The sequence below is a fragment of the Ralstonia nicotianae genome (assembly GCF_018243235.1).
Classification (GTDB): Bacteria; Pseudomonadota; Gammaproteobacteria; order Burkholderiales; family Burkholderiaceae; genus Ralstonia; species Ralstonia nicotianae.
The window spans coordinates 340,040-397,710 of sequence record NZ_CP046674.1 but is presented as its reverse complement, the minus strand read 5'-3'; the positions used below and the strand labels follow the sequence as shown (position 1 = coordinate 397,710).

Below are 57,671 nucleotides of genomic sequence, written 5' to 3'. Positions count from 1 at the left end.
TCCGGGTCGATCAGCGCGGCGCTCTTCCAGCCGTTGCCGCTGACACCGGTGCCGAAATCGAAGCGCAGCGCCTCGATGCCGGGGAAGAACTGCTGGTAGCCGAACGACAGATAGTTGGCACTCACCAGCACGTGATGGCCGGCCGGCTCGGGCGCCGGCAGCGCGAACGCCTTGCCCTGCACGTTGCGCTGCCCGTCGTCGTCCGACAGCAGCGCGGCGAGCGCCTTGGCCTGTGTCGCCAGCGGCTTGCCCTCCTTGTCGAGCAGGATGCCCGGCTCGGACAGCGCGATCAGCCGGTCGCCCTTGCTGGCGATCAGGATCGAGCGCGTGCCGCCCAGCTTGAGCGCATACACCGGCGCGCCCGAATCGCCCAGCGCGTCCGCCACCTTGGAGAGCTGCGCATCGCCGGCGGCCACGGTGCCGACCGCCTCCAGCGCCTTGGCCAGCCCGTTGCGCTGCATGGACAGCACCCAGTAGCGCAGCTTGTCGTCCGGGCCGCGCCACAGCATCACGCGGGCGGGCTCATCGAACACGTGCTTGAGGACGGTCTCGGCCAGGTCGAGCTTCTGCTCGTACGCCAGGCGCCGCAATGCGCCGGCCACCGACAGGCGGTCTTCGTTGCTCTCGTAGTAGGCGACGAAATCCTCGGTCAGCACATCGCGCAGCAGCGGCACGCGCAACACATCGCGCGGCAGCTGCGACAGGCTCTGGCTGTCGATCAGGGCATCGGGCAGGGTCAGGTCCAGCCTGACCTCGCGCGCGCGCAGTGCATGCGTGCGGCCGAACGGATGCCAGACCAGCTGGACGATGGCAGCCGCACCGACCACCAGCGCGGCCGCGCCGATGGCGATTTTCTTGCGTGTCAATTTCATGGAGGGATGCTTCGGCAAGACAGCGGGAAAACCGGAGCAAGCCCCGCCAAGCAACGCGCGGTCCGGTCTTTCAGAATCGGACGATCATAGCGTTCCCGGACGGAACGTAGGTTAACGTCCCCTCAAAATCGGGTGGCGCCACCGCCAATCTCCGGCAGACGGGCAAAAAAAAGCCCGGCACGAGGCCGGGCTTCGATCGAACTGCGGTGCGCTTACGCGTCGCCTTCCTGCTGGACGGCGGGCGTCTCGAAGATCGAGGCGGCTTCTTCTTCCGCAATCGCAGCGGCGCGGTCGCGGTCGGCGGCTTCCTTGGCCTTGCGGGCACGGTGGTAAGCCAGACCGGTACCGGCCGGGATCAGGCGGCCGACGATGACGTTTTCCTTCAGACCGCGCAGGTCGTCCACCTTGCCCATGATGGCGGCTTCGGTGAGGACGCGCGTGGTTTCCTGGAACGACGCCGCCGAGATGAAGCTGTCGGTCGACAGCGACGCCTTCGTGATACCCAGCAGCAGGTTCTCGTAGGTAGCCGGACGCTTGCCTTCGGCGATGACCTTGTCGTTCTCGTCGAGCAGCTCCGAGCGCTCCACCTGTTCACCCGGGATGAACTTGGTGTCGCCCACATCGACGATCTGCACGCGGCGCAGCATCTGACGCACGATCACTTCGATGTGCTTGTCGTTGATCTTCACGCCCTGCAGACGGTACACGTCCTGCACTTCGTCGACGATGTAGGTCGCCAGCTCTTCCACGCCCTTCAGGCGCAGGATGTCGTGCGGGTCGGCCGGGCCTTCGACGATCATCTCGCCCTTGTTGACCACCTGGCCGTCGTGCACCAGCACCTGCTTTTCCTTGGCGATCAGGAACTCGTGGGCATTGCCGTCGAGGTCCGTGATCACCAGGCGCTGCTTGCCCTTGGTGTCCTTGCCGAACGAGGTCGTGCCGGTGACTTCCGCCAGCACGGCGGCGTCCTTCGGCGAACGCGCTTCGAACAGCTCGGCCACGCGCGGCAGACCACCGGTAATGTCACGCGTCTTCTGCGATTCGGTCGGGATACGGGCCAGCACTTCACCCACATGCACCTGCTGACCGTCCTTCACGGTGATCAGCGCGCCGACCTGGAAGCCGATGGTCACGGAGTGGTCCGTGCCCGGGATCTTCACTTCGGCGCCCGACGAGTCGAGCAGCTTCACCTGCGGACGGATGCCCTTCGAGGCCGAGGTGCGGCGCTTGGCGTCGATCACCACCAGCGTCGACAGGCCGGTCACTTCGTCCATCTGCTTGGCGACGGTCACGCCCTCTTCGACGTTCTCGAACTTGATGGTGCCCGAGTACTCCGAAATGATCGGACGCGTCAGCGGATCCCACGTGGCGAGCTGCGTGCCGGCCTTGATGGACTGGCCATCGTGCACCAGCAGCGTCGCGCCGTACGGGATCTTGTGGCGTTCGCGCTCGCGGCCGTGGTCGTCGGTGATCAGCGCCTCGCCCGAACGCGAGATGACGATCTGCTCGCCCTTCGCGTTGGTGACGTAACGCATGGTCGCCGTGAAGCGCACGGTACCGGTCGCCTTGGCTTCCACGCTCGATGCCACTGCCGCACGCGATGCCGCACCACCGATGTGGAACGTACGCATGGTCAGCTGCGTGCCCGGCTCGCCGATCGACTGGGCGGCAATCACGCCCACCGCTTCGCCCGAGTTCACCAGCACGCCGCGGCCCAGATCGCGGCCGTAGCACTTGGCGCACAGGCCGTAGCGCGTGTCGCAGGTCAGCGGCGTGCGGACCTTGACCTCGTCCACGCCGATCGAATCGATCAGCTCGACCAGGTCTTCGTCCAGCAGCGTGCCGGCTTCGATCGCGGTTTCCTGCGTTTCCGGGTTCACCACGTCGTTGACGACCACGCGGCCCAGGATACGGTCGCGCAGGGCTTCGATCACTTCACCGCCTTCGACCAGGGCCTTCATGGCCACGCCGTTGGAGGTGCCGCAATCGTCTTCCACCACCACCAGATCCTGCGTCACGTCGACCAGACGACGGGTCAGGTAACCCGAGTTCGCGGTCTTCAGTGCCGTATCAGCCAGACCCTTACGCGCACCGTGGGTCGAGATGAAGTACTGCAGAACGTTCAGGCCTTCGCGGAAGTTCGCGGTAATCGGCGTTTCGATGATCGAGCCGTCCGGCTTGGCCATCAGGCCACGCATGCCGGCCAGCTGACGGATCTGCGCCGCGGAGCCCCGTGCGCCCGAGTCGGCCATCATGTAGATGGAGTTGAACGACTCTTGCTTGACGGTCTTGCCGTGGCGGTCGACCACGTCTTCGGTCTGGAGCTGCTCCATCATCGCCTTGCCCACCTGGTCGCCGGCAGCGCCCCAGATGTCCACAACGTTGTTGTAGCGCTCCTGGTCCGTCACCAGACCCGACATGTACTGCTTGTCGTATTCCTTCACCTTGGCGGCAGCCTCGGAGATGATCTTCTCCTTGGCCGGCGGCACCAGCATGTCGTCGATGGCGATCGAGATGCCGGCGCGCGTGGCCAGGCGGAAGCCCGACTGCAGCAGCTTGTCGGCGAAGATCACCGTCTCGCGCAGACCGCACTTGCGGAACGCCGTGTTGATCAGGCGCGAGATTTCCTTCTTCTTCAGCGGCTTGTTCAGCACCGAGAACGGCAGACCCTTCGGCAGGATCTCCGACAGGATCGCGCGGCCGACCGTGGTGGCCTGCAGCGTGATCTTCGGCGCGAAGCGGGCGTCGCCGTCGGCTTCCGGGTTCACCAGGTCGTACTCGGTGATCCGCACGTTCACGCGCGAAGCCAGCTCGACTTCCTTGTTCTCGTAGGCGCGGATCACTTCCGAGATGTCGGCGAAGGTCATGCCCTCGCCGCGGCCGTTGATCTTGTCGCGGGTCGTGTAGTACAGACCCAGCACCACGTCCTGCGACGGCACGATCGACGGATCGCCGTTGGCCGGGAACAGTACGTTGTTCGACGCCAGCATCAGCGTGCGCGCTTCCATCTGCGCTTCGAGCGACAGCGGAACGTGGACAGCCATCTGGTCACCGTCGAAGTCGGCGTTGAACGCCGCGCAGACCAGCGGGTGCAGCTGGATGGCCTTGCCTTCGATCAGCACCGGCTCGAACGCCTGGATGCCCAGGCGGTGCAGCGTCGGCGCACGGTTCAGCATCACCGGGTGCTCGCGGATCACCTCTTCGAGGATGTCCCACACCACCGGCGTCTGGCTTTCCACTTCCTTCTTCGCCGCCTTGATGGTGGTGGCGATGCCCATCGTTTCCAGCTTGTGGAAGATGAAGGGCTTGAACAGCTCGAGCGCCATCAGCTTGGGCAGGCCGCACTGGTGCAGCTTGAGCGTCGGGCCCACCACGATGACCGAACGGCCCGAGTAGTCCACGCGCTTGCCCAGCAGGTTCTGACGGAAACGGCCGCCCTTGCCCTTGATCATTTCGGCCAGGGACTTCAGCGGACGCTTGTTGGCGCCGGTCATCGCCTTGCCGCGACGGCCGTTGTCCAGCAGCGAGTCCACCGCTTCCTGCAGCATGCGCTTTTCGTTGCGCACGATGATCTCCGGTGCCTTCAGCTCCAGCAGGCGCTTCAGGCGGTTGTTCCGGTTGATCACGCGGCGATACAGGTCGTTCAGGTCCGACGTGGCGAAACGGCCGCCGTCCAGCGGCACCAGCGGACGCAGCTCGGGCGGCAGCACCGGCAGCACTTCGAGGATCATCCAGTCCGGCTTGATGCCCGAACGCTGGAACGCCTCGAGCACCTTCAGGCGCTTGGCGAACTTCTTGATCTTGGCTTCCGAGCCCGTGGCCTGCAGCTCGGCACGGATGGTCTCGATCTGCTTCTCGATGTCGATGCCGCGCAGCAGTTCACGGATGCCCTCGGCACCCATCAGGGCGACGAATTCACCCTCGCCGTACTCGTCGCACTTGGCCAGGTAATCGTCTTCCGACATGATCTGGCTCTTCTTGAGCGGCGTCATGCCCGGTTCGACCACCACGAACGCTTCGAAGTACAGCACACGCTCGATGTCGCGCAGCGTCATGTCGAGCACCATGCCCAGACGCGACGGCAGCGACTTCAGGAACCAGATGTGCGCGGTCGGCGCAGCCAGTTCGATGTGGCCCATGCGCTCGCGGCGCACCTTGGCCAGCGTCACTTCCACGCCGCACTTCTCGCAGATCACGCCACGGTGCTTCAGGCGCTTGTACTTGCCGCACAGGCACTCGTAGTCCTTGATCGGGCCGAAGATCTTGGCGCAGAACAGGCCGTCACGCTCCGGCTTGAATGTGCGGTAGTTGATGGTCTCAGGCTTCTTGACCTCGCCGAACGACCACGAACGGATTTTCTCGGGCGATGCGAGGCCGATCTTGATCGCGTCGAACTGCTCTTCTTGCTGTACCTGACGGAATAGGTCGAGCAATGCTTTCATTCCAAACTCCTTGAGTTTGAGGCTGGCGCCCCAGGGGCACCGGCCCTAAATCTTCGTCAATGGCTGCTGTTACCGGAGCGTGGCGATACCGCTGCCACGCCCCCATCCCACCGGCGGCTTAGTTGCGCTCGAGGTCGATGTCGATACCCAGCGAGCGGATTTCCTTCACCAGCACATTGAACGATTCCGGCATGCCGGCATCGATCGAGTGCTCGCCCTTGACGATGTTCTCGTACACCTTGGTCCGGCCGTTCACGTCATCCGACTTCACGGTCAGCATTTCCTGCAGCACGTAGGACGCGCCGTACGCTTCCAGCGCCCACACTTCCATCTCACCGAAACGCTGGCCACCGAACTGGGCCTTACCGCCCAGCGGCTGCTGCGTCACCAGCGAGTACGGGCCGGTCGAACGCGCGTGCATCTTGTCGTCGACCAAGTGGTGCAGCTTCAGCATGTGCATCACACCCAACGTGACCGGACGCTCGAACGCTTCACCGGTGCGGCCGTCGAACAGCGTGACCTGCTGCTTGGAAGCCGTCAGGCCCTTCTCCTTCGCGATGTCTTCCGGATAGGCGAGGTCCAGCATGCGGCGGATTTCGTCCTCATGCGCACCGTCGAACACCGGCGTCGCGAACGGCACGCCCTTCTTCAGGTTCTCGGCCAGTTCCAGCACTTCCGCGTCGGACAGGCTATCGAGGTCTTCCACCTTGCCGCTTTCGTTGTAGATCTGGCCCAGCAGCTTGCGCATCTCGGCGGCCTTGGCTTGCGCCTTGAGCATGTTGCCGATGCGCTCGCCCAGGCCACGCGCGGCCCAGCCCAGGTGGGTCTCGAGAATCTGGCCCACGTTCATCCGCGAAGGCACGCCCAGCGGGTTCAGCACGATGTCGGCAGGCGTGCCGTCGGCCATGTAGGGCATGTCTTCGATCGGGGTGATCTTCGACACCACGCCCTTGTTGCCGTGACGGCCGGCCATCTTGTCGCCAGGCTGCAGGCGACGTTTCACGGCCAGGTACACCTTGACCATCTTGATCACGCCCGGCGGCAGTTCGTCGCCCTGCGTGAGCTTCTTGCGCTTCTCTTCGAACGCGAGGTCGAAGTCGTGGCGCTTCTGCTCGATGGCTTCCTTCACGGCTTCGAGCTGGGTCGCGACGTCGTCATCCGACGGGCGGATGTCGAACCAGTGCCACTTGTCGAGGTCGGCCAGGTATTCCTTCGTGAGTGCCGTGCCCTTGGCCAGCTTCTTCGGGCCGCCATTGACGACCTTGCCCACCAGCAGACGCTCCAGACGCTGGAAGGCATCGCCTTCCACGATACGCAGCTGGTCGTTCAGGTCCAGGCGGTAACGCTTCAGCTCTTCGTCGATGATCGACTGGGCGCGCTTGTCGCGCGTCACGCCTTCACGCGTGAAGACCTGCACGTCGATCACGGTACCGCTCATGCCCGAGGGCACGCGCAGCGAGGTGTCCTTCACGTCGGACGCCTTCTCGCCGAAGATCGCACGCAGCAGCTTCTCTTCCGGCGTCAGCTGGGTCTCGCCCTTGGGCGTGACCTTGCCGACCATCACGTCGCCGGCTTCGACTTCCGCGCCGATGTACGTGATGCCCGATTCGTCCAGGCGCGCCAGTTGGGCTTCAGCCAGGTTCGAGATGTCGCGCGTGATTTCTTCCGGTCCGAGCTTGGTGTCGCGGGCGACGACCGACAGTTCCTCGATGTGGATCGAGGTGTAACGGTCTTCAGCCACGACACGCTCCGAGATCAGGATCGAATCCTCGAAGTTGTAGCCGTTCCAGGGCATGAACGCGACCAGCATGTTCTGGCCGAGCGCGAGCTCGCCCAGGTCGGTCGAGGCGCCATCGGCGATCACGTCGCCGCGGGCAACGATATCGCCCACCTTGACCATCGGACGCTGGTTGATGTTCGTGTTCTGGTTCGAACGCGTGTACTTGATCAGGTTGTAGATGTCGACGCCGACTTCACCCGCCACGGCTTCGTCATCGTTCACGCGGATCACCACGCGGTTGGCGTCGACGTAGTCGACCAGGCCGCCACGGGTGGCCTGCACGGCGGTACCCGAGTCAACCGCCACGGTGCGTTCCACGCCGGTACCGACCAGCGGCTTGTCCGCACGCAGGCAAGGCACGGCCTGCCGTTGCATGTTTGCGCCCATCAGTGCACGGTTCGCGTCATCGTGCTCCAGGAACGGCACCAGCGAAGCTGCGGCCGACACGATCTGCGACGGCGCCACGTCGATGTATTGCACGCGGTCCGGCGTGACCATACGCGTTTCACGCTCGCTGCCTTCACGTGCGGAGACCAGTTCGTCAACCAGGTTGCCGTCCTTGTCCACCGTCGCGTTGGCCTGCGCCACCACGTACTTGCCTTCCTCGATGGCCGACAGGTAGTCGACCTGGTCGGTCAGCTTGCTGTTCTCGACCTTGCGGTACGGGGTTTCCAGGAAGCCGTAGTCGTTGAGCTGCGCGTACAGTGCCAGCGAGTTGATCAGACCGATGTTCGGACCTTCCGGCGTTTCGATCGGGCACACGCGGCCGTAGTGGGTCGGGTGCACGTCGCGGACTTCGAAGCCCGCGCGCTCGCGCGTCAGACCGCCCGGGCCCAGTGCCGAGATCCGGCGCTTGTGGGTCACTTCCGACAGCGGGTTGGTCTGGTCCATGAACTGCGACAGCTGCGACGAACCGAAGAACTCGCGAATCGCCGACGAGATCGGCTTCGAGTTGATCAGGTCGTGCGGCATCAGGTTTTCCGTCTCGGCCTGGCCGAGGCGCTCCTTGACCGCGCGCTCGACGCGCGACAGACCGGCGCGGAACTGGTTTTCCGCCAGTTCGCCGACGCAACGCACGCGACGGTTGCCGAGGTGGTCGATGTCGTCCACTTCGCCCTTGCCGTTGCGCAGGTTCACCAGCAGCTTGATGGTGTCGAGGATGTCGTCATCCGTCAGCACCATCGGGCCGGTGCCCTCCGAGCGGTTCAGGCGGCTGTTGACCTTCATGCGGCCCACGCGCGACAGATCGTACGAGTCTTCGCTGTAGAACAGGCGCTGGAACAGCGCTTCGACGGCGTCCTCGGTCGGCGGCTCGCCCGGGCGCATCATGCGGTAGATGGCGATACGGGCGGCGGTCTGGTCGACCGTGTCGTCCGTGCGCAGCGTCTGCGACATGTACGGACCCTGGTCCAGATCGTTGGTGTACAGCGTCTGGATTTCCTTCACGCCCGCGTCGCGCAGCTTCTCGAGCACGCCCTCGGTCAGCTCGTCGTTGGCGTTGGCCAGCACTTCGCCGGTATCCGGGTCGACGATGTTCTTCGCCAGCACACGGCCCAGCAGGTAGTCTTCCGGCACGCTGATCAGCTTGGTGCCGGCGGCGTCCAGGTCACGGATGTGCTTGGCGTTGATGCGCTTGTCCTTCTCGACGACGACCTTGCCGTTCTTGTCGGAGATGTCGAAGCGGGCGACTTCGCCGCGCAGGCGCTCGGGCACGAACTCCATCAGCGCGCCGTCGCTCTTGAGCGTGAAGTTGTCGAAGACGAAGAAGTGCGCCAGGATCTGTTCCGGCGTCAGGCCGATCGACTTCAGCAGGATCGTCACCGGCATCTTGCGGCGGCGGTCGACGCGGAAGTACAGGATGTCCTTCGGATCGAATTCGAAGTCCAGCCACGAGCCGCGGTAGGGAATGATGCGCGCCGAGAACAGCAGCTTGCCCGAGCTATGCGTCTTGCCCTTGTCGTGCTCGAAGAACACGCCCGGCGAGCGGTGCAGCTGGGACACGATCACGCGTTCCGTGCCGTTGATCACGAACGAACCGGTCGACGTCATGAGCGGGATCTCGCCCATGTAGACTTCCTGCTCCTTGATCTCCTTGACCTTGGTCGGGTTCTCGCGGTCGTTGATGATCAGGCGCACTTTCGCGCGCAGCGCCGAGTGGAAAGTCAGACCGCGCTGTTGACATTCCTTGACGTCGAACGGCGGGTTGGACAGGTGGTACGACACGAATTCCATGCGTGCCAGACCATTGTGCGACACGATGGGGAAAATGGCGTTGAACGCCGCTTGCAGGCCTTCGCTCTTTCGCTGTGCGACGGACGCATGCTCCTGCAAGAACTGGGCATACGATTGAATCTGGGTGGCAAGCAGGAAGGGAACCTGATGGACCGTTGCGCGCTTCGCGAAACTCTTGCGAATACGCTTTTTCTCGGTAAAGCTGTACGCCATGGGATCTCCGAATCATCGCAAGTGCGCGCGACGGACATGGGCGATGGACACGCCTGGCACTTGAGGTGTTCAGCGACTGGTGACGGGATTTGGCGGTTGGCCGCTACCAACCTCTGGCTGACGGTGCTGCGCGCGCCGCCCGCACATGAACCCATGGGGCCCATGCCACGGACGGGGGAACACCCGACCAAACTTGCCTTCTGCAGTCGGTTCAGAAGACAAACATCAGCGGACTGCGAACTGAGTAGTGTGCCACTGATGTTTGCCCTCTGCTGGCCTCACGACGGGCAAACCGTCGAAATTCCAGCAAAAGCGATTGAAAAACCACTTTTCGCGTGATTGCGGGATCGCTCAACATCCGGTCCCACAAGCGCAAAAAGGCTGGCGCCGGGTAGATTCCCTTTGCCAGCCTCCGTCGCGTGCCGCGCAGGCACGCGAGAACTGCACTTACTTGACTTCGACTTCTGCGCCAGCTTCGATCAGCTTCTTGGCGGCAGCGTCGGCGTCGGCCTTCGGCATGGCTTCCTTCACGGCCTTCGGTGCGCCGTCGACCAGGTCCTTGGCTTCCTTCAGGCCCAGGCCGGTGATTTCACGCACGGCCTTGATCACGCCAACCTTGTTGGCGCCAGCGCCCTTCAGGATCACGTCGAACTCGGTCTTCTCTTCGGCGGCCGGAGCAGCAGCGCCGCCAGCCGGGCCAGCCACTGCCACAGCAGCTGCCGACACGCCAAACTTGTCTTCGAACGCCTTGACCAGGTCGTTCAGTTCCATCACGGACATCGCGCTAACGGCTTCCAGGATGTCGTCTTTGGTGATTGCCATTTGAATAACTCCAGAATGTGATTCGGTATCGATCGTGCGATCTGTGCGGAAGGGAGTCGCGGCCGTTCAGGCGGCGGCGCCTTCTTCGCTCTGCTTCTTCTCGGCCAGGGCGGCCAGAGCGCGGGCAAAGCCCGACACCGGCGCCTGCATGACGAACAGCAGCTTGCTGAGCAGTTCTTCGCGGCTCGGGATCGACGCCAGCGCCTTCACGCCAGCAGCATCGAGCACCTTGCCTTCGTACGAACCGGCGCGCAGCACCAGCTTGTCATTGCCCTTTGCGAAGTCGTTGAGCACCTTGGCCGGGGCCACTGCGTCTTCGGAAATACCGTAGATCAGCGGGCCGGTCATTTGCTCGGCGAGTTCGGCAAACGGCGTGCCTTCCACAGCGCGGCGTGCCAGCGTGTTCTTCAGAACGCGCAGGTAGACGCCTTGCTGGCGTGCCTGTGCACGCAGCTTGGTCAGATCGCCAACCGTGATACCGCGATATTCAGCAACGACGATGGTCGAGGCCTTGGCGACTTGCGCCGTCACCTCGGCCACGACGGCCTTCTTATCTTCGAGATTGAGTGCCACGGTTAAGCTCCAAAACGACGTCGGCTTCCGCAACTACAGCGGTCACCTCGGTCAGTCCACAAGTACGGCGTCCGATTGGCACAAATCACTTCGGCAATACCAAAGTCACTCATTCCCTTCGGGGGCGCCATCTGCGTTGGCCGGATACGTACCGTCGCCGGATCGTGTCGCGATTAAGGTGTCGGCCCTGATGAGCCCTCCACCGCCAACGGTCTTTGATAACCAGCGACTTCGGCCGGTTTGCACCGACGTCGGCCACTGCCCAAAGTCCTTCCCTCAACCTTCGAGGGCCACGCAGCGAAGCTACGTGAAAGAAAACTGCAACGCCGGGCGGGTTATCGGCTCACCCGGCGTGAAAGATCGGTCGCGATCAGGCGCTCAGCGTCGCCTGGTCGATACGCACACCCACGCCCATCGTCGACGACACGGCGATCTTGCGCAGGTACACGCCCTTGCTCGATGCGGGCTTGGCCTTGCTCAGGGCATCCAGCAGCGCAGCCAGGTTGCTCTTTAGCGCAGCCGGCTCGAACGAGCGACGGCCGATCGTGGCGTGGATGATCCCGGCCTTGTCGACACGGAACTGCACCTGACCCGCCTTGGCGTTCTTCACGGCCGTGGCGACGTCCGGCGTCACGGTGCCGACCTTCGGGTTCGGCATCAGGCCGCGCGGGCCCAGAATCTGACCCAGCGTACCGACCACGCGCATCGTGTCCGGGGAAGCGATCACGACGTCGAAGTCCATGTTGCCGGCCTTGATCTGCTCGGCCAGGTCTTCCATGCCGACGATCTCGGCGCCGGCAGCCTTGGCTTGCTCGGCCTTTTCGCCCTGGGCGAACACGGCCACGCGCACCGACTTGCCGGTACCGGCGGGCAGCACCACCGAACCGCGAACCACTTGGTCCGACTTCTTCGCATCGATGCCCAGTTGCACGGCCACGTCGATGGACTCATCGAACTTGGCGCTGGCGCATTCCTTGACCAGGCTCAGAGCCTCGTCGATCGGGTAGAACTTGGTGCGCTCGACCTTGGCCTTATTCGCGGCCACGCGCTTCGAAATCTTTGCCATGATTACAGGCCCTCCACCGTGATACCCATCGAACGGGCGCTACCGGCGATCGTACGCACGGCGGCGTCGAGATCCGCTGCGGTGAGATCCGCGTTCTTCGCCTTGGCGATTTCTTCAGCCTGGGCGCGGGTGATCTTGCCGACCTTGTCGGTATGCGGCTTGGCCGAACCCTTCTGAACGCCTGCAGCCTTCTTGATGAGCACGGTCGCGGGCGGCGACTTCATCACGAAGGTGAAGCTCTTGTCTGCGAAGGCGGTGATCACCACCGGCACCGGCAGACCCGGCTCCATGCCTTGAGTCTGCGCGTTGAACGCCTTGCAGAACTCCATGATGTTCAGACCGCGCTGACCCAGGGCCGGGCCGACGGGCGGGGAGGGATTTGCTTTACCAGCCGGGATCTGCAGCTTGATAAAGCCAATAATCTTCTTGGCCATCTTGACTCCATCCGGATTGCCGGACTGCGGCAATCCTGTTGAGTGGTAACGCATCAGCGCGAGGCTGACGCTCCTCTGTTGGCGCGAGTGGCTTCGCCACCGTTGCCCACCCGGCCGCTATCGGCCCGGCGATCAGTGCGACGGCTCACACCGTCGCACGAATTCCTTACACCTTCTCGACCTGGCCGAACTCGAGCTCGACCGGCGTCGCACGCCCGAAGATCGTCACGGAAACGCGCAAGCGCGACTTCTCGTAGTTCACTTCTTCGACGTTGCCGTTGAAATCAGTGAATGGGCCTTCCTTCACGCGCACCATTTCACCCACTTCGAACAGCGTCTTGGGACGCGGCTTCTCGACCCCTTCCTGGATCTGGGTCATGATCTTGTCGACTTCCCGTTGGGAAATCGGCGTCGGACGGTTACCCGTCCCGCCCACGAAACCCGTCACCTTGGAAGTGTTCTTCACCAAGTGCCAAGTTTCATCGGTCATCTCCATCTCGACCAGCACGTAACCCGGAAAGAAGCGGCGTTCCGTGACGGCCTTGTGGCCGCCCTTCATCTCCACGACTTCTTCGGACGGCACCAGGATGCGGCCGAACATGTGCTGCAGGCCGGCGCGATCGATGCGCTCCTGTAGCGAGCGTTGCACGCTCTTTTCCATGCCCGAGTAGGCATGCACGACATACCAGCGCTTCTTCGAGGCCGGCGCGGACGAAGCCGAGGCCGTATCGTTCGCTGCGTTGTCCGTCATTGCTTCACCCGATTATTTCCAGCCCAACACGAGCGAGAAAATGACCCACTCGATGAGCTTGTCCGCAGACCACAGGAACACGGCCATGATCACCACGAAAGCGAACACCAGGCCGGTCATCTGCCCGGCTTCCTTGCGCGTCGGCCAGACCACCTTGCGAACTTCGCGATACGACTCGCGCGCGAACTCAAGGAAGCCTTGGCCCGGCGCCGACACCAGTGCGACACCGGCGCCAAGCGCCAGCCCGCCGATCAGCGATGCTGCTCGGACGTAGCCCGGCTGCTGCGCCAGCAGGTAAAAACCGATCACCCCCGCGACTACCAGCAGGAATGCCACGACCAGCAGCCACTTGCCGCTGGAGGGATTGACGGTTTCGACGTTCGGATTGGCCATGTTTCCCAAACGAGACTAAGCCGCGTGGCGCGTTTTCCTGCGCGACGCGGCTATTGAATTGGCAGGGGCAGAGGGAATCGAACCCCCAACCTTCGGTTTTGGAGACCGACGCTCTGCCAGTTGAGCTATACCCCTAAAACAGCTTTGGGGTTGCCATTTGATCAACCCCACTCTGGCACTTCACGTGCGGCCGGTTGGCAGCCGCACGGAAGATTACTACCTGATTACTCGATGATCTTGGCGACGACGCCGGCGCCGACGGTACGACCGCCTTCACGGATGGCGAAGCGCAGGCCTTCTTCCATGGCGATCGGGGCGATCAGCTTGACGGTGATCGACACGTTGTCGCCGGGCATGACCATTTCCTTGTCCTTCGGCAGCTCGATCGAGCCGGTCACGTCGGTCGTGCGGAAATAGAACTGCGGGCGATAGTTGTTGAAGAACGGGGTGTGACGACCACCTTCGTCCTTCGACAGGATGTAGACCTCGCCGGTGAAGTGCGTGTGCGGCTTGATCGAACCCGGCTTGCACAGCACTTGGCCGCGCTCGACGTCTTCGCGCTTGGTGCCGCGCAGCAGGATACCGACGTTGTCGCCAGCCTGACCTTGGTCCAGCAGCTTGCGGAACATTTCCACGCCGGTGCAGGTGGTCTTCTGCGTGGCCTTGATGCCGACGATTTCGATTTCTTCGCCGACCTTGATGATGCCGCGCTCGATACGGCCGGTCACCACGGTGCCGCGACCCGAGATCGAGAACACGTCTTCCACCGGCATCAGGAACGTGCCGTCAACAGCGCGCTCCGGCGTCGGGATGTACGAGTCCAGTGCGTCGGCCAGGTTCATGATGGCCACTTCGCCCAGCTCGCCCTTGTCGCCTTCCAGCGCCAGCTTGGCCGAACCCTTGATGATCGGGGTGTCGTCGCCCGGGAAGTCGTACTTGGAGAGCAGCTCGCGCACTTCCATTTCGACCAGTTCCAGCAGCTCAGCGTCGTCCACCATGTCGCACTTGTTCAGGAAGACGATGATGTACGGCACGCCGACCTGGCGGGCCAGCAGGATGTGCTCACGCGTTTGCGGCATCGGGCCGTCAGCGGCCGAGCACACCAGGATGGCGCCGTCCATCTGGGCGGCACCGGTGATCATGTTCTTGACGTAGTCGGCGTGGCCCGGGCAGTCGACGTGTGCGTAGTGGCGGTTGGCCGTTTCGTACTCGATGTGCGCGGTGTTGATCGTGATGCCGCGTGCCTTTTCTTCCGGTGCTGCGTCGATTTCGTCGTACTTCTTCGCTTCGCCACCGAACTTGCTCGACAGCACCGTCGCGATTGCTGCCGTCAGCGTCGTCTTGCCGTGGTCAACGTGACCGATCGTCCCAACGTTCACGTGCGGCTTGGTCCGCTCGAACTTTTCCTTTGCCATGTCGCGACTCCTGTCTCGGTAGCGATTTGCGTTGGTGGATGCGTGGTGCCCATGGGCAGGATCGAACTGCCGACCTCTCCCTTACCAAGGGAGTGCTCTACCACTGAGCCACATGGGCGAAAACCTAACAACAGTGAATGGAGCGGGTGAAGGGAATCGAACCCTCGTCGTAAGCTTGGAAGGCTTCTGCTCTACCATTGAGCTACACCCGCCCGGGTTACTACTTCCCTTGCCGCCCGGCCCACCGGACCGGTCTCACTGCTTAATTCTGGTGGAGAGGGTTGGATTCGAACCAACGTAGGCGTAAGCCAACAGATTTACAGTCTGCCCCCTTTAGCCACTCGGGCACCTCTCCGAAGAGAACTTGCGATTATGGGACCATGAGGACACCTTGTCAAGCATCCCAGCAAGAAATTCTTCGAAAGCCTCTCACTTAACAGCTAGCTCGCCGGCAAATCTTCCTCTGCCTTCCTCAAACTCGCCTGATAAAGCGGTATCGACGTAGCGTCACGCCATCAAAGCGTTAGTCATGCGAAGTCTCACCCCAGAGGCATCAGACGCCCTAACGGGCAGGGCACAGACGCCCCAGAGAGGCCGCATGCCATCGCTTGAGCCCGAAGACGCTGTAAGCGTCACGCAACTGCTCTTGCTGGGCCATGCAGGCGCGGATCAGCCGATAGAAACGCTCGCGCGATTTGGTGCTGACCGAGGTGTCGAAACGCTGCCGATACACCGGCACACCGAGCACAAACAATTCCAGCAAATGTGTCTTCTCGCGACTGCTCAGACGCACTGAATCCCACACCGACGTCCAACTGAACCGCTTGCCGCAGGCACGGCACTTCAGCCGTCCATCGGACAGCTTGTATGGCCTGCTTGCAGAACACTCAGGGCATCGTTTCATCGCCGGACCAGGGTAACTCTGGTCCGGTTTGGGTGGGAATTACCCTTTGTTGTGTGCAGAGGTCGAGAGATTGCGAGGTTTGGCCGCCCAAAGTAAAACGCCCCAACCGGTAAGGGTTGGGGCGTTTTGATGGAGAGCCTGGCGATGACCTACTTTCACACGGGAATCCGCACTATCATCGGCGCGGAGTCGTTTCACGGTCCTGTTCGGGATGGGAAGGGGTGGTACCGACTCGCTATGGTCACCAGGCTATGACTTGTCGCGTCGCTGACTTCAGGGTCAACGCCGCCAATATGGAATGTAGTTTGGGGTTGTGCTTTTGTGTGTATCAGGCACAAGGCAGACCCAGCCGGAAACATACCGGTTATAGGATCAAGCCGCACGGGCAATTAGTACTGGTTAGCTGAACGCATTACTGCGCTTCCACACCCAGCCTATCAACGTCCTGGTCTCGAACGACCCTTCAGGGAGATCAAGTCTCCAGGGAATCCTCATCTTCAGGCGAGTTTCCCGCTTAGATGCTTTCAGCGGTTATCTCTTCCGTACATAGCTACCCTGCGATGCCTCTGGCGAGACAACAGGTACACCAGCGGTACGTCCACTCCGGTCCTCTCGTACTAGGAGCAGCCCCCGTCAAGATTCCAACGCCCACGGCAGATAGGGACCAAACTGTCTCACGACGTTTTAAACCCAGCTCACGTACCTCTTTAAATGGCGAACAGCCATACCCTTGGGACCGGCTACAGCCCCAGGATGAGATGAGCCGACATCGAGGTGCCAAACACCGCCGTCGATATGAACTCTTGGGCGGTATCAGCCTGTTATCCCCAGAGTACCTTTTATCCGTTGAGCGATGGCCCTTCCATACAGAACCACCGGATCACTATGTCCTGCTTTCGCACCTGCTCGACTTGTCGGTCTCGCAGTTAAGCACGCTTTTGCCATTGCACTTTAGGTACGATGTCCGACCGTACCAAGCGTACCTTCGAACTCCTCCGTTACACTTTGGGAGGAGACCGCCCCAGTCAAACTGCCTACCATGCACTGTCCCCGACCCGGATTCACGGGCCAAGGTTAGAACCTCAAACAAACCAGGGTGGTATTTCAAGGTCGGCTCCACCGAAACTAGCGTCCCGGTTTCAAAGCCTCCCACCTATCCTACACAGATCGGTTCAAAGTCCAATGCAAAGCTACAGTAAAGGTTCATGGGGTCTTTCCGTCTAGCCGCGGGGAGATTGCATCATCACAAACACTTCAACTTCGCTGAGTCTCGGGAGGAGACAGTGTGGCCATCGTTACGCCATTCGTGCAGGTCGGAACTTACCCGACAAGGAATTTCGCTACCTTAGGACCGTTATAGTTACGGCCGCCGTTTACCGGGACTTCAATCAAGAGCTTGCACCCCATCATTTAATCTTCCGGCACCGGGCAGGCGTCACACCCTATACGTCCACTTTCGTGTTTGCAGAGTGCTGTGTTTTTATTAAACAGTCGCAGCCACCATTTTATTGCAACCCCTTCATCCTTCTGGCGCGAGCCAGTCAAACTACAAGGGCGTACCTTATCCCGAAGTTACGGTACCAATTTGCCGAGTTCCTTCTCCCGAGTTCTCTCAAGCGCCTTAGAATACTCATCTCGCCCACCTGTGTCGGTTTGCGGTACGGTCTCGTATGACTGAAGCTTAGAGGCTTTTCTTGGAACCACTTCCAATTGCTTCGCGACCTAACGTCGCTCGCCCCACACCCTTGAATCACGCACCCGGATTTGCCTAAGTGCCATCTCCAATGTAGGGACCGGGACTTCCAACACCCGGACAACCTTCCGCGATCCGTCCCCCCATCGCATCATACGACGGTGCAGGAATATTAACCTGCTTCCCATCAGCTACGCATCTCTGCCTCGCCTTAGGGGCCGACTCACCCTACGCCGATGAACGTTGCGTAGGAAACCTTGGGCTTACGGCGAGGGGGCCTTTCACCCCCTTTATCGCTACTCATGTCAGCATTCGCACTTCTGATACCTCCAGCATCCTTTACAAGACACCTTCACAGGCTTACAGAACGCTCTCCTACCATGCACTTACGTGCATCCGCAGCTTCGGTGACTGGCTTAGCCCCGTTACATCTTCCGCGCAGGACGACTCGATCAGTGAGCTATTACGCTTTCTTTAAAGGGTGGCTGCTTCTAAGCCAACCTCCTGACTGTTTTAGCCTTCCCACTTCGTTTCCCACTTAGCCAATCTTAGGGACCTTAGCTGGCGGTCTGGGTTGTTTCCCTCTTGACACCGGACGTTAGCACCCGATGTCTGTCTCCCGTGATTGCACTCTTCGGTATTCGGAGTTTGCTATGGCGGGGTAATCAGCAATAGACCCCCCAACCATGACAGTGCTCTACCCCCGAAGGTGAGACACGAGGCACTACCTAAATAGTTTTCGGAGAGAACCAGCTATTTCCAAGTTTGTTTAGCCTTTCACCCCTATCCACAGCTCATCCCCTAACTTTTCAACGTTAGTGGGTTCGGTCCTCCAGTACGTGTTACCGCACCTTCAACCTGGCCATGGATAGATCACTTGGTTTCGGGTCTACACCCAGCGACTGAACGCCCTATTCGGACTCGCTTTCGCTACGCCTTCCCTAATCGGTTAAGCTTGCCACTGAATGTAAGTCGCTGACCCATTATACAAAAGGTACGCCGTCACCCGTTTCCAGGCTCCGACTGTTTGTATGCATGCGGTTTCAGGATCTATTTCACTCCCCTCCCGGGGTTCTTTTCGCCTTTCCCTCACGGTACTGGTTCACTATCGGTCGATCACGAGTATTTAGCCTTGGAGGATGGTCCCCCCATCTTCAGACAGGATTTCACGTGTCCCGCCCTACTTGTCGTACACCTAGTTCCACAATACTGTTTTCGCGTACGGGGCTATCACCCACTATGGCCGGACTTTCCATTCCGTTCCGCTAACAATACTGCTAAAGAGTACAAGGCTGTTCCCATTTCGCTCGCCACTACTCTGGGAATCTCGGTTGATTTCTTTTCCTGCAGCTACTTAGATGTTTCAGTTCACTGCGTTCGCCTCCCTTGCCTATGTATTCAGCAAGGGATGACCCATACGGGCCGGGTTTCCCCATTCGGACATCTGCGGATCAAAGCTCGTTTGCCAGCTCCCCGCAGCTTTTCGCAAGCTACTACGTCCTTCATCGCCTGTGATCGCCAAGGCATCCACCACATGCACTTATTCGCTTGACCCTATAACGAGTATGTCTCGCTATAGGCTGAGTTCTCGCGTTGTGCCGTATTCAAAGCGGTCTTTCGATCACTCGTAATACTGGTTGATACAATCACAACCCAGTGTCGCGTTTAAATTGCGCGCCTCATCAACGCGCCGCGACACCTTTACTACATTCCATATTGTTAAAGAACAGCCGAGTTACTACTCGTCTTGGCAATGCCAAACGCAAACACCGATCTCTCGATGCTTGCGTTTGGCTACCACAAGGTGTTGGTGGAGGATGACGGGATCGAACCGACGACCCCCTGCTTGCAAAGCAGGTGCTCTCCCAGCTGAGCTAATCCCCCAGTTCACGGCAAGATCGCTCTCCGCCGCCCGTAACTTGGTGGGTCTGGTAGGACTTGAACCTACGACCCCCGCCTTATCAAGACGGTGCTCTAACCACCTGAGCTACAGACCCTTGGCTGTAACATCAAACAAACCGATAAGTGTGGACGCCTAACTAGGATGCACGCTCTTAAAGGAGGTGATCCAGCCGCACCTTCCGATACGGCTACCTTGTTACGACTTCACCCCAGTCATGAACCCTACCGTGGTAATCGCCCTCCTTGCGGTTAGGCTAACTACTTCTGGTAAAGCCCACTCCCATGGTGTGACGGGCGGTGTGTACAAGACCCGGGAACGTATTCACCGCGGCATGCTGATCCGCGATTACTAGCGATTCCAGCTTCACGTAGTCGAGTTGCAGACTACGATCCGGACTACGATGCATTTTCTGGGATTAGCTCCACCTCGCGGCTTGGCAACCCTCTGTATGCACCATTGTATGACGTGTGAAGCCCTACCCATAAGGGCCATGAGGACTTGACGTCATCCCCACCTTCCTCCGGTTTGTCACCGGCAGTCTCTCTAGAGTGCCCTTTCGTAGCAACTAGAGACAAGGGTTGCGCTCGTTGCGGGACTTAACCCAACATCTCACGACACGAGCTGACGACAGCCATGCAGCACCTGTGTCCACTTTCTCTTTCGAGCACCTAATGCATCTCTGCTTCGTTAGTGGCATGTCAAGGGTAGGTAAGGTTTTTCGCGTTGCATCGAATTAATCCACATCATCCACCGCTTGTGCGGGTCCCCGTCAATTCCTTTGAGTTTTAATCTTGCGACCGTACTCCCCAGGCGGTCAACTTCACGCGTTAGCTACGTTACTAAGGAAATGAATCCCCAACAACTAGTTGACATCGTTTAGGGCGTGGACTACCAGGGTATCTAATCCTGTTTGCTCCCCACGCTTTCGTGCATGAGCGTCAGTGTTATCCCAGGAGGCTGCCTTCGCCATCGGTATTCCTCCACATCTCTACGCATTTCACTGCTACACGTGGAATTCTACCTCCCTCTGACACACTCTAGCCGTGCAGTCACCAATGCAATTCCCAGGTTAAGCCCGGGGATTTCACATCGGTCTTGCACAACCGCCTGCGCACGCTTTACGCCCAGTAATTCCGATTAACGCTTGGACCCTACGTATTACCGCGGCTGCTGGCACGTAGTTAGCCGGTCCTTATTCTTCCGGTACCGTCATCCACACCAGGTATTAACCAGTGCGATTTCTTTCCGGACAAAAGTGCTTTACAACCCGAAGGCCTTCTTCACACACGCGGCATTGCTGGATCAGGGTTGCCCCCATTGTCCAAAATTCCCCACTGCTGCCTCCCGTAGGAGTCTGGGCCGTGTCTCAGTCCCAGTGTGGCTGATCGTCCTCTCAGACCAGCTACTGATCGTCGCCTTGGTGGGCCTTTACCCCACCAACTAGCTAATCAGACATCGGCCGCTCCTATAGCATGAGGCCTTGCGGTCCCCCACTTTCACCCTCAGGTCGTATGCGGTATTAGCTAGTCTTTCGACTAGTTATCCCCCACTACAGGGCACGTTCCGATGTATTACTCACCCGTTCGCCACTCGCCGGCAGGTAGCAAGCTACCCCCGCTGCCGTTCGACTTGCATGTGTAAGGCATGCCGCCAGCGTTCAATCTGAGCCAGGATCAAACTCTTCAGTTCAATCTGCTGTTTTCGCTCTTTACGAGCGGTCGCTCACTCTCAGAATCTGACTTGAACTCTCGTTCAAACCTTACTTCTGTGCGAGCACTTCATAACTTGTAAGCTAGCGAACTCGCGTCCGCCGCATCCGTCATCAAGCGCCCACACTTATCGGCTGTTTGTTTGTTAAAGAACTGCGCGATCAACTTTGTTCATCGCGTCGCTGCGTTGTCCGCAGCAGAGAAACGAGATTATGCAGAGCTTTTTCGCCGCCGTCAACAACTTGTCGAAGATTTTTTATCCGTCAACTCGCTGCTAACCGCCTCGAACTCCTATCGGCTCCTACCACCTCGCCGACCAGAAACCCGCATCATTACTGCTTCTCCACCACCTCGACCCCTGCGCTTTCGCTTTCGCTCCAGCGCTGCGTCGTGCAGCGAGGGGCGAATACTAGGCGGCTTTTTCGGACAACGCAAGCCCCTTTTGTATGAAGGGGCTTTTCCGCCACTTTCTCTTCAGGCTGCGTGGGCACGCACCCAGCGCAGCTGCTTGACTGCCCGGGCGCGAGCAACGCTTGCCCGGCTATGGAATATCACAGCGATGGCGGCGGGCAGCTCAGTGATGGAGGCTTCGGCGAGGCGAGCCAGCGAAGCATCCGCGTCATGGATTTCGCCCAGCGCCTCCTGCAAGGCCCGCAGGTGCTTGCAGCGACGCCTGGAAGCGCGCGCGCCCAATGCTGGGTAGAACGACTCATAGAGATAGCGCCATTGCTTGGCGGCGATGCGGGCGCGGTGCAACTGGGCGGCGGACGCGCGTTTGGGCCTGCGGCCCTGTTTCAGCACACGTTTTCTCAGAGCGCGGGCGCGGGCATGGGCGAAAGTCCGCAGCGAGGCGGGCGGCGCTTCATCCATGAACGGCGCGGCGGCATCCTTCAGTGCGTCGAGCATGGAGGCCATGCCCGGGGACACCAGTTCTGCATGCAGCACTTTCCACGCTCGCCTACGGGCAGCGCGTGCCCGCACGGCAGTCTTGTCCAGCCAATTCAGCGCCCGCATATCTGCGGGGTCCAGGGCGGCACGCGCGGCGGGGAGCCAATCCAGCAACAGGACATCCCATTCCCGCACGGGACCGGTCGAGGTGGCCAGGTCACGCAGGCGCGGCTTCCAGACTTCCATGAATACATCCGGCAGGACTGGGGCAAAGGTCACCCACGCGGACCGCAGGCGCCGCAACGAAACGCGGAACTGGTGAAGATCTTCGTCTGTTGGCGCAGGTGCGGCGAGCTTGGTCAGCATTTCCCGGAGCACATTGACGTGCTCGAGCACGATTCCGGCAAAGACCGGCAGAATTTCCGAAGGTGAGCGCTTGCTCACAATCCTCCCTGGAGTGGCGCCTCTCCCCGAGAGGCATCGACGATGCAGGCAATGCGCCGGACGCACCGGGTGTGTGCGCCGTCATTTCACTGTAGTCGAAGGCATCGGCACTGCCAGCGTCAGCCGACCTCGCTGGCGACGACGACCTCCACTTCGGCCGCGCGGAAGACTTCGGCCATCGGCTCGGGAACCGGAAGATCGGTGAAAAACTTGTCGATCTGCGAGATGTGCCCCAGGCGCACGACCGCGCGACGGCCGAACTTGGAGTGGTCGGCGGCGAGCCAGACCTCACGCGACTGCTCGATGATGGTCTGGGCGACGCGCACCTCGCGGTAGTCGTAATCGAGCAGCGTGCCGTCCTCGTCGATGCTGGAGACGCCGATGATGCCGACGTCGACGCGGAACTGCTTCATGAAATCGATGGTGGCCTCGCCCACGATGCCGCGATCACGGTTGCGCACCAGGCCGCCGGCGACGATCACCTCCGCGTCAGGGCTGCCCGACAGGATGGACGCGACGTTCAGGTTATTGGTGATGACGCGCAACCCCTTGCGCCCCACCAATGCCTTGGAGATCTCTTCCGTCGTGGTGCCGATGTTGATGATCAGCGAGCGGCCCGGCTCGATATGGCGGGCGACGACCTCGGCGATGCGGCGCTTGGCCTCGATGTGCAGGACCTGGCGCTGGTCGTAGTCGATGTTTTCGACCGACGACGGCAGGCCCACGCCGCCGTGGTAGCGCGCGAGCAGCCGCTCGTCTTCGAGCTGGCGGATGTCGCGGCGGATGGTCTGCGCGGTAACGCCGAGCACGCGGGCAAGCGCATCGACGGTGGCGTCGCCATGCTGGCGGACGTATTCGAGGATCTGGCGGTGGCGGGGAAGCATCAAACGAACATAAACGAACGCATATGAGCAGATCAGGCGATTCCCTATGTTGCTTTATTTTCGCCTTTCACTACACTATCCGCCAACGCGTCACTATTCGCAACAAAAGACGCGCAAATCAACAGAAACCCATCTGATCCATGCACCATACCGATGCGTCGCATCTGGACTGTGATCTGCTGGTGGTCGGAGGAGGCATCAACGGGGTCGGCATCGCGCGCGACGCCGTGGGCCGTGGCCTGTCGGTGGTCTTGTGCGAGAAGGACGACCTGGCCCAGCACACCTCTTCGGCATCGACCAAGCTGATCCACGGCGGGCTGCGTTATCTCGAATATTACGAATTCAGCCTCGTGCGCAAGGCGCTGCTGGAGCGCGAGGTGCTGCTGCGCATGGCGCCACACATCATGTGGCCGCTGCGCTTCGTGATGCCGCATGACCGCAGCCAGCGGCCGGCCTGGATGATCCGCGCGGGTCTCTTCCTATATGACCACCTGGCGCGCCGGCGCTTTCTGCCCGGCTCGGAGGCGGTCCGGCTGGCGCAGCATCCGGCGGGCGGGCCGCTCAAGCCCGGCTTTGCGCGCGGCTTCGTCTATTCCGACGGGTGGGTGGACGACGCCCGCCTGGTGGTGCTCAATGCCCGCGATGCCGCCGACCGCGGTGCGCAGATCCTCACCCGCACCCGCTGCCTGAACGCGGAGCGCCGCGCCGACGGCTGGCATGCGTCGCTGGCGGGGCCGGACGGCATCCGCTCCGTGCGGGCGAAGGCGATCGTCAACGCGGCCGGACCGTGGGCCGCGGAGTTCGCCCGGGCGGCGCACGCGCTGCCGGACACGCGCGGCCTGCGCCTCATCAAGGGCAGCCACATCATCGTGCGGCGGATGTTCGACCATCCGTTCGCCTATATCTTCCAGAACCCGGACGGGCGGATCGTCTTTGCGATCCCGTACCAGGATGACTTCACGCTAATCGGCACGACAGACCTGGAGTACACCGGCCCGCTGGACCAGGTCGCCATCGACGCCGGCGAGATCGACTACCTGTGCGAGATGGCCAACCGCTATTTCGCGCAGCAGCTGACGCCCGCCGATGTGGTGTGGAACTACTCGGGCGTGCGGCCGCTGCTCGACGACAGCGCCGCCAGTGCGTCGGCCATCACGCGCGACTATCTGGTCGAATGCGAGACCGGGGCCGATGGGCGCGCGGCGCCGCTGATCAATGTCTGGGGCGGCAAGATCACCACCTACCGCAAGCTGGCCGAGGAAGCGTTGGACAAGCTGGCACCACACCTGCCGGCGGCGGGCGCGCCGTCGTGGACGGCCACGGCCGCCCTGCCCGGCGGCGATCTGGAGGCGCCCGGCCAGTTGGTCGGGCAGTACACCTTCGCCGATTTTGTGACCCGCCTGCAAAAACGTTTGCCATGGCTCCCCGCCAGGCTGGCGAAGCGCTATGCGCACCAGTACGGCACGCGCGTGACCACGCTGCTCGCGGGCGCGGTGCGGCTGGACGACCTGGGCGCGGAGGTCACGCCAGGCCTGTACGAAGCCGAGATCCGCTACCTGATCGAGTACGAATGGGCCCGCACGGCGCAGGACATCCTGTGGCGGCGGACCAAGCTGGGCCTGTACGCCGCCGAGGCCGACCGCGGCCGCCTGGAAGCCTGGCTGACGCGGCACCCGCCGACCGTCGAGGCCGATCCGGAGGCGCTGCGCGCGCCCTGAGCCGCCACGCCCGGCAAGACACACAAGAAAAAAGAAGGGAGACGCAATTGATTCTGGAACTGGACCAGGTCACGGCCGTGGCCGGCGCACAGACCCATCTGTACCCGACCAGCGTGCGGCTGGCGCCCGGCGCCATCAACGTGCTGCTCGGGCCGACGCAGGCCGGCAAGACCACGCTGATGCGCATCATGGCCGGGCTGGACCGGCCGACCACCGGCCGCGTGCTGGTCGACGGCAAGGACGTGACCGGCGTGGGGGTCCGCGATCGCAACCTGGCGATGGTGTACCAGCAATTCATCAACTACCCGGCGATGACGGTGTACGACAACATCGCCTCGCCGCTGCGCCTGCAGGGGACGGCCAGGGACGAGATCGACGCGCGCGTGCGCACGGTCGCCGCCAAGCTGCACATCGACCACCTGCTGCAGCGGCTGCCGGCAGCGCTGTCCGGCGGGCAGCAGCAGCGCTGCGCGCTGGCGCGGGCGCTGGTCAAGCGCGCGCCGCTGGTGCTGCTCGACGAGCCGCTGGTCAACCTCGACTACAAGCTGCGCGAGGAACTGCGCGCCGAGCTGGCCTCGCTGTTTGCCGACGGCAGCACCACGGTGGTCTACGCCACCACCGAACCGCAGGAAGCGCTGCTGCTGGGCGGCCAAACCATCGTGATGCACGAAGGCCGGGTGCTGCAGTCCGGGCCAACCCTGCAGATGTACGACGTGCCGGTGTCGGTGGACGCCGCCGCCATCTTCAATGACCCACCGATGAACGTCTTCCGCGCCACGGTGGTGGAAGGCAACCACATCCGCCTGCCGCACGGGATCGACGTGCCGTGGACGCGCCCGCTGCCGATGCACGCCGGCACCCGCTGCCGCGTCGGCCTGCGGCCGAGCCACATCCGGCTGTCGGCGCGCAACGGCCGCTGCGTGGCCCTGCCGGGGCTGGTGGAGCTGGCCGAGCTGTCGGGCTCGGAGACGTATCTGCACGTGCGCGCGCATGCGCCGGGCGAGCCCGGCGGCATCGGCCTGGTGGCGCAGCTGCCGGGCGTGCATGAGTTCGGGCTGGGCGCGGCACTGGATGTGTTCGTCGATCCGGCCGAGCTGTTCCTGTTCGACGACGCGGGCAAGCTGGTGAGCGCGCCCAAGCAGGAGGCATCGCATGGCGCGCATTGAATTCCGCAACCTGGGGCACAGCTACCGCCCCGATCCGCAAACGCTGTCGGATTACGCGCTGCAGCCGATGAACAGGGTCTGGCGCGACGGCGGCGCATACGCGCTGCTGGGGCCGTCGGGCTGCGGCAAGTCCACGCTGCTCAATATCATCTCGGGGCTGCTGACGCCGTCCGAGGGCCAGGTGCTGTTCGACGGCCAGGACGTCACGCACGCCAGCCCGCGCGAGCGCAATATCGCGCAGGTGTTCCAGTTCCCGGTCATCTACGACACGATGACGGTGTTCGACAACCTCGCCTTTCCGCTGCGCAACCGCAAGGTGCCGGAGGCCGAGGTGCGGCAGCGCGTGGAGGAAGTGGCCGAGATCCTCGAGCTGCAGCACGCGCTCAAGCGCCGCGCCTCGGGCCTGGCGGCCGATGCCAAGCAGAAGATCTCGCTGGGGCGGGGCCTGGTGCGCAAGGACGTGGCGGCCATCCTCTTCGACGAGCCGCTCACCGTCATCGATCCGCACCTGAAGTGGCAGTTGCGCCGACAGCTCAAGAAGATCCACCAGCAGCTCAAGCTCACGCTGATCTACGTGACGCACGACCAGGTGGAGGCGCTGACCTTCGCCGACGAGGTGGTCGTGATGACCGAGGGCAAGGTGGTGCAGCAGGGCGGCCCCGAAGCGCTGTTCGAGCGGCCCGACCACACCTTCGTCGGCTACTTCATCGGCAGCCCGGGCATGAATCTCTACCCGGTGACGGTGGACGACGACGTGATCGCGCTGGGCGGCCAGCGGCTCGGCGTGGGCCGCGACACGCTGGCGGCGCTCAAGGCGGCCAGCGGCCCGCTCAAGCTGGGCATCCGGCCGGAGTTCGTGCAGCTGGCGGCGCCGGGCGAGGTCGGGACCCTGGCGGCCACCGTGCACCAGGTGCAGCAGCTCGGCACGCACCAGTTGCTGACCGCCAGCCTGGGCGAATCCGGCGACCTGCCCATCCGGGCCAAGCTGCCCAACGACGTGGCGGTGGACGCGTCGCGCGTCTGGCTGCGCGTGGATGCGCCGCAGACGCTGTACTACTGCAACGACGAGAGGATCGGCCGATGAACAAGCCGCTCAACAACAAGGCGTGGTTCCTGATCCTGCCGGTGTTCCTGTGCGTGGCGTTCTCCGCCATCCTGCCGCTGATGACGGTGGTCAACTATTCGGTGCAGGACATCATCAGCCCCGAGCAGCACGTGTTCGTCGGCGTGGACTGGTTCCGCCAGATTCTGCGCGACGGTGACCTGCAGGACGCGCTGACACGCCAGCTGATCTTCTCGCTGTGCGTGCTGGGGGTGGAGATTCCGCTGGGCATCGGTCTTGCGCTGGCGATGCCGAGCAAGGGCTGGAAGGCATCCGCCGCGCTGGTGATCCTGGCCATGCCGCTGCTGATTCCCTGGAACGTGGTCGGCACGATCTGGCAGATCTTCGGGCGCTCGGACATCGGCCTGGCCGGCTACTGGCTCAACCGGCTGGGCGTGGACTACAACTACACCTCGCACCCGTTCGACGCGTGGATCACCGTGCTGATCATGGATGTCTGGCACTGGACGCCGCTGGTGGCGTTGCTGGCCTATGCCGGCCTGCGCTCGATCCCGGATGCGTTCTACCAGGCGGCCGAGATCGACGGCGCCAGCCGGCTGGCGGTGTTCCGCTACATCCAGCTGCCGAAGATGCGCGGCGTGCTGATGATCGGCGTGCTGCTGCGCTTCATGGACAGCTTCATGATCTACACCGAGCCGTTCGTGCTGACCGGCGGCGGCCCCGGCAACGCCACCACGTTCCTGTCGCAGTACCTGACGCAGAAGGCGGTGGGCCAGTTCGACCTGGGCCCGGCGGCGGCCTTCTCGATCGTGTACTTCCTCATCATCCTGCTGTTCTGCTTCGTCCTCTATAACTGGATGCAGCGCGTGGGCAGCGCCAGCACGGCCGCGGGAGACGACCATGCGTAAGAACAACAACAACGAGCACAAGCGCAAGATCGCCCGCGCCATCACGCTGGTGGTGTACGTGGCATTCGCGGTGCTGCCGCTGTACTGGATGCTGAGCATGTCGCTCAAGACCAACGAGGAGACGCTGGCCGGCTTCTCGCTGTGGCCCAGGCTGATGACCTTCGACAACTACAAGGTCATCTTCACGGACCCGTCGTGGTACTGGGGCTACATCAACTCGATCCTCTACGTGACCATGAACACGGTGCTGTCGACCGTGGTGGCGCTGCCGGCGGCCTATGCCTTCTCGCGCTACCGCTTCCTGGGCGACAAGCACATGTTCTTCTGGCTGCTGACCAACCGGATGACGCCGCCGGCGGTGTTCCTGCTGCCGTTCTTCCAGCTGTATTCGACGGTCGGCCTGATGGACACCCACCTGGGCGTGGCGCTGGCGCACATGCTGTTCAACGTGCCGCTGGCGGTGTGGATCCTGGAAGGCTTCATGTCGGGCATCCCGCGCGAGATCGACGAGACGGCGTACATCGACGGCTACAGCTTCCCGGCCTTCTTCCTGAAGATCTTCCTGCCGCTGATCAAGGCGGGCGTGGGCGTGACGGCGTTCTTCTGCTTCATGTTCAGTTGGGTGGAGCTGTTGCTGGCGCGCACCCTCACCTCGGTCGACGCCAAGCCGATCACGGCGGTGATGACGCGCACGGTGTCGGCCTCGGGCATGGACTGGGGCGTGCTGGCCGCGGCCGGCGTGCTGACCATCATCCCCGGCGCGCTGGTGATCTGGTTTGTGCGGAACTACATCGCGAAGGGCTTCGCGATGGGCCGCGTCTAGAACGAGAACGGGAGACACAGCCATGTTCAGCTGGATGGCCTGGACGCCCGAGGTGGCGATCTTCTTCGGCTGCATCGCGTTGATGCTGGCCGGCATGACGGTCTGGGAAGTGGCGCGGCCGACCGTGGAGCGCAAGGGCTTCCTGCCGATCGCCACCACGCGCGGCGACCGCCTCTTCATCGGCCTGCTGACGGCCGCGTACATCAACCTGGCGTGGGTCGGCCTCGCGTCGGAGGACAGCGGCGCCTGGAGCGGCTTCATCGCTTCGATGGCGGTGCTGCTGCTGATCATGTGGCGCGGCTAGCCGGCGCAGGGCCGCATCGGTTTCGCAAGTCGGGAAACGCCGGCAGCATGCCGCCGCTTCCATGCCCGCATGGGCACAGGCATTCCACCACGCTCCCCGCGTCGGCATGCCGGATGTTTTCGCCGCGGGGAGAACAAAAAGTACGAGGAGATACCGATGAAAACATCCTGGCGCATGACCTTGCAGATCAGCGCGATCGCCCTGGCGAGCGCGCTGGCGGCAGGTGCCGCGCACGCGGGCGAGGCCGAGGCGAAGAAGTGGGTGACGACGGAGTTCCAGCCCAGCACGCTGCCGCAGGACAAGCAGATGGCCGAAATGAAGTGGTTCATCGACGCCGCGGCCAAGCTCAAGGCCCGCGGCGTGACCGAGATCCACGTCGTGTCCGAAACGCTCGACGTGCATGCCTACGAATCCAAGACGCTGGCCCGCGCGTTTGAAGAGATCACCGGCATCAAGGTCAAGCACGACATCATGCAGGAAGGCGACGTGGTCGAGAAGCTGCAGACCTCGATGCAGTCCGGCAAGAGCATCTACGACGGCTGGATCTCCGACTCCGACCTGATCGGCACGCACTACCGCTACGGCGTGGTGATGCCGCTGTCGGACTACATGGCCGGCGAAGGCAAGGAGTTCACCAACCCGGGCCTGGACCTGAAGGATTTCATCGGCACCAGCTTCACCACCGCCTCGGACGGCAAGCTGTACCAGCTGCCCGACCAGCAGTTCGCCAACCTGTACTGGTTCCGCGCCGACTGGTTCGCGCGCAAGGACCTGCAGGACAAGTTCAAGGCCAAGTACGGCTACGACCTGGGCGTGCCCGTCAACTGGACGGCCTATGAAGACATCGCCAACTTCTTCACCAACGACGTGAAGGAACTGGACGGCAAGCGCGTCTACGGCCACATGGACTACGGCAAGAAGGACCCGTCGCTGGGCTGGCGCTTCACCGATGCCTGGCTGTCGATGGCCGGCTCCGCCGACAAGGGCATCCCCAACGGCCTGCCGGTGGACGAATGGGGCATCCGCGTGGAAGGGTGCGCCCCGGTCGGCGCCTCGATGTCGCGCGGCGGTGCCACCAACAGCCCGGCCGCCGTGTACGCCCTGACCAAGTACATCGACTGGATGAAGAAGTACGCCCCGCCCGAGGCGACCGGCATGACCTTCAACGAGGCCGGCCCGGTACCCGCGCAGGGCCATATCGCGCAGCAGGTGTTCTGGTACAGCGCCTTCACCGCGCCGATGACCAAGCCTGGCCCGGTGGTCAACACCGACGGCTCGCCCAAGTGGCGCATGGCCCCGTCGCCGCACGGCCCGTACTGGAAGGACGGCATGCAGAACGGCTACCAGGACGTCGGCTCGTGGACGTTCTTCAAGTCCACCCCGTTCGAGCGCCGCTCGGCCGCGTGGCTGTACGCGCAGTTCGTCACGTCGAAGACCGTGTCGCTCAAGAAGTCGATCACCGGCCTCACGTTCATTCGTGACTCCGACATCCACAGCGACTACTTCACCAAGAACGCGGCCAAGTACGGCGGCCTGATCGAGTTCTACCGCAGCCCGGCCCGCGTGGCCTGGACGCCAACCGGCAACAACGTGCCCGACTATCCGAAGCTGGCGCAGCTGTGGTGGAAGAACGTGGCGACGGCGGTGACGGGCGAGAAGACCCCGCAAGGCGCCATGGACAACCTGGCCAAGGAAATGGACCAGGTGATGGGCCGCCTGCAGCGCGCCGGCATGAAGAACTGCGCGCCCAAGTTGAACCCGGAAGGCGACCCGGGCAAGTGGCTGTCGGCCGAGCACGCGCCGTGGAAGAAGCTCGACAACGAGCGCCCGAAGGGCGAGACGGTGGCCTACGACAAGCTGCTGGCCGCCTGGAAGGACGGCCGCGTGCGCTGACGCGCGCGGGCGGGACGGTCCCGGCAGCCCCGCGCCATCCGGACCGTCCCCATTCGCAGGCCCGCCGCCGGCGGGCTATGCTTTCGCATCACCGCATCAAACCCAGCCGGAGCGGATCGGTCAGGCCCGGCTCGCCCCCGGCGCATCGAAGCCACTGCCTTATGGAATACCTCCTCGCGCTCGACCAGGGCACGTCCAGTTCGCGTGCCATCGTGTTCAACCGCGCCGGCCAGATCGTCGCCAGCGCCCAGCAGGAGTTTCCGCAGCATTTTCCGCAGCCCGGCTGGGTCGAGCACGATCCGCTCGACATCTGGAGCAGCCAGCTCGCCACCTGCCGCGCCGCGCTCGAACAGGCCAGGCTGGGCGCCGCCGACATGGCCGCGCTCGGCATCACCAACCAGCGCGAGACCACCGTGGTGTGGGAACGCGCCACCGGCCGCCCCATCTTCAATGCCATCGTCTGGCAGGACCGCCGCACCGAAGCGATCTGCGAGCGGCTGCGCGCCGAGGGCCTGGAGGACGAGGTGCGCAAGCGCACCGGGCTGGTGATCGATCCGTATTTCTCGGGCACCAAGCTGCGCTGGATCCTCGACCACGTGGACGGTGCCCGCGAACGCGCCGCGCGCGGCGAGCTCGCCTTCGGCACCATCGACAGCTGGCTGGTGTGGCAACTCACGCGCGGCCGCCTGCACGTGACCGACGTATCCAACGCCTCGCGCACCCTGCTGTGGAACATCCACACCGGCCAGTGGGATGCCGACCTGATGCGCGCGCTCGACATCCACCCGAGCCTGCTGCCGGAGGTGCACCCGTCGGCCCATCGCTTCGGGCAGACCGATGCCGACTGGCTGGGCGCGCCGCTCACCATCGGTGGCATCGCCGGCGACCAGCAGTCGGCGCTGTTCGGCCAGGCCTGCTTCAAGCCGGGCATGGCCAAGAACACCTACGGCACCGGCTGCTTCATGCTGCTCAACACCGGCGAGCGCGCGGTCGAATCGCGCAATGGGCTGATCAGCACGGCGGCCTGCCAGAGCGGCAGCCGGCGCAGCTACGCGCTGGAAGGCAGCGTGTTCGTCGGCGGCGCGGTGGTGCAGTGGCTGCGCGACGGGCTGCGCGCGATCCAGCGCTCGGCCGACGTGGAGGGGCTCGCCGCCTCGGTGCCGGATTCGGGCGGCGTGGTGTTCGTGCCCTCGTTCACCGGACTGGGGGCGCCGTACTGGGACCCGACCGCGCAGGGCGCGATCGTCGGGCTGTCGCGCGGCACGACCATCGGCCATATCGCGCGGGCGGCGCTGGAGTCGATCGCGTTCCAGAGCACCGCGCTGCTGCAGGCGATGACGCGCGACGCGGTCTCGGCCATCACGGAGCTGCGCGTGGACGGCGGCGCCTCGGCCAACAACCTGCTGCTGCAGTTCCAGGCCGACCTGCTCGGCATCCCGGTGGTGCGCCCGGAGATCATCGAAACCACGGCGCTGGGCGCGGCCTACCTGGCCGGCATCGCCACCGGCTTCTACCGGAGCGAGGACGAGGTCGCCCGGCAATGGCGCGCCTCGCGCACGTTCCACCCGGTCATCAGCCGCGACGAAGCGCAGCACCGCATGGCGCAATGGGAGATGGCGGTGGCGCAGGTGCGGCTGCCGACCACGCACGGCCACTGACGACACGCGTCGGTGAAAAAAAGCGACCCGCAGGTCGCCTTTTTTGGGCGGAACGCACCTCTACTCGCCACCACTACCCGTCGTTGGCGCCGGCCCGCCTTGCCTGAGTATCTCCTCCTTGCGCTTGGTGCTGGCCTCCTGCTTCTCGGCCTTGCGGACACCCTTGGCAGCCTTCATTTCGTCCTTGTAGCCGGCCTTGGCCTCGGCCTTGCGCGCCTTGTATTCATCCCTGGCGGCCTTGTCCTCGATGCGCTTTTGCACCAGCGGGTCGGCGGACGACGTGATCGGCCCCTGGCCCTCTTGCGCAACCTGGACCGTGCCGGCGGTCTCCGGCGAGGTCTTCGGTGCGGGTGTCATCTGGGCGAAGGCCGCCGAGGCAGCCAGCGCGGCAGTCAGGGCGAGCGTGGTCTTCAACGGAAGCAGTTCGATCATGGTTCGGCTCCTTGTTCTGCAAAATCGGTGAATCGGACGGACCACGGGGCGATACGGGCATCACCCGGAGTGATCCCGGCGCTGCAAAAACGTCGCACGCCGGCTGTGGTGAGACACAACACCGGGTTGCCGCAAGAAGCGCTCCCGTGCCATCGACTACACTGCGCGCTGGTTACGCCTCCCCCACGACATGCCCGTGCCCTCGCCCGAATTCGTCCTGCTCGATGCCCCCGCCGATGCGCTCGACCTGCGCCCCGAGGCCGCCGCCGAGCTGGTCGGCCACGTGCGGCGCTGGCTGGAAGACGCCGTGATCGGCCTGAACCTGTGCCCCTTCGCCAAGGCCGTGCACGTGAAGCGGCAGGTGCGCTACGCCGTGAGCCGCGCCACCATGGACGGCGACGTGCTCGACCACCTGCGCGCCGAAGCGGACATCCTGCGCGCCACGCCCGCCGCCGAGATCGACACGACGCTGCTGATCGTCCCGGCGCTGGCCGACTTCTTCGATTTCCACTCGCTCACCGAGCGCGCCGAGGCCCAGCTCGCCCGCGCGGGCTTCGAAGGCGAGCTGCAGCTGGCGAGCTTCCACCCGGACTTCGTCTTCGCCGAAGCCGATCCGGACGACATCGCCAACGCCACCAACCGCGCGCCGGCGCCGATCCTGCACCTGCTGCGCGAAGACAGCATCGCCCGCGCCGCGGCGGCCGTGCCGGATGCGGCGGACATCTATGAGCGCAATATCGCGACGATGGAGCGGCTCGGGCCCGAGGGGTGGGCGGCGATGGCGGCGCGGTTCATGCCCGTGCCGGAAAAGGATTGACGATGCGCAGATGCTGCTCGATCACCAGGCCGTGCTGCATATCCTCGGAATACAGAACGTTGCAGCCGGCAAGCAATGCCGCCGCGACGATCAGTGCGTCATAGACCGACAATCCGTAGCGTTCTGCGATACGCCGTCCGAGATCATGGGTTTCGAGCGTCAGCGGCTCGACCCGGCATTGCGCACGCACGGCCTCCTGCACCGTTTCGATCGCGTGCCACGGCATGGCCAGCTTGCGGCGCATCACGTGCGTCGTTTCGTTCAGTACCTGTACGCTGACGACACCGCCGGTCATCAGCAGCGTTTCCGCCGCATCGGCCTTGGCGGTGTCGGCCGACAGCAGGTACAGCACGACATTGCTGTCGAAGAATGCCTCAGTCGCGGGCATTGGCCTGGTCGCGCTCGAAGATGAAATCGGCGGGCAGCTTGCCGCGATATTGGTGGATCCGGTCGAAAAGCTCGCGCGCAGCGCGCTTGCGGCGGACGCCAAACGAGCGCTCGCCCGCGATCACCACCTCGACGTCGTCGCCTTCGTGCAGCTGAAGCGCCTCCACAACGGCCGCCGGCAGCCGGATAGCGAGGCTGTTGCCCCATTTCGAGACTTGCATGGCGCCCCTCCCGGACGGATCAGATAAACAATTTTCTCATTGTATATCCAGGAGGCCTACGCGGCCCGATCCGCCGGCGGCGTCCACTGGTACGCCCAGGTCTCCGACAGCGGCCGGTCGCCGGATTGCAGCGTCAGTTGCAGTTCGATGGGCGCGTTGCCGGCATCCGGCACCAGGTCGAACATCGCGCGCACGCCGTCGATGCTGGCCAGCGGCCGGGCCGAGACGATCTCCACGCGCCCGCGCGAGACGCGGATGACGGGCTCGACGGCGGCGCGGCCGGGCTGGCCCAGTTCGCCGCCGGCGAAATCGATCACGAAGCGCCACGAGAAATGCCTGCGCGGCTGCCCGACGATGCCGCCGATGCCGGTGCGCGTGGCCACCACGCGCGCCAGCGGCGGCGCCACCGGGGGCTGGGCGCCCCAACTCAGCCGGTAGCCGAAGGCCAGCTCCTGGCCGGCCTGCGGCGCCACGGCCGGCCGCCAGAAGGCGACGATGTTGTCGAAGGTCTCGTCGGCAGCGGACAGCTCGACCAGTTCCACCGCGCCCTCGCCCCAGCCGTGCGCGGGCTCGACCCAGACGCTGGGGCGCTTTTCGTAGAACACCCCGTCGTCCTGATAGTGATCCGGGTTGCGGTCGCGCTGCAGCAGGCCGAAGCCGCGCGGGCCATCGTCGGCGAAGCGCTGGCTGCGCAGCGCGGGCGGGTTGGCCAGCGGCCGCCAGATCCATTCGCCCGAGCCGCGCCAGATGGCCAGCCCGTCGGAATCGTGGATCTCCGGGCGCCAGTCGGAAGCGCGCCAGCGGCGGGCCGCGCTCTGGCGATCCCCCGCGCGGTCGGTGCGGTCGTTCTCGCCGTACAGGAACATGCTGGTCAGCGGCGCGATGCCGAGCCGCTCGATCGGCTTGCGCACGAACAGCGTGGCCTGCACGTCCATCACCAGCGTGTCGCCGGGGCGGATGTCGAAGCGGTAGGCGCCGGCCACGCTGGGGGCATCGAGCAGCGCATAGACGCGCAGCGTGTCCGCTTCGGGCGCCGGGCGCACCAGCCAGAATTCAGTGAAGTCGGGAAACTCCTCGGCCCGCCGCAGGCCGGTGTCGATCGCCAGCCCGCGCGCGGACATGCCGTACTGCCACTGCCCGCCCACCGCGCGGAAATAGCTCGCGCCGAGGAAGGCGGCGACGTCGCGCGTCGGGTCGGCGCGTGTGGTCAGACGGAAGCCGGCGAAGCCGAGGTCCGCGGGCAGCGCGGCATGGTCGAGCCCGCTCTTGCCGTAGTCGAACATGGCCGGGTCGTAGGCGATGACGCGCGACTGGCCGCACGCCACCTCGTGCATGCGCACCGGCGACTTGAAAAACAGGCCCAGATGGAAGAATCTTGCGTCAAACGGCAGGGACTGCCCGGCCCACAGGGCATGGTCGGCACGAGCGCCGATCGATTGGTAGGCATCCCACCCGAGCGCGGCCAGCGGTGGCGGCAATGCCGTGTTGCGCTTGCGGTAGGGCCCCGCCGCAAGGGCGCGCGCGCGCCGGCGCAGCCAGGCTTCGTCGAAGGGTTCCGTCGCGGCGGACGCCGGCGACACGGCCGATGCAGTGCTAGGTGTTAACCCTGGCGCCAGCGCCAAAAATCCGGCGGCCAACTGCTTGAGAAGATCGCGGCGGTGCATGGGTCGTGGCGGAAAGCCGTCATGGCGATGACGCATGTTCGCACAAACCCGCGCCCAGCAAGGATCCGGATGTTTGCTTTCAATCGACCCACAACCCTGGGATGGAGTCGGTTATTGAAATTGGGCCGCGTAGCGTCCCCCCGCCAGTTGGCGCACAATCTAGGCCCGCCGGCGCTGTATCGCCGGCTTTCGCCATGACAGTCCCGGCGCACATGCTTCCATCGTTCTCGACGTCCGTCCTACCTGGCACCATCGAACTGCCCGACGCGGCTGCCGCGCTGGAGGCGTTCGCCCGCCATTACGACGATGTCCTGCTGCCGATGTGGCTCGGTCCGGGCTGGAACGCGCGGGCCGGCCTGTGCTACGAGGCGCTGGTCGCCGAGGGCGACCGCCTGGTGCCGGCCACCACGTCGCGCTACCGCGCCATGGCGTGCGCCCGGCAGCTGTACACGTTCGCCCGCGCAAGCGTGCTGTCCAAGCGGCATGCCGCGGTTTGCGCCGAGCGCGCCGCGGCGCTGTGCCATGCGCTGGACACGCGCTTCCGCGACACGATCCACGGCGGCTGGCTGTTCGCCATCGACAGCGCGCTGGCGCCGCAGGACACCACCAAGGACCTGTACACGCACGCCTTCGTGCTGTTCGCCGCCGCGCACTGGCTAGCCGTGAGCGACGATCCGCGCGCCGCGGCGCTGATGGAAGAGGCGCATGACGTCGTCTCCCGCCGCTTTGCGCGCGAGGGCGCCATGCCGCTGCCGGTGGCCGCCATGGACGCGGCCTTCGCCGCGCCGCTGGCCGGCGTCGAGCAGAACCCGGTGATGCACCTGACCGAAGCCTACCTGGCCGCGGCCGCCCTGCCCGATGCGCCCGCCTGGGCCGAGGCCGGCGTGCACGCGCTGGCCGAAGGCATGGCCGCGCGCTTCATCGATGCGCGCACCGGCTGCATCGCCGAACTGCCGGTCGACCAGGCCGACACGGACAACCGCATCGAACCCGGTCACCAGTTCGAATGGTTTTACCTGGTGCGCGCGCACGCCGACGTGTTCACCCGCTCCGAGCCCGGCCGGCAGCTGGCCGACACGCTGGGCCGCGCGGTCGACACCGCCTGCCGCCTGGGCGTGGACGCCAAGACCCAGGGCGTCTGCCTGTCGCTGGAACTGGATGGCGGCATGCGCGACGCCAGCCAGCGCATCTGGGCACAGACCGAATATGGTCGCGCGCTGTCGCTGTGCAGCGAAACCCACGGCACGCTGCTGGCCAGCACGCTGTCGCTGTGGTCGGCGCGCTTCCTCCATGAGCGTGGCTGGCATGAGGTGATCGACGCGACGGGCCGGCGCCTGCGCGACGACATGCCCTCCAGCACGCCATACCACATCACGACTTTCTACGAGGCGGTCCGCGCTGCACTGGCGGCCCGCCCGACTGTTGTACCCCAAGCTGTTGAGTGAGACATCCATGCATACCCACAACCCCAACGAATCCAAGGCCCGTTCCATCTTCCGGGTGGTCAGCGGTAACTTCCTGGAGATGTACGACTTCATGGTCTACGGCTACTACGCCAAGGCCATCGCGGACACCTTCTTCCCGGCCGACAACGAGTTCCTCTCGCTGATGCTGTCGCTGGTGACCTTCGGCGTCGGCTTCCTGATGCGGCCGCTGGGCGCGCTGATCCTGGGCGCCTACATCGACCGCCACGGCCGCCGCGCCGGCCTGATCCTGACGCTGGGGCTGATGGCCTGCGGCACGCTGCTGATCGCGCTGGTGCCGGGCTATGCCACGATCGGCCTGGCGGCGCCGCTGCTGGTGCTGATCGGCCGCCTGCTGCAAGGCTTCTCGGCCGGCGTGGAGCTGGGCGGGGTGTCGGTCTACCTGGCGGAAATCTCGACGCCGGGCCGCAAGGGCTTCTTCGTGAGCTGGCAATCGGCCAGCCAGCAGGTGGCGGTGATGTTCGCCGCGCTGCTGGGCGTGCTGCTGTCGTTCCAGCTCTCGCCCAAGGAAATGGGTGAGTGGGGCTGGCGCGTGCCGTTCCTGGTCGGCTGCCTGATCGTGCCGTTCCTGTTCCTCATCCGCCGCTCGCTGCAGGAGACGGAGGAGTTCAAGCAGCGCAAGCACCGTCCGGCGCTGGGCGAGATCTTCCGCTCGATGGGCGAGAACTGGCGCCTGGTGGGCGCGGGCACGCTGCTGGTGGTGATGACCACGGTGTCGTTCTACCTGATCACGGCCTACACGCCGACCTTCGGCAAGAGCGTGCTGCACCTGTCGAACCTCGACAGCCTGATCGTCACGCTGTGCGTGGGCGCCTCCAACTTCTTCTGGCTGCCGGTGATGGGCTCGGTGTCCGACCGCATCGGCCGCCGCCCGCTGCTGATCACCTTCACCGCGCTGACGCTGCTGACGGCCTATCCGGCGATGCAGTGGCTGATCGCCGAGCCGTCGTTCGGCCGCCTGCTGGCCGTGGAGCTGTGGCTGTCGTTCCTGTACGGCAGCTATAACGGCGCGATGGTGGTGACGCTCACCGAGATCATGCCGCCGGCAGTGCGCACCACCGGGTTCTCGCTGGCCTACAGCCTGGCGACCGCCATCTTCGGCGGCTTCACCCCGGCCATCGCCACCTGGCTGATCCACGCTACCGGCAACAAGGCCATGCCGGGCCTGTGGCTGTCCTTCGCCGCCATCTGCGGCCTGGTCGCCACGCTGATCGTGGTCAAGCCGGCGGGCCGCCACGTGCACACCACCGTGACGACCGCCTGACCTTCGCACGCAACGCCCGGGCAAGCCGGGCGGCATCGCTGCGCCGGAGCGCCGCGGCTTTCTTTGCCGCACGCGCACGGCGCCGCGCGCAACGCTGATGACGGCCCTCTCCGGGGGCCGTGCCTGGCCGGCGAACCGGCCCGGCGCATCCCATCCCCTTCCGCCCATCCGCATGCATCGGCACCGAACCGGACGCCGGGCGGCTGGCGCATCTCGAAGCACGCCACCACAGCGCGCATTTGCCGCATTGACTTGCTGCGGCGCATCACGTCACTGACTGCCTGTCTTCCGGTGCCCGCCTGCCACATGCCGGCGCGCCATCCCTGCGCTGAACCGGCGTAACGCCTGATCCTGGACGGATCGTGGGGTCATTCCGCACCGTCACGCCCGGTTCCCGTCCGCGCAACAACACCCCCCTTCGTGCCGCACCGCACCATCGCTTTCTGTGAGACGATCCCGGCCGGGCGGGCTGGCTCGCCTGACCGTTGTACCAAGCTGTTCTGTCAAACGTCATGCATACCCACAACCCTAACGAATCCAAAGCCCGCGCCATCTTCCGGGTCGTCAGCGGCAACTTCCTCGAGATGTTCGACTTCATGGTCTACGGCTACTACGCCACGGCCATTGCAGCGACGTTCTTCCCCGCAGGCAACGCCTTCCTGTCGCTGATGTTATCGCTGATGACCTTCGGCGCCGGCTTCCTGATGCGGCCGCTGGGCGCGATCGTCCTGGGCGCCTACATCGACCGCCACGGCCGCCGCGCCGGCCTGATCCTGACGCTGGTGCTGATGGCCTGCGGCACGATGCTGATCGCGCTGGTGCCGGGCTACGGCACCATCGGCCTGGCCGCGCCGCTGCTGGTGCTGATCGGCCGCCTGCTGCAAGGCTTCTCGGCCGGCGGCGAGCCGGGCGGGGTCTCGGTCTACCTGTCGGAAATCGCGACGCCGGGCCGCAAAGGCTTCTACGTGAGCTGGCAGTCCGGCAGCCAGCAGGTGGCGGTGATGTTCGCCGCGCTGCTGGGCGTGCTGCTGTCGTTCAAGCTCTCGCCCAAGGAAATGGGCGAATGGGGCTGGCGCGTGCCGTTCCTGATCGGCTGCCTGATCGTGCCGTTCCTGTTCTTCATCCGCCGCTCGCTGCGCGAGACGGAGGAGTTCGAGCAGCGCAAGCACCGCCCGACCATGGGCGAGCTGCTCCGCTCGATGGGCGAGAACTGGCGCCTCGCGGGCGCAGGCACGCTGCTGGCCGTGATGACCACGGTGTCGTTCTACCTGATCACAGCCTACACGCCGACCTTCGGCCGGAACGTGCTGCACATGTCGGATTTCGACAGCCTGATCGTCACGCTGTGCGTGGGCGCGTCCAACCTCATCTGGCTGCCGGTGATGGGCTCGCTGTCCGACCGCATCGGCCGCCGCACGCCGCTGATCGTCTTCAGCGCGCTGACGCTGTTGACGGCCTACCCGGCCATGACGTGGCTGATCGCCGAGCCGTCGTTCGGCCGCCTGCTGGCGGTGGAGCTGTGGCTGTCGTTCCTGTACGGCGGCTACAACGGCGCCATGATCGTCACGCTCACCGAGATCATGCCGCCGCAGCTGCGCACCACGGGCTTCTCGCTGGCCTACAGCCTGGCGACCGCCATCTTCGGCGGCTTCACCCCGGCCATCGCCACCGGGCTGATCCACGCCACCGGCAACAAGGCCATGCCTGGCCTGTGGCTGTCCTTCGCCGCCATCTGCGGCCTGGTCGCCACGCTGACGGTGGTCAAGCCGCAGCCCCGTCCCGCCGCCATGCCAGACCCTCTGCTCGAGCCGTAACGCGCCGAGAAACCCCAGTCACCCGGCGCACCGCCGCCGGGTGCCCGCCGGCAGACCGCTGCCGGCGGATCGCCTGACCTCACGGGCGCCGCCTCCGGCGCCCGCGCAGCGCCTACTGGATCACCAGGCCGTTCGGCCCCACCACGCCCAGCTCGACATAGTGCGAACCGGGGCGGCTGCGATCGGTGAAATCCACCGTGAACCCGCCGCCGACGTCGTAGTCGCGCAGCCCCGCCAGCGCATGCTGCACCTGCTCGCGGGTCGGCTTCGGGCCCGCGCGGCGGATCGCCTCGGCCAGCACCTTGGCCGCCACGAATCCCTCCACCGCCCGGAACGACAGTTCGACGTCCGTCGCGCCCACCGCCGCGCGGGCCCGGTTGAACTCGCGGATCACCGGGTGCACGCTCTTGCCCGGGTTCGGCATCACCAACGCCAGCGAATAACCGCGCACCGCATCGAGCCCGGCGATCTTCTGCAGGATGCCCGGATCGATGGACGACAGCCCGAGCAACTGCGCCCCACCACCCCGCTCCCGGTACTGCCGGACGAACTGGCCCGCCGGCGCGGCGGTGGCGCCCAGGAAAATCGCCTGCGCGTCGGCGGCCAGCAGCTTGTCCACTGCCGGGCCCACGCTCGCGGTGTTGCGCGGATACGAGGCCATGGCGGCAATCGGCAGCCCGTGCGCCTTGAGCGTGCGCTCGACGCCGGCGATGGCCTCCTTGCCCAGCGCATCGTCCTGGTACAGCACGCCGATGCGCGTGATGCCGATCGTCACCAGCGCGGTGATCATCTTGTCGATCTCCTGCCGGTAGCTCGCCTTGATGGGGAACACCAGCGGGTCGCCGGTCATGCTGGACGCGCCGGTGGCCGGCCCGACCAGCGGCAACCGGGCCTCGGCCAGCACGCCCTCGCGCATCAGCGCCTCGACGTTGGCGGTGCCGACCACGGTGAGCAGCGCGACCGGGTTGTCGACCTTGGCCATGTCGCGCACGTTGCGCACGGTCTGCTCGACCTTCTGCTCGTCGTCGCGGGCGACCAGGCGGACGGTCTCGCCGTGGATGCCGCCGTTCAGGTTGAGCCAGTCGAAGTACAGCCGGGCGCCGGCATTCAGCGCGTGCCCGGTGACGGCCTGCGAGCCGGACAGCGGCAATGACTGGATGACGCTGATGTCGGCCTGGGCGACCGATGCCGCCAACCCGGCGCAAAGCGCGAACGCGACGGCCGCCAGCCGGCGCAGCCGAGTCCCCCGCCGACTGCGCGTGTGATTTCCCATTTGCATTTGAACACCCTTCTCCGGCGTGGCCATGGGGCCTGCACGGTGTCTCATCGAGACCGCCCGGGCGGGTGGTCCGCTTTGTCGTTCTGCTACGCCAACGCGGCGCGGCCCCCTAGCCTGCCATCGACACCCCGGCGGCGACAAGTCCCGTCCACGCATTTACACTCGTTTCGTCCCACCTGTCGCAAAACCGCCATGCCCGCCCAGCGCCTGCTGCCGACCGATCTCGAAGGACGCATCCCGCCCTCGCCGGCCCATCCGGTGCGGCTGTACACGCGGCAGATGCAGGCCAACAGCCGCTTCCCGCGCCACACGCACGCCTGGGCCCAGGTCGCCTACAGCCATACCGGCGTGCTGCGCGTGCAGGCCGGCGACACGGCCTGGGTGGTGCCGCCATCACGCGCCATCTGGATTCCGCCCGGCATCGAGCACGAGGTGTGGGTGGTGGAGGCCGCCTTCCTGCGCACGCTCTACGTCGATCCCTCGGTGGTGACGGGCACGCTCGCGCAATGCCGGGTAATGGAGGTGTCGCCGCTGCTGCGCGAGCTGATCGCCGCGATGGATGTGCGCCGGCCGCTCTCGGCGGCCCGCGAGCAGGCCGTGGCCACGCTGATCCTCGACGAGCTGCACCGCAGCGCGCCCCTGCCGCTGGACCTGCCGATGCCGACCGACAAGCGCCTGCGCGCGCTGTGCGAACGGGTGATGGCCGATCCTGGCACGCCGCTGACCTTCGATGCGCTGGCGCGCGAGGTCGGCGCCAGCACCCGCACGCTGGCCCGGCGTTTCCGGGACGAGCTGGGCGTGAATTTTTCGCAGTGGCGCCAGCAGGCGGTGCTGGCCAGCGCGATCCCGCTGATGTCGCAGGGCCTGCCGCTGTCGCGCATCGCGCAGGCGCTGGGCTACAACAGCCAGAGCGCGTTCTCGGCGATGTTCCGGCGCGCCTTCGGCCAGAGCCCGAGCGCGTTCCTGCACCGGCCGGGGCCGGAGGCGCAGGCCGCGTGATGCCGCGGGCCTACTGCATCGGCAGCGGCATCGCCGGCAGCAGCAGGACAAAGCGGGCGCCGCCCGAGCCGCCCGTATCGAGCCGCACCTCGCCGCCGTGCACCAGCGCGATCCGCCGCACGATCGCCAGGCCCAGGCCGAAGCCGCCGGTATGGCGGTCGCGGCTGGCGTCGAGCCGGTAGAACGGCTCGAACACGCGCGCGCGCTCGGCGGCGGGAATGCCGGGGCCATCGTCTTCCACCGTCAGGCACAGGCTGCCGTAGGTGCCGGCCTCGGCGCGCACGGTGATGGCCTGGCGCGCATAGCGCATGGCATTGCGGATCAGGTTGAGCAGCGCGCGCGCGACCAGGCGCGGATCGCAGACGTGGTGCGCCGGTGCGAAATCGGCGTGGACGGCGAGCGTGAGCTGCCGGTCGGCCACATCGTCGGCGATGTTGGCGACGACGCTGTCGAGCCATTCGCCGACCGTCACGCGCATCAGCACCAGGTGCGTGGCGCCCTGCTCCAGCCGGCTCAGCGCCAGCAGCTCCGTGACCAGCTCGTCGAGTTCGCGCACATCGCTGCGCAGGGCATCGAAGCGGGCCTTGCGCTGGTCTTCCGGCACCGGCGACTGCAACAGCGCGATGCCGAACTCCAGCCGCGCGATCGGCGTCTTCAGCTCGTGCGAGATGCCGTTCATCATCTCGCGCTGGTGCTGGATCGAGCCCTGGATGCGCTCGGCCATGTCGTTGAACTGCCGCGCGAGCGCATGAACGTTGGAGCCCCGCCGCAGGTGCGCGCGCGTGGACAGCATGCCGCCGCCAAAGCCGCGCGCCGCCTCCTCCAGGGCGCGCAGGTCGCGCCACAGCAGCCAGCTCCAGAACAGGATCGGCAGCAGCGTGGCGATGGCAATGAGGCAGAAGGCGATGATCTTGATGGCGGTGTAATAGCCGATGTCTTCAAAGCGTGCATGCAGCACGGTGCCGTCGCGCAACGGCAGGTAGTAATCCATGCGGTTGGTCATCACAACCAGCTTGCCATCGGCTAGGTCGCGCCGCTGCTCGGTGCTCAGATCGGCGACCGTATCGGGCTCAACCATGTCGAACAGCTCTGTCGCGTTGTTGTTGAGGCGCTGGATGGCCGTGGCGCGAGCCTCGCCGGGAAAGCGATCGAGATACTCCCGCAACAGGAAGACGTAACCCTTGCGCCCCTCGCGCTGGCCCTGCGTCAGGGTGTCGTGGAACAGCCAGCCGGCCGACCAACTGAGCGCCTGGACGGCAATCGCGCCGGCCACCAGCATCATGAGCGATAGCTTCAGCGTTGAGCGGAACATGCGGTGTCACTCCTCCCACGCCGAGGGGCTGAACAGATAGCCGCGCCCCCAGATCGTCTTGATCTTGTGCGGCTCGGGCGAGGCGTCGCCGAAGCGGCGGCGCAGGCGCGAGATGCCGGAGTCGACGGTACGGTCCAGCCCGTCGAATTCGATGCCGCGCAGCTGCTTGAGGATGTCGTCGCGGCTGAGCACGGTGCCGGCCGCGCGCGCCAGGATCAACAGCAGGTTGAACTCGGCCGTCTTCAGCTCGACCGGCTGACCGCGCCAGGTGACGGTGCGGTTGGGCGGCGAGATGGCAAGCTCGCCGAACACCAGCGTATCGTCGCGCGGGGTGGCGGGCTCGGCGGCCGGCATGGCGGACGCCACGCGGCGCAGCAAGGCGCGGGCGCGCGCCACCAGCAGGCGCGGCTCGACCGGCTTGAGCACATAGTCGTCGGCGCCGATCTCCAGGCCCGCGACCTGGTCGTAGGTATCGACACGCGCCGTCAGGATCAGCACCGGCACGCGCGAGAACGCGCGGATGCGCCGGCACACCTCCATGCCGTCCATGTGCGGCAGCATCAGGTCGAGGATCACCAGCGCCGGCCGATGCTCGCGCACGGCCGCGACCGCGATGTCGCCGCGCCGGACCACCTCGACCGTGAATTCGTAGTTGCCCAGATATTCGCTGACCAGCTGCGCCAGGCGATCGTCGTCCTCGATCAGCAGCACCCTGGTCTTGAGCGGCGCCTCGGCCATCGCCCACACCCCGTTTTCTTGCAATGACGCGCAGTGTATGTCGGCGGGCCCGCGGGCGGATGGCCGCGCGAAACTTGCGCACACTCGCGCACAATTGCGCACAACTTCCCGGCAATTTCCAGACAGACGGGCGCGCGGCACCCCGTCAGACTGCGGGCTCTCTCTCCAAGGGGTCCCCGCCGTGCGCAAACGTCTGTCCATCTCCTCTCTCGTCCTGCTGCCTGGCATCTGGCTGGCGCCGTTGCCGGCCGTTGCCGACGCGCCGTCGTATTCGGTGTCGCTCAATGCCGGCGTGATGCCGCGCTATCAGGGCAGCAAGCACTACACCGCCACCGTCATGCCGGGTTTCCGGGCCGATTTCGGCAACGGCTTCTTCATCGATCCGACACGCGGCGGCGCGGGCTACAACATGCGCTTCGCGAACGGCATGTTCGCTTCGGCCGCCGTGTCGTACGACCCGGGCCGCGCCGACGAAAACCGCTACGGCCGCCCCGGTTCGGACGACCTGCGCGGGATGGGCAACATCAAGGGATCGTTCCTGGGCGTGCTCACGGTGGGCAGCCGGATCGTCGGCGAGACGACCGCCAGCGCGACGCTGGAGCTGCCGATCAGCAACCGCGACCGCGGCTGGTCCGCTCACGTGGATCTGGCCGCGCCGATCTACAGCCAGGGCGCCGACAAGATCACCGTGAGCCCGAGCCTGCATTTCGGCTCGCGCAAATACATGCAGACCTATTTCGGCGTGACGCCGCAGCAGGCGGCCGACAGCGGCTTCGCGCCGTACACCGCCGACAGCGGCCTGCAGGCGGCCTCGCTGACGGTGGCGTGGAAGCACACGTTCTCGCGCCAGTGGGCGGTGCAGACGGCGGTCGGCACCACGCGCCTGCTGGGCAACGCCGCCAAGAGCCCGATTGTGCAGAACAAGCAGGGCTACTTCGCCGGCACCGGCATCGTCTATACGTTCTGAGCGTCGCGGGGCCGCGCCAGGGCGTCGAGCCAGGCGACGGTCTCCCGCCACCACGGCGCGCCGGACGCCGCGCGGAAAAGCACCCCATGTAGCCGACCGCCGCGCCGAGGATGGGAGCGGTGCGCCACGCGGTGAAGCGGATCCTCGACAAGCTGGCGCCCGACCCGGCGATCGTGCTCGACCGCTTCCGGCACATCCTCGATGCCAACACCGCACACCGGCGGACGAGGCATCACGGCTGGCGCTGGAGCGTATGACCCTGTAACAAACCTTGCGTTGCAACGAGAATCATTCTCATTTATATTGATCGGTCGATTTTGCCTTGCCTTCGGCGGCTTTCTGTCGCCCTCCGTGCTGCACCATGACCGATCTGTCCCGTCCCCCGCTGTCCGCTCATCCCGTTGCCGCCAAGCGTCCGGCGCGCGGCGAGCACGTCGCCAACCGCCGCGCCACCCTGGTGCGTTGGCTGCGCAAGACGCACGGCTGGTTCGGCCTGTGGGGCGCGGTGATGGGGCTGATCTTCGGCGTCTCGGGCATCTGGCTGAACCACCGGGCAGTGATGAAGCTGCCAGTGGCGCAGCAGAAGACCACCTCGCAGATCGCCCTGTCCGATCCCGTGCCCGCCACACCCGACGCCATGGGCGCATGGCTGCAACAGGCGCTGGGCCTGCCGGAGGCGCCACGACGCGTGCGGGTCAAGCCGGCCCAGCCGGTGCCGTGGGCCGAGCGCGGCGGCAAGAGCGACAAGAGCGAAGCACGCCACGACGCCTCCGCCGCCAAGCCGCTGATGCAGCCCGAGCAATGGACCTTCGATTTCGACGCCGCCGTCACGCAGATCCAGGTGGAGTACTGGGCCGGCAACCGCTCGGCCAGCGTGCGCCAGACCGACAACGGCCTCCTCGGCACGCTGATCAGCCTGCACCTGGGCCGGGGCATGACGGTGCCGTGGCTCCTGCTGGTCGATACGCTGGCCGGGTGCCTGATCTTCCTGTCGCTGTCGGGCCTGGCGCTGTGGGTGCTGACCACCAAGCGGCGCACCGTCGGCTGGACGATCTTCGGGCTCGGCAGCCTGCTGGCCATCGGGCTGGCGGTGGCCCGGCTGTAGCCCGCGAGGCCGGCCGCGTCAGGCCGGCGCGGCGGGCGGCGACTGCGGCACCGGCGCAGGGTCGGCATCGCCCGGCAGGGCGCCCGCGCGTGCCATCCACTGCTCCAGCGCGGGCGACGGACGCAGCACCGTGCCCGGCATCGCCAGCGGCACGCCGGCCGCATCGAACCCCTCCTTGAGCACCACGTTGAAGGCGCGCAGCACATCAGCCTGCTTCTGCGGCCGCGTCTTGAAGCGCCCCTTGACGATCATCGCGCCGCCCTCGAAGCGATCCAGCCCGAACACCTCGGGCACGCCGATCAGGATGCGCTCGAAGCGGACATCCCCGGCGGTGCGGGCAGCGGCCTCGCGCACCAGGTCGATGGCCTGCCTGGGGTCGGCGTCCATCGCCACGCGCACTTCGAAATCGGCGAACGAGTAATCGCGCGACAGGTTGCGCACGGTCTTGATCTGGCTGAACGGAATCGAGTGGATGGCCCCGACGCCGTCGCGCAGCCGCACGGTGCGGATGGTCAGGCTGATGACGGTGCCGGTGGCCACGCCCACGTCCACCGTATCGCCCACGCTGATGGTGTCTTCCATCAGGATGAAGATGCCGGTGATCAGATCCTGCGCCAGCGACTGCGCGCCGAACCCCACCGCCAGGCCGATCACCCCGGCGCCGGCCACCAGCGGCGTCACGTTCACGCCCAAGTTGGCCAGCACGCCGATGCCGGCAGTCACCACCAGCGTCACCTTCAGGCCGTTGCGCAACAGCGGCAAGATGGTGCGCGCCCGCGTGCTCGGCTGCAGGCGCGCGCGTCCGCCGGCGGGCGACAGCGCCTGCAGGATGGCGGTATCGAGCAGGATCCACGCCAGCCAGGTGGAGAACACCGTGCCGATCAGCCCGACCAGCGCATCGGCGATACGGCGGCCGTTGACCGAACTGCGCAGCAGCTCCGCCAGCGTGTGGCCCCACACCCGCGTCACCAGCTCGAGAAACGCCACCCAGATGGCCAGCTGCACCAGCGCCGAGAAGAAATGCTTGAGCCGCTCGAGATACGGCGACGTGCGCCCGAACCGCACGTGCAGGTGCCAGTGCGCGCGCGGCCGCACCACGGCCGACAGCAGGAAGGCCGCCGCCAGCAGCAGCGAGGTCATCACCGCGCGCCGCGACACCACGTCGACGTTGTCCGGCAGGGCCAGCGTCGCCAGCACGGTGGCGCCGGCCAGCACCACCACCGGCACCGGCCAGAGCACCGCGACCGCGCGGCGGAACTGGTTGCCCGTATGCTGGCCGTTGCGCTGCTCGAACGAACGGTTGGCGATCAGCTGGCCGATCGGGCGGCGCAACCACAGCGCGCCCGCCGCCAGCATCAGCGACGAGGCGGCATTGCAGACCGTCGCCAGCAGCAGGCTCAGCGCGCCGCCGAGCACCAGCGCAACCCGCGGATCGACCAGCGCATCGCCGCATGCGCCCAGGCTGGCCGCCACAAAGATCGGCCACATGCCGCGCCGGAGCAGGAGCTCCACCGCCACGCGCCGGTGCGCGCTGCCGGCAAACAGCGAGAACAGCATCGCCACGGCGGCCGTCACGATCGCCCCCCACACGATGGCGTAAGCCAGCACCAGCGCGAGCACGAAGCCCGGTGTCGCCTCGTGCTCCAGGCGCATCAGCACGGCGAACGATGCCGCCCACGGACCGATCTTGCGCAGCGCATCGACGAACAGCGCGCGCGTGGTCGGATGCGGCCCGAGGCCCGCCTTCAGCCCGAACACGCGGCGGATGCCCCAGCCCAGCCCCAGCAGCCCGCCGGCGATGGCCGCCCAGACGGCGACGGTGCCGGCGAAATCGGCCAGCACGCGCAGGCGCCGCTCGGGGGCGGCGAGCAGGCTGAGGTTGTCGTCGGCGGCTTCGACGCGGTGCAGCCAGTAGCGCGGCGCGCCAGCCTCGGCATCGGCCTGCAGCGAGCCGTTTTCGATCAGCGAGGCAACCGCCCCCAGCAACCCGGGCGCCTGCTGGGCCTGGGCGGTCTGCTGCGCGGCCATGCCGTCGCGCAATTGCTTGAGTTGGCCGAGGAGCGCGGTGCGCTGCTGGTCGCTGTCGAGCAGCGTGATGACGGCGTCGAGCGAGGCGCGCGTCTGCTCGGGCGTGGCCACGGGGCTCGAAGCGCTGCCGGTGGCCGACGGCAGCCCGGCCAGCTTGGCAAAGGAGGCGGGCGCCGCGCCGGCACCGCCCGACATGCAAAACAACAGCAGGAACACGGCCGGCGACAGCCGCTGCATCAACAGCAGGAGGAAAGTGCGCATGATGAGCAACCCGATCGTGCAGGCACGGACCCTGGCACGATACGCGAATTCCCTGCCGGGGCGTCAATCCCGGCGTCCGGTGAAGCGCGCGGTGTCAGCGCGCGACGCCCGGCGGCAACGGCGCGCGCCGCCACAGCCATGCGGCCGTCAGCAGGGCGCAGGCCAGCATCGCCGTCACCAGCGCCACCACACCAGGCCAGCCCCACCGCGCGTAGAGCTTGCCGCCCGCCGTGCCGGCGATGCTCGAGCCGAGGTAGTACGCCAGCAGGTACAGCGCCGCCGCCTGTCCCTTGGCCCGCCTGGCACGGCGCCCGACCCAGCCGCTCGCCACCGCGTGCGCGCCGAAGAAACCGAAGGTCAGCAGCGCGATGCCGCCGATCACCAGCCCCAGCGGCATCGCCAGCGTCATCAACACGCCCGCCGACATCGCCGCCGTGCCGGCCAGCAGCACCCGGCCCCGGCCATGCCGATCGGCCAGTCGCCCGAACCAGGTCGATGCACCGATGCCCAGCAGGTACACCATGAAGATCGCCCCGACCGCCGAATGGCTCAGTGCATACGGCGCGCTCAGCAGCCGGTAGCTGGCGTAGTTGTAGATCGTGACAAAGCCGCCCATCAGCAGGAAGGCCATGGCGAACAGCGCACGCAGGCCGGGCTCGCGCAGGTGCTCGGCGAGCGTATCGAAGAGATCGGCGAGCGCCACACCCCGGCGCGGCGCGAACCGGCGCGACGGCGGCAGCAGCCAGGCAAAGGCCAGCGCCGCCAGCAGGCACAGCGCCCCGATGAAGCCCATGGCGACGCGCCAGCCGGCGTAGTCGGCCACCATGCCGGTCAGCACGCGCCCGGCCATGCCGCCGAAAGCGGTGCCGCCCACGTACAGCCCCATCGCCATGCCCAGGCCCTGCGGATGCACCTCTTCGGCCAGATAGGCCATCGCCACCGCCGGCACACCGCCCAGCACGACGCCGAGCACCGCGCGCGTGGCCAGCAGCCCCTGCCAGCCGGGCAGCACGGCCGCCGCCACCGTCAGCGCCGAGGACAGCACCAGCGAAACGCCCATCAGCGTCTTGCGGTGGATCGACTCCGACAGCAGCCCCGCGAACAGGATGGCGAAGGCCAGCAGCATCGTCGTGGCCGACAGCACCAGGCTCGTCTGCGCGGGGGACAGGCCGAAGTCGTGCCCCAGCAGCGGCATCAGCGGCTGCACGCAATACAACAGCGAGAAGGTCGAGAAGCCGGCGGCGAACAGCGCCAGGTTGGCCCGGCGATACCCCGGCGAGCCGCGCACCAGCCAGCGCGCCGGATCGGCGGGCTCCATCGTGGCGTGGGTGACGTGGGCGGTGGTGGGGACGGGCGTGGCGGACGAGCTGGCGGGAGCGTTCACGGCTGGCGATTCCAGGAGGACCGCCTATTATCGTTCGCAGCCGCGCGTTCCGCACCGCAGCGCGCCATGCGGCATCGCGCTCGCTGTCTGGCGGACAGGTCATCCAGAAATGGCCGGCCCATCGACCTCACCGACTTCTTCGGCCCGCACCATGCAGACCACGCTCTACTACTGGCCCGAAATCCAGGGTCGCGGCGAATTCGTCCGGCTCGCGCTGGAGCAGGCCGGCGTGCCCTACGCCGACATCGGCCGCGAGGACGAAGCCGCCATCGAACGCTTTCTCGACGATGCCGGCATCGCCACGCCGCCGTTCGCGCCGCCCTTCCTCGTGGCCGGCAAGCTGGTGATCCCGCAGACGGCCAACATCCTGCTCTACCTGGGCCAGCACTACGGGCTGGCGCCGCAGGATGAGGCCGGCGGCCTGTGGACGCACGGCCTGCAGCTGACCATCGCCGATTTCGTGGTGGAGATCCACGACACGCACCACCCCATCGCGTCCGGCGACTACTACGAAGACCAGCAGGACGAAGCGCGCCGCCGCACGGCGGATTTCCTCGCCAACCGCGCACCCAAGTTCCTGTGGTATTTCGAGCGCGTGCTGGCGCGCAACCCGGCCGGCCCGACCTGGGCCGTGCGCGACGCGCTGACGTATGTCGACCTGTCGCTGTTCCAGATCGTGGCGGGCCTGCGCTATGCCTTTCCGCGCCACATGCAGCGGTGGGAGGCGCGGCTGCCGCATCTGGCGGCACTGCACGGGCGGGTGGCCGCGCTGCCGCGCATCGCGGCGTACCTGGCGTCACCTCGGCGCATTCCGTTCAACACGATGGGCATCTTCCGGCACTACCCGGAGCTGGATGCGCTGACATGATCCGCCCGGCGCGCGGCCGGGGTCCGTCAGGGCATATCGGGTGCGCTTGCCGCCCCTGAAGCCGGCGCGGCGCCCGCTAGACGGCACCGGACGGCTTCGAGCGCGGTCGGCCAGCTGTCGATCGCCTGCAGGTCGTGAATGTCCTGCAGGTCGATCAGCAGTTCGACCACGCGATCGTCATCGACATCGACACCGGACCGCCGCAGCGCGCACGACAGCGGATCGTTGCCCGGCACCCGCAGCAGGCTCACGCCGAGTCCCTCGATATCGGCCCGGTAGTGCGCGTCGTCGATCAGCGCGCCGATGCCGCAGCGCCGGTTGCTCGGGCCACGGTAGCGCGGCTCGCCGTCCGCATCCTCGGAGCGGCATTGCTGGGCGAGCAGGTGGGCACGCACACGCTCGAACAGGTCCTTGATGGCGAGGCGCGTCGCCTTCCCTTCCATGGCGGTCATCTGCTCTGTGATGATCGGGTCGGTGATCGGGGCGGACCGCTCAGAACGCGTCGACCACGGCGCCGCTCAGGCCGAACTGGCGCGCGATCGAGTGCAGGCGCTCCTTCCATTCCCAGGTGCCGAACACGTCATGGGCGTTCTGCAGCTTGGACAGCAGCTCCACGGTGTCGCGGTCGTCCACATCGATGCGGGCCTTCTTGAGCGCGCGGCGCAGCGCCGTGACGCCGGCATCCATGTAGCGCGGGATCTCGTTGGCTGGCTTGAGGATGTAGCGCACCGGCACGCTTTCCATCGACGTGGTGTAGTCGCGCACGCCGATCAGGTTACCGATCGGGCAGCAGCGGCCGCCCTGGCCGTGGTACGCGGCCCCACCACGCGGCAGGATGGCGGCGCCGCCCTGCCCGAACAGATGGCGGACGGCCCCGTCATAGATTTCCTGTTTGCTGAGATACGCTTTGGTCTTCATTTTTGATGTGCCCCTGACCCCTGGTCTTTCTGCGCACGCCGCCGATTCGCTTCCGGTCTGACTGCGAGGACAGGCCGATCCGTACGACCTATCTTGGTTCAGGATGCACCAGAACCATGGACCGAGAAAGCGTGGGAATGTAAGTCATTTTTACCGTTTGCTTTTCCGCAACGGATTGCCCGCAAAGGTGCGCCGGACAACGCTTTGCGGGTGATTCGCAGCCTACGCGCAAGGGGTCGGGCAAACGGTGTCGATGTGGCCGCGCGACAGCGCGTGCGGCATCGTGCGCGCGCGTGGCGCCGGCGTCGTAGGCGGGGTGCCTACATCCCGTTGTCGGACTCCGGATGTCCGAGACAGAAGCCGCGGCGATCGTGATGCGCGCACATCGGCATCACTTCATAGCCAGCCGCGCGCAGTAGCACCGCGCGCGCGGCGACCTCGACCGGGGGCAGGGGCGCCCCGGTGGCGCTGTCCCGCACCAGCCGGCCCAGTTGACCAAAGGGCTGGCGCAGCAGATGTTCCAGATCCAGCGAACCGCAATACCGCAGCATCACATCACCTACAAGACTTCCCGCGCGGTCTTGCGATCGCGCAGCGTTACATCGACTCGTCCACCAGCTCGGGCAAGGTCACCAGCGCTTCGCACAGGCGCGCATGGGCGGCGCGCTGCGACCAGATGGCCTCGACCAGGGCGGCCACCAACTGCTCTCGCGGCACGCGGTTCACCAGGTCGTCGCGCGACCATCCGGACCGCCGCTGCACGCTGCACATCGCCTCCTGCACCTCGGTGCGCCATCGGGCGCCGACTCGCTGTTTCATGTTGTTCTCGCTGATCGGTCTGACGCGGCGCAAAGCGGGCCCAGGCCGGCTACGGCTGCGTTCGGGAAGGGATGGCGGAATCGGTTCCGCTCTTGCTTCATGACAACGGCATGCCGGGCGGAAACTTGATTGCCTGGGCCAGTAATTCCGCGCGCTCCCCCGGACGGTTTCCCCCAACGGGCGCAGCAACTTCCCGGCACGCCGGGAGCCCAATCTTTTCCGCCCCCGGCTCGCCCCGCCAAGGAGGTCCCGCTTGAATCCGTCCGCTTTCCTGTCGCGCCGCCTGCCGGCGCTGGCCCTGCTGGCCCTGCTGGCCCTGCTGACACCGACCGTCGCCGCCGGCCATGGCGAGGGCGACCTGCGCCGCTTCATGCACGGCATCGGCGCGGTGCCCGCCGCCGCGGCCGGCACGATGAACGTGTTCTTCAGCAGCTCCGGCCTGCCGCCGCGCGGCCCGGACCGCAACGGCAACTGGCCGCACGATGTGTACGTCGCCCTGTGGCACGCGGATTCGGGCGTGCTCGATGCGCCGCGCGTGTTCATCCGGAAACCCGAGGCGCAGGAACCGGTGACCGTGGCGCGCAATCGCGCCGGACAGGTCATGGTGTCGTTCGAAGACGGCTGGAACGCGCCGGAAAACGTGACCCAGCGCTTCGGCATCTACGACACCTCGCTGCGCCCCATCAAGCCGTATCCGCAGCAGGTGGAATCGGGCGGGCATTCCGGCCACGTGGCGGCGGTGGGCGAGCGCTTCGTGGTGTTCTATTCGGACGGCTGGATCGAGGGCGGCGGCGTCGACAATCTCGGCAGCGGCAACGGGGTCTACGTGAAGGTCTACGACGGACACGGCCACCGGCTGCGCGACATCGATATCGCCCACGCGCGCCGCGAGTGGTGGCCCATGATCGCCGGCGGCGACACGCGCGCGCTGCTGGCCTGGCAGCAATTCGTGCCGGGGCGCACCGATGCCGACCTGAAGATCGCGGTGCTGGACCCCGCCAGCGGCCGCGTCATCGGCGAACGCGTGCTGCGCGAACGCCTGCAGTACTACACCTACAGCGTCGCCTGGCTGCCGTCGGTCGAACGCTTCCTGCTGGTCGGGACGGCGCAGGGACATGGCTTTGCCGAGTTGATCGATAACGACGGCAAGGTGCGCGCGTCCATCTCCTGCATGCCGGCCTCGGTGCGGGAAGCCGCCATCGCGATCAACGGGCGCACGGCATACACGCCCGCCGCCGACGGCCGGCTACTGCAGCTGCAGGCCGGCCCCGACACCCTCACGCTCGCCGGCACGCTGATGGACACAGCCGGCAAGCCCGCGGACTGGCGCCCGATCGGCAGCATCGGACTGGTGCAGACTTCCGGCGCGCTCGACTGGCTGTCGCTGACGGAACAGGGGCTGGAACAGTTGCGCTTCGACCCCGCCAGGGTCCAGCCAGCCAATGCGATCGACCAGTGCCGCTAGGGTCGGGCTGGGCCCCGGGCCGTGGCGCCCGACGCGGCGGTCAGCGCGCGCAGCCGCACCCGCCCATGCCAGCGCGCCCGCACGGTCTCGGCCACCGGCGCCGCGTGGTCCGCCAATGACGGCGGCAGGATCAGATCGACCTCCACCCCGCCCTCGACGTAGTGCAGCAGGCAATGCCGTGCATCAAGCGGCGTGCCCGGCGGCAGCGCCTGCGCCAGCACGGCGCACAGCGCATCGCGGTCGGGCAGCGGCAGCGGATCGGTGTAGACCCGCTCGCGCGGATCGACGTGGAGCTGCACGTCGAGCACCGCCATCGCCGTATGGGCCGCCAGCACATTGGCGCGCGCGCGCACCGCGATCGCGTGCCCCTCGCTGACGGAGACGCGCGGATCCACTTCGATGTGCGCGTCGACCAGGGCCTGGTCGCCCGTCACGCGCGTGCGCAGGTCGTGGACATTGATCACGCCCGGCGTGGCCGCCAGGCTGGCGCGGATGGCCTGCACCTGCGCGGGCGGCAGCGCGCGGTCCATCAGATCGTTGAGCGCCTCCCAGCCGAACCGGATGCCCACCCGGCCGATCATCGCGCCCACCACGCAGGCCGCCACCGGATCCAGCCAGCGGAACCCCATCAGGTTGCCCGCCACGCCGACCGCCGCCACCAGCGATGACACCGCGTCCGAGCGCGCGTGCCACGCGTTGGCGACCAGCATGCGCGAACCGATGCGCCTGGCCACCGCCAGCATGTAGCGGAACAGCCCCTCCTTGGCGGCCAGCGCCGCCAGCGCCACCCACAGGGCCAGCCCATGCACCGGCGCCGCACCGTGCGGCGCGCTCAGGCTCGCGAGCGCCGACCAGATCATGCCGGCGCCGGCGGCCATCAACAGCAGGCCCAAGCCGAGCGATGCGGCGTTTTCATAGCGCGCATGGCCGTACTGGTGGTCTTCGTCCGGCCCCTTGTGGCTGTTGCGGTTGGCGATGAAAACGATGCCATCGGCGATCAGGTCCGACAGCGTGTGCAGCCCGTCCGCCACCAGCCCCTGCGAGTGCGACCACAGCCCGGCCGCGATCTGCCCGGCCGACAGCGCGCAGTTGACCGCCGCGCTGACCAGCGTGGTGCGCTCCGCGTGCTGTCTGCGGGCATCGGCCGGGATGGCGGGCGGCGAGGAAGACGTCATGGACGGAAAAGGAGAACGAGGGAACAGGCGCGAGGACATTGTGCCACGCAGCCCCGCCGGCACAGCGCCGCCCCGCCTTACGTTCCGTCCGCACGAATCAGAGTTTTCCGATAGGCCGACCGCACCGGTTGCGCGATGCTTGCCCGATCCAGCGGCAAATGGGTTGCCGCGCGTTCTGTCCGTTCCGGAGACTTCTCGACATGCAGGCCCCCGTCCGATTCGCGATCGCAGACGATCATCCCGGCGTGGTGGCCGCCGTGCGGCATCTCGTCTGCCGCGTCGAGGGCTTCGAAGTGGTCGGCGAAGCCACCAGCGCGGATGGACTGCTCGCCCTGCTGGGGGGCGTGCACTGCGATGTGGTCATCACCGACTACGCCATGCCGGCCAGCCGCCACGGCGACGGCATCGTCCTGCTCGAATTCCTGCTGCGGCGCCATCCCGGGGTGCGCGTCGTGGTGCTGACCATGCTGGAAACCCACGCGGTGGTGGACCGCATGCTGCGCGCCGGCATTCGGGTCATCGCCAGCAAGGCCGACAGCCCGCACCATATCCTGGAGGGCGTCCATGCCGCGCTGGCAGGCCGCGCCTACCTGTCGCCACGGTTCGGGCCCCGGCTGGACAGCGCCCACCCCGGACACGCCCCCGACGACCACGGCGCGCTCGATCGGCTCGGCAAGCGCGAACTCGAAGTCCTGCGCATGTATGTCGGCGGCGAGACCGTCAGCGAGATCGCCAGGCGGCTCAACCGCAGCGTCAAAACGATCAGCGCGCAGAAGCAGAAGAGCATGCGCAAGCTCAGGCTGGCCACCGAGGCGGCGCTGTTCGACTTCGCCGCGCAGCATGGCCTGCTCGGCACCACCGGGCGCTGAGCAACGTGATGGCCACGATGCTCCGGCGCGCCCTTCCGGCGCCTGCGCACCTCTGGCGGCGTGGCCGCGCGGCCTTGCTGCTGTGCGCCACCGCCATCGCACTGCTGACCACCTCCGACCGCGCGCAGGCCGACCGCACAACCCGGGCGCTGCCGCCCATGGGCCACCCGCTGATGCCGTCTGCCGCGGCACAGATGGCAAGCGGCACGCCGGCGGCGGCGATCGCGTTGTGGACGCTGGCCGTGCTCTCCATGCGGCACGTGCAACTGCGCCGCGAAAACCGGCGGCGGCGGCGTGCCGAAGCCGACCTTGCCCGGCAACTGGACTTCCACCACAGGCTGCTGGAATCGCTGCCGTTTCCGCTGGCCGCCCAGGACACGCAACACCGCTACGTGGCGGTCAATGCCGCGTTCTGCCACCTGTTCGGCCAGCCGCGCGAAGCACTACTCG

At 65.8% G+C, this 57,671-nt stretch carries 47 protein-coding genes, 6 tRNA genes and 3 rRNA genes (2 of these 56 running past the window's edge); 20 read left to right on the top strand and 36 right to left on the bottom strand.

Translation table 11 applies throughout. From position 1 onward, the window contains the following. The 22 genes from GO999_RS01755 to GO999_RS01650 all read right to left on the bottom strand — a co-directional run. Nucleotides 1–872 carry the start of a DUF2138 domain-containing protein gene (locus GO999_RS01755; protein ID WP_211906504.1) on the bottom strand. 970 nt of this gene lie to the left of the window's left edge, so 872 of the gene's 1,842 nt are visible here — the first part of the coding sequence; it begins with the start codon at nt 870–872; its stop codon lies off the left edge, out of view. A 212-nt stretch (nt 873–1,084) separates the two neighbouring features. Next, nucleotides 1,085–5,314: a DNA-directed RNA polymerase subunit beta' gene (gene rpoC, locus GO999_RS01750; protein ID WP_011002928.1), complete on the bottom strand. Its 4,230-nt coding sequence runs from the start codon at nt 5,312–5,314 to the stop codon at nt 1,085–1,087. A gap of 118 nt (nt 5,315–5,432) precedes the next feature. Beyond that, nucleotides 5,433–9,539, bottom strand: coding sequence for a DNA-directed RNA polymerase subunit beta (rpoB, locus tag GO999_RS01745; RefSeq protein ID WP_011002929.1), 4,107 nt, complete (start codon nt 9,537–9,539; stop codon nt 5,433–5,435). A 447-nt stretch (nt 9,540–9,986) separates the two neighbouring features. After that, the gene (gene rplL / locus GO999_RS01740; protein WP_016725320.1) at nt 9,987–10,361 is read right to left on the bottom strand and encodes a 50S ribosomal protein L7/L12; all 375 of its coding nucleotides are present in this window, start codon (nt 10,359–10,361) and stop codon (nt 9,987–9,989) included. 66 nt (nt 10,362–10,427) lie between these two features. Continuing rightward, nucleotides 10,428–10,934 carry a 50S ribosomal protein L10 gene (rplJ, locus tag GO999_RS01735; protein ID WP_011002931.1) on the bottom strand — a complete coding sequence of 169 codons (507 nt, stop codon included), beginning with the start codon at nt 10,932–10,934 and terminating at the stop codon, nt 10,428–10,430. A 370-nt stretch (nt 10,935–11,304) separates the two neighbouring features. Beyond that, nucleotides 11,305–12,000, bottom strand: coding sequence for a 50S ribosomal protein L1 (gene rplA, locus GO999_RS01730; RefSeq protein ID WP_011002932.1), 696 nt, complete (start codon nt 11,998–12,000; stop codon nt 11,305–11,307). A 2-nt stretch (nt 12,001–12,002) separates the two neighbouring features. Continuing rightward, the gene (gene rplK / locus GO999_RS01725; protein WP_011002933.1) at nt 12,003–12,434 is read right to left on the bottom strand and encodes a 50S ribosomal protein L11; all 432 of its coding nucleotides are present in this window, start codon (nt 12,432–12,434) and stop codon (nt 12,003–12,005) included. Between the two features lie 166 nt (nt 12,435–12,600). Next, nucleotides 12,601–13,185: a transcription termination/antitermination protein NusG gene (gene nusG, locus GO999_RS01720; protein ID WP_003265539.1), complete on the bottom strand. Its 585-nt coding sequence runs from the start codon at nt 13,183–13,185 to the stop codon at nt 12,601–12,603. A gap of 12 nt (nt 13,186–13,197) precedes the next feature. Beyond that, nucleotides 13,198–13,578, bottom strand: coding sequence for a preprotein translocase subunit SecE (gene secE / locus GO999_RS01715; protein ID WP_011002934.1), 381 nt, complete (start codon nt 13,576–13,578; stop codon nt 13,198–13,200). A gap of 59 nt (nt 13,579–13,637) precedes the next feature. Beyond that, nucleotides 13,638–13,713: transfer RNA gene (locus GO999_RS01710), tRNA-Trp, on the bottom strand. An 89-nt stretch (nt 13,714–13,802) separates the two neighbouring features. After that, on the bottom strand, nt 13,803–14,993 hold the full coding sequence (gene tuf, locus GO999_RS01705; RefSeq protein ID WP_011002918.1) for an elongation factor Tu: 1,191 nt from the start codon (nt 14,991–14,993) through the stop codon (nt 13,803–13,805). Between the two features lie 43 nt (nt 14,994–15,036). Next, nucleotides 15,037–15,111 (bottom strand) — tRNA-Thr (locus tag GO999_RS01700). 20 nt (nt 15,112–15,131) lie between these two features. After that, nucleotides 15,132–15,205: transfer RNA gene (locus tag GO999_RS01695), tRNA-Gly, on the bottom strand. Between the two features lie 57 nt (nt 15,206–15,262). After that, nucleotides 15,263–15,348: transfer RNA gene (locus tag GO999_RS01690), tRNA-Tyr, on the bottom strand. A 207-nt stretch (nt 15,349–15,555) separates the two neighbouring features. Beyond that, nucleotides 15,556–15,756 (bottom strand): hypothetical protein, encoded by a 201-nt coding sequence (locus tag GO999_RS01685; protein ID WP_249215050.1) that lies wholly within the window; start codon nt 15,754–15,756, stop codon nt 15,556–15,558. Nucleotides 15,757–16,033: 277 nt separating this feature from the next. Then, nucleotides 16,034–16,146, bottom strand: a 5S ribosomal RNA gene (gene rrf / locus GO999_RS01680). Between the two features lie 119 nt (nt 16,147–16,265). Further along, a 23S ribosomal RNA gene (locus tag GO999_RS01675) occupies nt 16,266–19,144 on the bottom strand. A gap of 254 nt (nt 19,145–19,398) precedes the next feature. After that, nucleotides 19,399–19,474, bottom strand: a tRNA-Ala gene (locus GO999_RS01670). A gap of 36 nt (nt 19,475–19,510) precedes the next feature. After that, nucleotides 19,511–19,587 (bottom strand) — tRNA-Ile (locus GO999_RS01665). A 59-nt stretch (nt 19,588–19,646) separates the two neighbouring features. Next, nucleotides 19,647–21,182: ribosomal RNA gene (locus GO999_RS01660) — 16S ribosomal RNA — on the bottom strand. The 16S, 23S and 5S rRNA genes sit together here with 2 tRNA genes alongside, the layout of an rRNA operon. 494 nt (nt 21,183–21,676) lie before the next feature. After that, a complete protein-coding gene (locus GO999_RS01655; protein ID WP_211906503.1) occupies nt 21,677–22,534 on the bottom strand; it encodes a CHAD domain-containing protein in 858 nt (285 codons plus the stop codon). Nucleotides 22,535–22,653: 119 nt separating this feature from the next. Beyond that, complete coding sequence (locus GO999_RS01650; protein ID WP_016725181.1) at nt 22,654–23,418, bottom strand: DeoR/GlpR family DNA-binding transcription regulator; 765 nt, start codon at nt 23,416–23,418, stop codon at nt 22,654–22,656. 140 nt (nt 23,419–23,558) lie between these two features. Between GO999_RS01650 and glpD the strand changes: the two genes are divergently transcribed. The 8 genes from glpD to glpK all read left to right on the top strand — a co-directional run bounded on the left by glpD (nt 23,559) and on the right by glpK (nt 32,951). Further along, nucleotides 23,559–25,136, top strand: a complete 1,578-nt coding sequence (gene glpD / locus GO999_RS01645) for a glycerol-3-phosphate dehydrogenase (RefSeq protein ID WP_211906502.1) — start codon at nt 23,559–23,561, stop codon at nt 25,134–25,136. Between the two features lie 47 nt (nt 25,137–25,183). Further along, complete coding sequence (locus GO999_RS01640) at nt 25,184–26,302, top strand: ABC transporter ATP-binding protein (RefSeq protein ID WP_020832844.1); 1,119 nt, start codon at nt 25,184–25,186, stop codon at nt 26,300–26,302. Next, nucleotides 26,289–27,386: an ABC transporter ATP-binding protein gene (locus GO999_RS01635; protein ID WP_011002940.1), complete on the top strand. Its 1,098-nt coding sequence runs from the start codon at nt 26,289–26,291 to the stop codon at nt 27,384–27,386. Before GO999_RS01640 ends, GO999_RS01635 begins: the two co-directional genes overlap by 14 nt. Beyond that, complete coding sequence (locus tag GO999_RS01630) at nt 27,383–28,273, top strand: carbohydrate ABC transporter permease (protein ID WP_016725177.1); 891 nt, start codon at nt 27,383–27,385, stop codon at nt 28,271–28,273. Before GO999_RS01635 ends, GO999_RS01630 begins: the two co-directional genes overlap by 4 nt. Continuing rightward, the gene (locus GO999_RS01625; RefSeq protein WP_011002942.1) at nt 28,266–29,096 is read left to right on the top strand and encodes a carbohydrate ABC transporter permease; all 831 of its coding nucleotides are present in this window, start codon (nt 28,266–28,268) and stop codon (nt 29,094–29,096) included. The genes GO999_RS01630 and GO999_RS01625 overlap by 8 nt, the downstream gene beginning before the upstream one ends. Nucleotides 29,097–29,118: 22 nt before the next feature. Next, nucleotides 29,119–29,400, top strand: coding sequence for a DUF2160 domain-containing protein (locus GO999_RS01620; protein ID WP_011002943.1), 282 nt, complete (start codon nt 29,119–29,121; stop codon nt 29,398–29,400). Nucleotides 29,401–29,556: 156 nt separating this feature from the next. Beyond that, nucleotides 29,557–31,293, top strand: a complete 1,737-nt coding sequence (locus GO999_RS01615; RefSeq protein WP_019718916.1) for an ABC transporter substrate-binding protein — start codon at nt 29,557–29,559, stop codon at nt 31,291–31,293. Between the two features lie 161 nt (nt 31,294–31,454). Next, nucleotides 31,455–32,951 carry a glycerol kinase GlpK gene (glpK, locus tag GO999_RS01610; protein ID WP_011002945.1) on the top strand — a complete coding sequence of 499 codons (1,497 nt, stop codon included), beginning with the start codon at nt 31,455–31,457 and terminating at the stop codon, nt 32,949–32,951. A gap of 60 nt (nt 32,952–33,011) precedes the next feature. Here the strand turns inward: glpK and GO999_RS01605 are convergent, their stop codons facing one another. Further along, a complete protein-coding gene (locus GO999_RS01605) occupies nt 33,012–33,383 on the bottom strand; it encodes a hypothetical protein (protein WP_211906501.1) in 372 nt (123 codons plus the stop codon). Nucleotides 33,384–33,573: 190 nt separating this feature from the next. Here GO999_RS01605 and GO999_RS01600 point away from each other — a divergent pair, with 190 nt between their 5' ends. After that, the gene (locus tag GO999_RS01600; protein ID WP_016725173.1) at nt 33,574–34,200 is read left to right on the top strand and encodes a DUF1415 domain-containing protein; all 627 of its coding nucleotides are present in this window, start codon (nt 33,574–33,576) and stop codon (nt 34,198–34,200) included. On the opposite strand, the gene GO999_RS01595 is transcribed toward GO999_RS01600, so the two are convergent. From GO999_RS01595 to GO999_RS01585, 3 genes are read right to left on the bottom strand one after another with little or no spacing between them, the layout of a single operon-like run. Further along, nucleotides 34,175–34,588 (bottom strand): PIN domain-containing protein, encoded by a 414-nt coding sequence (locus tag GO999_RS01595; protein ID WP_016725172.1) that lies wholly within the window; start codon nt 34,586–34,588, stop codon nt 34,175–34,177. The genes GO999_RS01600 and GO999_RS01595 overlap by 26 nt on opposite strands. Continuing rightward, nucleotides 34,575–34,808 carry an AbrB/MazE/SpoVT family DNA-binding domain-containing protein gene (locus GO999_RS01590; RefSeq protein WP_011002949.1) on the bottom strand — a complete coding sequence of 78 codons (234 nt, stop codon included), beginning with the start codon at nt 34,806–34,808 and terminating at the stop codon, nt 34,575–34,577. Before GO999_RS01590 ends, GO999_RS01595 begins: the two co-directional genes overlap by 14 nt. A 56-nt stretch (nt 34,809–34,864) precedes the next feature. Next, complete coding sequence (locus tag GO999_RS01585) at nt 34,865–36,472, bottom strand: OpgD/OpgG family glucan biosynthesis protein (RefSeq protein ID WP_211906500.1); 1,608 nt, start codon at nt 36,470–36,472, stop codon at nt 34,865–34,867. Between the two features lie 212 nt (nt 36,473–36,684). On the opposite strand from GO999_RS01585, the gene GO999_RS01580 reads away from it, so the two are divergent. From GO999_RS01580 to GO999_RS01570, 3 genes are all read left to right on the top strand, one after another. Further along, nucleotides 36,685–37,917, top strand: coding sequence for an AGE family epimerase/isomerase (locus GO999_RS01580; protein ID WP_231679073.1), 1,233 nt, complete (start codon nt 36,685–36,687; stop codon nt 37,915–37,917). Nucleotides 37,918–37,924: 7 nt separating this feature from the next. After that, nucleotides 37,925–39,220 (top strand): MFS transporter, encoded by a 1,296-nt coding sequence (locus GO999_RS01575; protein ID WP_011002952.1) that lies wholly within the window; start codon nt 37,925–37,927, stop codon nt 39,218–39,220. 512 nt (nt 39,221–39,732) lie between these two features. Further along, nucleotides 39,733–41,034, top strand: a complete 1,302-nt coding sequence (locus tag GO999_RS01570) for an MFS transporter (protein WP_011002953.1) — start codon at nt 39,733–39,735, stop codon at nt 41,032–41,034. A gap of 112 nt (nt 41,035–41,146) precedes the next feature. Here the strand turns inward: GO999_RS01570 and GO999_RS01565 are convergent, their stop codons facing one another. After that, entirely contained in the window at nt 41,147–42,313 is a 1,167-nt protein-coding gene (locus GO999_RS01565) for an ABC transporter substrate-binding protein (RefSeq protein ID WP_211906499.1), read from the bottom strand. A 192-nt stretch (nt 42,314–42,505) separates the two neighbouring features. Between GO999_RS01565 and GO999_RS01560 the strand changes: the two genes are divergently transcribed. Further along, nucleotides 42,506–43,312 carry an AraC family transcriptional regulator gene (locus GO999_RS01560; protein ID WP_016727953.1) on the top strand — a complete coding sequence of 269 codons (807 nt, stop codon included), beginning with the start codon at nt 42,506–42,508 and terminating at the stop codon, nt 43,310–43,312. A 10-nt stretch (nt 43,313–43,322) separates the two neighbouring features. Here GO999_RS01560 and GO999_RS01555 read toward each other — a convergent pair whose 3' ends face one another. After that, nucleotides 43,323–44,624, bottom strand: a complete 1,302-nt coding sequence (locus tag GO999_RS01555; protein ID WP_021155139.1) for an ATP-binding protein — start codon at nt 44,622–44,624, stop codon at nt 43,323–43,325. A gap of 6 nt (nt 44,625–44,630) precedes the next feature. Further along, nucleotides 44,631–45,362, bottom strand: a complete 732-nt coding sequence (locus tag GO999_RS01550) for a response regulator (protein WP_011002957.1) — start codon at nt 45,360–45,362, stop codon at nt 44,631–44,633. 181 nt (nt 45,363–45,543) lie between these two features. Here GO999_RS01550 and GO999_RS01545 point away from each other — a divergent pair, with 181 nt between their 5' ends. The 3 genes from GO999_RS01545 to GO999_RS01535 all read left to right on the top strand — a co-directional run bounded on the left by GO999_RS01545 (nt 45,544) and on the right by GO999_RS01535 (nt 47,434). Further along, nucleotides 45,544–46,329, top strand: a complete 786-nt coding sequence (locus tag GO999_RS01545; protein ID WP_011002958.1) for a MipA/OmpV family protein — start codon at nt 45,544–45,546, stop codon at nt 46,327–46,329. A 131-nt stretch (nt 46,330–46,460) separates the two neighbouring features. After that, nucleotides 46,461–46,586 carry a hypothetical protein gene (locus tag GO999_RS24930; RefSeq protein WP_249264487.1) on the top strand — a complete coding sequence of 42 codons (126 nt, stop codon included), beginning with the start codon at nt 46,461–46,463 and terminating at the stop codon, nt 46,584–46,586. Between the two features lie 104 nt (nt 46,587–46,690). Further along, entirely contained in the window at nt 46,691–47,434 is a 744-nt protein-coding gene (locus GO999_RS01535; protein WP_016725161.1) for a PepSY-associated TM helix domain-containing protein, read from the top strand. Nucleotides 47,435–47,452: 18 nt separating this feature from the next. On the opposite strand, the gene GO999_RS01530 is transcribed toward GO999_RS01535, so the two are convergent. Continuing rightward, a complete protein-coding gene (locus GO999_RS01530; RefSeq protein ID WP_011002961.1) occupies nt 47,453–49,723 on the bottom strand; it encodes a mechanosensitive ion channel family protein in 2,271 nt (756 codons plus the stop codon). A 94-nt stretch (nt 49,724–49,817) separates the two neighbouring features. Next, nucleotides 49,818–51,107 (bottom strand): MFS transporter, encoded by a 1,290-nt coding sequence (locus GO999_RS01525; protein ID WP_211906498.1) that lies wholly within the window; start codon nt 51,105–51,107, stop codon nt 49,818–49,820. A gap of 151 nt (nt 51,108–51,258) precedes the next feature. Here GO999_RS01525 and GO999_RS01520 point away from each other — a divergent pair, with 151 nt between their 5' ends. Further along, the gene (locus tag GO999_RS01520; RefSeq protein WP_011002963.1) at nt 51,259–51,975 is read left to right on the top strand and encodes a glutathione S-transferase; all 717 of its coding nucleotides are present in this window, start codon (nt 51,259–51,261) and stop codon (nt 51,973–51,975) included. 26 nt (nt 51,976–52,001) lie between these two features. On the opposite strand, the gene GO999_RS01515 is transcribed toward GO999_RS01520, so the two are convergent. The 4 genes from GO999_RS01515 to GO999_RS01500 form a co-directional block, all read right to left on the bottom strand. Continuing rightward, complete coding sequence (locus tag GO999_RS01515; RefSeq protein ID WP_029240410.1) at nt 52,002–52,418, bottom strand: hypothetical protein; 417 nt, start codon at nt 52,416–52,418, stop codon at nt 52,002–52,004. 49 nt (nt 52,419–52,467) lie between these two features. Next, a complete protein-coding gene (locus tag GO999_RS01510; RefSeq protein WP_011002965.1) occupies nt 52,468–52,893 on the bottom strand; it encodes a hypothetical protein in 426 nt (141 codons plus the stop codon). Between the two features lie 320 nt (nt 52,894–53,213). Next, nucleotides 53,214–53,444, bottom strand: coding sequence for a hypothetical protein (locus GO999_RS01505; RefSeq protein WP_011002966.1), 231 nt, complete (start codon nt 53,442–53,444; stop codon nt 53,214–53,216). Between the two features lie 46 nt (nt 53,445–53,490). Further along, on the bottom strand, nt 53,491–53,712 hold the full coding sequence (locus GO999_RS01500) for a hypothetical protein (protein ID WP_019718930.1): 222 nt from the start codon (nt 53,710–53,712) through the stop codon (nt 53,491–53,493). A gap of 253 nt (nt 53,713–53,965) precedes the next feature. Here GO999_RS01500 and GO999_RS01495 point away from each other — a divergent pair, with 253 nt between their 5' ends. Continuing rightward, complete coding sequence (locus GO999_RS01495) at nt 53,966–55,177, top strand: hypothetical protein (protein WP_211906497.1); 1,212 nt, start codon at nt 53,966–53,968, stop codon at nt 55,175–55,177. Here the strand turns inward: GO999_RS01495 and GO999_RS01490 are convergent. After that, a complete protein-coding gene (locus tag GO999_RS01490) occupies nt 55,174–56,352 on the bottom strand; it encodes a cation diffusion facilitator family transporter (RefSeq protein ID WP_016727323.1) in 1,179 nt (392 codons plus the stop codon). The genes GO999_RS01495 and GO999_RS01490 overlap by 4 nt on opposite strands. Before the next feature lie 200 nt (nt 56,353–56,552). On the opposite strand from GO999_RS01490, the gene GO999_RS01485 reads away from it, so the two are divergent. Next, nucleotides 56,553–57,221 (top strand): response regulator, encoded by a 669-nt coding sequence (locus GO999_RS01485; protein WP_211906496.1) that lies wholly within the window; start codon nt 56,553–56,555, stop codon nt 57,219–57,221. Nucleotides 57,222–57,229: 8 nt separating this feature from the next. After that, nucleotides 57,230–57,671, top strand: partial view of a PAS domain-containing hybrid sensor histidine kinase/response regulator gene (locus GO999_RS01480; RefSeq protein WP_211906495.1) — the 5' end (the start) only. Its footprint extends 2,543 nt past the window's final position; only the first 442 of its 2,985 coding nucleotides appear in the window; it begins with the start codon at nt 57,230–57,232; its stop codon lies beyond the right edge, outside the window.

Coding starts and splice junctions, on each gene's coding strand:
- GO999_RS01605 (WP_211906501.1), bottom strand. CDS start 33,383: ATGATCGAACTGCTTCCGTTGAAGACCACGCTCGCCCTGACTGCCGCG.
- GO999_RS01620 (WP_011002943.1), top strand. CDS start 29,119: ATGTTCAGCTGGATGGCCTGGACGCCCGAGGTGGCGATCTTCTTCGGC.
- GO999_RS01600 (WP_016725173.1), top strand. CDS start 33,574: ATGCCCGTGCCCTCGCCCGAATTCGTCCTGCTCGATGCCCCCGCCGAT.
- GO999_RS01630 (WP_016725177.1), top strand. CDS start 27,383: ATGAACAAGCCGCTCAACAACAAGGCGTGGTTCCTGATCCTGCCGGTG.
- GO999_RS01625 (WP_011002942.1), top strand. CDS start 28,266: ATGCGTAAGAACAACAACAACGAGCACAAGCGCAAGATCGCCCGCGCC.
- GO999_RS01500 (WP_019718930.1), bottom strand. CDS start 53,712: ATGAAACAGCGAGTCGGCGCCCGATGGCGCACCGAGGTGCAGGAGGCG.
- GO999_RS01550 (WP_011002957.1), bottom strand. CDS start 45,362: ATGGCCGAGGCGCCGCTCAAGACCAGGGTGCTGCTGATCGAGGACGAC.
- GO999_RS01515 (WP_029240410.1), bottom strand. CDS start 52,418: ATGGAAGGGAAGGCGACGCGCCTCGCCATCAAGGACCTGTTCGAGCGT.
- GO999_RS01490 (WP_016727323.1), bottom strand. CDS start 56,352: ATGACGTCTTCCTCGCCGCCCGCCATCCCGGCCGATGCCCGCAGACAG.
- nusG (WP_003265539.1), bottom strand. CDS start 13,185: ATGACGGACAACGCAGCGAACGATACGGCCTCGGCTTCGTCCGCGCCG.
- GO999_RS01535 (WP_016725161.1), top strand. CDS start 46,691: ATGACCGATCTGTCCCGTCCCCCGCTGTCCGCTCATCCCGTTGCCGCC.
- GO999_RS01595 (WP_016725172.1), bottom strand. CDS start 34,588: ATGCCCGCGACTGAGGCATTCTTCGACAGCAATGTCGTGCTGTACCTG.
- GO999_RS01510 (WP_011002965.1), bottom strand. CDS start 52,893: ATGAAGACCAAAGCGTATCTCAGCAAACAGGAAATCTATGACGGGGCC.
- rplL (WP_016725320.1), bottom strand. CDS start 10,361: ATGGCAATCACCAAAGACGACATCCTGGAAGCCGTTAGCGCGATGTCC.
- GO999_RS01530 (WP_011002961.1), bottom strand. CDS start 49,723: ATGCGCACTTTCCTCCTGCTGTTGATGCAGCGGCTGTCGCCGGCCGTG.
- GO999_RS01560 (WP_016727953.1), top strand. CDS start 42,506: ATGCCCGCCCAGCGCCTGCTGCCGACCGATCTCGAAGGACGCATCCCG.
- GO999_RS01565 (WP_211906499.1), bottom strand. CDS start 42,313: ATGCAAATGGGAAATCACACGCGCAGTCGGCGGGGGACTCGGCTGCGC.
- secE (WP_011002934.1), bottom strand. CDS start 13,578: ATGGCCAATCCGAACGTCGAAACCGTCAATCCCTCCAGCGGCAAGTGG.
- tuf (WP_011002918.1), bottom strand. CDS start 14,993: ATGGCAAAGGAAAAGTTCGAGCGGACCAAGCCGCACGTGAACGTTGGG.
- GO999_RS01520 (WP_011002963.1), top strand. CDS start 51,259: ATGCAGACCACGCTCTACTACTGGCCCGAAATCCAGGGTCGCGGCGAA.
- GO999_RS01580 (WP_231679073.1), top strand. CDS start 36,685: ATGCTTCCATCGTTCTCGACGTCCGTCCTACCTGGCACCATCGAACTG.
- GO999_RS01555 (WP_021155139.1), bottom strand. CDS start 44,624: ATGTTCCGCTCAACGCTGAAGCTATCGCTCATGATGCTGGTGGCCGGC.
- GO999_RS01650 (WP_016725181.1), bottom strand. CDS start 23,418: ATGCTTCCCCGCCACCGCCAGATCCTCGAATACGTCCGCCAGCATGGC.
- GO999_RS01485 (WP_211906496.1), top strand. CDS start 56,553: ATGCAGGCCCCCGTCCGATTCGCGATCGCAGACGATCATCCCGGCGTG.
- GO999_RS01585 (WP_211906500.1), bottom strand. CDS start 36,472: ATGCACCGCCGCGATCTTCTCAAGCAGTTGGCCGCCGGATTTTTGGCG.
- GO999_RS01590 (WP_011002949.1), bottom strand. CDS start 34,808: ATGCAAGTCTCGAAATGGGGCAACAGCCTCGCTATCCGGCTGCCGGCG.
- rpoC (WP_011002928.1), bottom strand. CDS start 5,314: ATGAAAGCATTGCTCGACCTATTCCGTCAGGTACAGCAAGAAGAGCAG.
- rpoB (WP_011002929.1), bottom strand. CDS start 9,539: ATGGCGTACAGCTTTACCGAGAAAAAGCGTATTCGCAAGAGTTTCGCG.
- rplK (WP_011002933.1), bottom strand. CDS start 12,434: ATGGCCAAGAAGATTATTGGCTTTATCAAGCTGCAGATCCCGGCTGGT.
- GO999_RS01615 (WP_019718916.1), top strand. CDS start 29,557: ATGAAAACATCCTGGCGCATGACCTTGCAGATCAGCGCGATCGCCCTG.
- rplA (WP_011002932.1), bottom strand. CDS start 12,000: ATGGCAAAGATTTCGAAGCGCGTGGCCGCGAATAAGGCCAAGGTCGAG.
- GO999_RS01505 (WP_011002966.1), bottom strand. CDS start 53,444: ATGCTGCGGTATTGCGGTTCGCTGGATCTGGAACATCTGCTGCGCCAG.
- GO999_RS01570 (WP_011002953.1), top strand. CDS start 39,733: ATGCATACCCACAACCCTAACGAATCCAAAGCCCGCGCCATCTTCCGG.
- glpK (WP_011002945.1), top strand. CDS start 31,455: ATGGAATACCTCCTCGCGCTCGACCAGGGCACGTCCAGTTCGCGTGCC.
- GO999_RS01635 (WP_011002940.1), top strand. CDS start 26,289: ATGGCGCGCATTGAATTCCGCAACCTGGGGCACAGCTACCGCCCCGAT.
- glpD (WP_211906502.1), top strand. CDS start 23,559: ATGCACCATACCGATGCGTCGCATCTGGACTGTGATCTGCTGGTGGTC.
- GO999_RS01575 (WP_011002952.1), top strand. CDS start 37,925: ATGCATACCCACAACCCCAACGAATCCAAGGCCCGTTCCATCTTCCGG.